Annotated in this window: 47 protein-coding genes and 2 pseudogenes (2 of these 49 running past the window's edge); 28 read left to right on the top strand and 21 right to left on the bottom strand. The window is 67.3% G+C overall.

All coding sequences use genetic code 11. The features are described from left to right. The 3 genes and pseudogenes from E8L99_RS04745 to E8L99_RS24125 form a co-directional block, all read left to right on the top strand. Positions 1-2: a 2-nt sliver of an ABC transporter permease gene (locus E8L99_RS04745; RefSeq protein WP_137098468.1), read on the top strand. Its footprint begins 880 nt before the window's first position; just 2 of its 882 coding nucleotides fall inside the window; the start codon falls outside the window, past its left edge; the stop codon is cut by the window's left edge — 2 of its three bases fall inside, at positions 1-2. Between the two features lie 94 nt (positions 3-96). Further along, positions 97-387: a YggT family protein gene (locus E8L99_RS04750; RefSeq protein ID WP_137098469.1), complete on the top strand. Its 291-nt coding sequence runs from the start codon at positions 97-99 to the stop codon at positions 385-387. Positions 388-391: 4 nt separating this feature from the next. After that, positions 392-694: pseudogene (locus E8L99_RS24125) on the top strand (DUF167 family protein); the annotation flags it as partial. Between the two features lie 315 nt (positions 695-1,009). Here E8L99_RS24125 and hisE read toward each other — a convergent pair. Further along, positions 1,010-1,366: a phosphoribosyl-ATP diphosphatase gene (gene hisE / locus E8L99_RS04760; protein WP_137098471.1), complete on the bottom strand. Its 357-nt coding sequence runs from the start codon at positions 1,364-1,366 to the stop codon at positions 1,010-1,012. 215 nt (positions 1,367-1,581) lie between these two features. Here hisE and E8L99_RS04765 point away from each other — a divergent pair, with 215 nt between their 5' ends. After that, positions 1,582-2,490, top strand: a complete 909-nt coding sequence (locus E8L99_RS04765) for a DMT family transporter (protein ID WP_137098472.1) — start codon at positions 1,582-1,584, stop codon at positions 2,488-2,490. Here E8L99_RS04765 and putA read toward each other — a convergent pair. Further along, positions 2,487-5,579: a bifunctional proline dehydrogenase/L-glutamate gamma-semialdehyde dehydrogenase PutA gene (gene putA, locus E8L99_RS04770; protein WP_137098473.1), complete on the bottom strand. Its 3,093-nt coding sequence runs from the start codon at positions 5,577-5,579 to the stop codon at positions 2,487-2,489. The two genes, E8L99_RS04765 and putA, sit on opposite strands and share 4 nt — an antisense overlap. Positions 5,580-5,709: 130 nt before the next feature. On the opposite strand from putA, the gene E8L99_RS04775 reads away from it, so the two are divergent. Then, a complete protein-coding gene (locus E8L99_RS04775) occupies positions 5,710-6,174 on the top strand; it encodes an Lrp/AsnC ligand binding domain-containing protein (protein WP_137098474.1) in 465 nt (154 codons plus the stop codon). 9 nt (positions 6,175-6,183) lie between these two features. On the opposite strand, the gene E8L99_RS04780 is transcribed toward E8L99_RS04775, so the two are convergent. Then, positions 6,184-6,399: a hypothetical protein gene (locus E8L99_RS04780; protein WP_137098475.1), complete on the bottom strand. Its 216-nt coding sequence runs from the start codon at positions 6,397-6,399 to the stop codon at positions 6,184-6,186. Between the two features lie 101 nt (positions 6,400-6,500). After that, a complete protein-coding gene (locus E8L99_RS04785; RefSeq protein ID WP_210421793.1) occupies positions 6,501-8,846 on the bottom strand; it encodes a penicillin acylase family protein in 2,346 nt (781 codons plus the stop codon). A gap of 228 nt (positions 8,847-9,074) precedes the next feature. On the opposite strand from E8L99_RS04785, the gene E8L99_RS04790 reads away from it, so the two are divergent. The 11 genes from E8L99_RS04790 (at position 9,075) to E8L99_RS04840 (ending at position 20,869) form a co-directional block, all read left to right on the top strand. Continuing rightward, entirely contained in the window at positions 9,075-10,082 is a 1,008-nt protein-coding gene (locus tag E8L99_RS04790) for a BMP family lipoprotein (RefSeq protein WP_137098477.1), read from the top strand. Between the two features lie 6 nt (positions 10,083-10,088). Beyond that, a complete protein-coding gene (locus tag E8L99_RS04795) occupies positions 10,089-10,832 on the top strand; it encodes an MBL fold metallo-hydrolase (protein WP_137098478.1) in 744 nt (247 codons plus the stop codon). A gap of 20 nt (positions 10,833-10,852) precedes the next feature. Continuing rightward, positions 10,853-12,355: an ABC transporter ATP-binding protein gene (locus E8L99_RS04800; protein ID WP_137101957.1), complete on the top strand. Its 1,503-nt coding sequence runs from the start codon at positions 10,853-10,855 to the stop codon at positions 12,353-12,355. Beyond that, positions 12,355-13,455 (top strand): ABC transporter permease, encoded by a 1,101-nt coding sequence (locus E8L99_RS04805; RefSeq protein WP_137098479.1) that lies wholly within the window; start codon positions 12,355-12,357, stop codon positions 13,453-13,455. The genes E8L99_RS04800 and E8L99_RS04805 overlap by 1 nt, the downstream gene beginning before the upstream one ends. Continuing rightward, on the top strand, positions 13,452-14,429 hold the full coding sequence (locus E8L99_RS04810) for an ABC transporter permease (protein ID WP_137098480.1): 978 nt from the start codon (positions 13,452-13,454) through the stop codon (positions 14,427-14,429). The genes E8L99_RS04805 and E8L99_RS04810 overlap by 4 nt, the downstream gene beginning before the upstream one ends. Next, positions 14,426-14,827, top strand: a complete 402-nt coding sequence (gene cdd / locus E8L99_RS04815) for a cytidine deaminase (protein WP_137098481.1) — start codon at positions 14,426-14,428, stop codon at positions 14,825-14,827. Before E8L99_RS04810 ends, cdd begins: the two co-directional genes overlap by 4 nt. After that, positions 14,824-15,621 (top strand): purine-nucleoside phosphorylase, encoded by a 798-nt coding sequence (locus E8L99_RS04820; RefSeq protein WP_137098482.1) that lies wholly within the window; start codon positions 14,824-14,826, stop codon positions 15,619-15,621. Before cdd ends, E8L99_RS04820 begins: the two co-directional genes overlap by 4 nt. 10 nt (positions 15,622-15,631) lie before the next feature. Next, positions 15,632-16,384, top strand: a complete 753-nt coding sequence (deoC, locus tag E8L99_RS04825; RefSeq protein ID WP_137098483.1) for a deoxyribose-phosphate aldolase — start codon at positions 15,632-15,634, stop codon at positions 16,382-16,384. An 85-nt stretch (positions 16,385-16,469) separates the two neighbouring features. Further along, entirely contained in the window at positions 16,470-17,795 is a 1,326-nt protein-coding gene (gene deoA / locus E8L99_RS04830) for a thymidine phosphorylase (protein WP_137098484.1), read from the top strand. 3 nt (positions 17,796-17,798) lie between these two features. Next, complete coding sequence (locus E8L99_RS04835) at positions 17,799-18,992, top strand: phosphopentomutase (protein ID WP_137098485.1); 1,194 nt, start codon at positions 17,799-17,801, stop codon at positions 18,990-18,992. 86 nt (positions 18,993-19,078) lie between these two features. Beyond that, entirely contained in the window at positions 19,079-20,869 is a 1,791-nt protein-coding gene (locus tag E8L99_RS04840; RefSeq protein ID WP_137098486.1) for a glucan ABC transporter ATP-binding protein/ permease, read from the top strand. Positions 20,870-20,876: 7 nt separating this feature from the next. Here E8L99_RS04840 and E8L99_RS04845 read toward each other — a convergent pair whose 3' ends face one another. From E8L99_RS04845 to E8L99_RS04865, 5 genes are all read right to left on the bottom strand, one after another. Further along, positions 20,877-22,157, bottom strand: coding sequence for a COG3904 family protein (locus E8L99_RS04845; protein WP_137098487.1), 1,281 nt, complete (start codon positions 22,155-22,157; stop codon positions 20,877-20,879). Positions 22,158-22,329: 172 nt separating this feature from the next. Continuing rightward, positions 22,330-23,151, bottom strand: coding sequence for a 2-keto-4-pentenoate hydratase (locus E8L99_RS04850; protein WP_137098488.1), 822 nt, complete (start codon positions 23,149-23,151; stop codon positions 22,330-22,332). Positions 23,152-23,222: 71 nt separating this feature from the next. Next, a complete protein-coding gene (locus E8L99_RS04855) occupies positions 23,223-24,653 on the bottom strand; it encodes a S41 family peptidase (protein ID WP_137098489.1) in 1,431 nt (476 codons plus the stop codon). Continuing rightward, positions 24,650-25,990, bottom strand: coding sequence for a murein hydrolase activator EnvC family protein (locus tag E8L99_RS04860; RefSeq protein ID WP_137098490.1), 1,341 nt, complete (start codon positions 25,988-25,990; stop codon positions 24,650-24,652). Before E8L99_RS04860 ends, E8L99_RS04855 begins: the two co-directional genes overlap by 4 nt. A 118-nt stretch (positions 25,991-26,108) precedes the next feature. After that, positions 26,109-26,846: a protein phosphatase CheZ gene (locus E8L99_RS04865; RefSeq protein ID WP_137098491.1), complete on the bottom strand. Its 738-nt coding sequence runs from the start codon at positions 26,844-26,846 to the stop codon at positions 26,109-26,111. Positions 26,847-27,183: 337 nt separating this feature from the next. Between E8L99_RS04865 and E8L99_RS04870 the strand changes: the two genes are divergently transcribed. The 6 genes from E8L99_RS04870 (at position 27,184) to E8L99_RS04895 (ending at position 33,039) form a co-directional block, all read left to right on the top strand. Further along, positions 27,184-27,993: a L,D-transpeptidase gene (locus E8L99_RS04870; RefSeq protein ID WP_137098492.1), complete on the top strand. Its 810-nt coding sequence runs from the start codon at positions 27,184-27,186 to the stop codon at positions 27,991-27,993. Between the two features lie 243 nt (positions 27,994-28,236). Next, a complete protein-coding gene (locus tag E8L99_RS04875; protein ID WP_137098493.1) occupies positions 28,237-29,613 on the top strand; it encodes an aspartate aminotransferase family protein in 1,377 nt (458 codons plus the stop codon). A 145-nt stretch (positions 29,614-29,758) separates the two neighbouring features. Then, complete coding sequence (locus E8L99_RS04880) at positions 29,759-30,886, top strand: S-(hydroxymethyl)glutathione dehydrogenase/class III alcohol dehydrogenase (protein ID WP_137098494.1); 1,128 nt, start codon at positions 29,759-29,761, stop codon at positions 30,884-30,886. A gap of 96 nt (positions 30,887-30,982) precedes the next feature. After that, positions 30,983-31,750 carry a TerC family protein gene (locus E8L99_RS04885; protein ID WP_137101958.1) on the top strand — a complete coding sequence of 256 codons (768 nt, stop codon included), beginning with the start codon at positions 30,983-30,985 and terminating at the stop codon, positions 31,748-31,750. Positions 31,751-31,868: 118 nt separating this feature from the next. Next, positions 31,869-32,591, top strand: a complete 723-nt coding sequence (locus E8L99_RS04890) for a phytanoyl-CoA dioxygenase family protein (protein ID WP_137098495.1) — start codon at positions 31,869-31,871, stop codon at positions 32,589-32,591. Between the two features lie 100 nt (positions 32,592-32,691). Then, positions 32,692-33,039, top strand: a complete 348-nt coding sequence (locus tag E8L99_RS04895; protein ID WP_137098496.1) for a c-type cytochrome — start codon at positions 32,692-32,694, stop codon at positions 33,037-33,039. Positions 33,040-33,238: 199 nt separating this feature from the next. On the opposite strand, the gene E8L99_RS04900 is transcribed toward E8L99_RS04895, so the two are convergent. Further along, positions 33,239-34,474, bottom strand: a complete 1,236-nt coding sequence (locus E8L99_RS04900; RefSeq protein ID WP_137098497.1) for a Zn-dependent hydrolase — start codon at positions 34,472-34,474, stop codon at positions 33,239-33,241. A gap of 196 nt (positions 34,475-34,670) precedes the next feature. On the opposite strand from E8L99_RS04900, the gene E8L99_RS04905 reads away from it, so the two are divergent. Next, entirely contained in the window at positions 34,671-35,399 is a 729-nt protein-coding gene (locus tag E8L99_RS04905; RefSeq protein WP_168201571.1) for a calcium-binding protein, read from the top strand. Positions 35,400-35,535: 136 nt separating this feature from the next. Here E8L99_RS04905 and E8L99_RS04910 read toward each other — a convergent pair whose 3' ends face one another. The 6 genes from E8L99_RS04910 to E8L99_RS04935 all read right to left on the bottom strand — a co-directional run bounded on the left by E8L99_RS04910 (position 35,536) and on the right by E8L99_RS04935 (position 47,067). Then, the gene (locus tag E8L99_RS04910; protein WP_137098499.1) at positions 35,536-36,213 is read right to left on the bottom strand and encodes a glutathione S-transferase family protein; all 678 of its coding nucleotides are present in this window, start codon (positions 36,211-36,213) and stop codon (positions 35,536-35,538) included. A gap of 45 nt (positions 36,214-36,258) precedes the next feature. Next, positions 36,259-36,966: a glutathione S-transferase N-terminal domain-containing protein gene (locus E8L99_RS04915; RefSeq protein WP_137098500.1), complete on the bottom strand. Its 708-nt coding sequence runs from the start codon at positions 36,964-36,966 to the stop codon at positions 36,259-36,261. Between the two features lie 113 nt (positions 36,967-37,079). Further along, positions 37,080-38,810, bottom strand: coding sequence for a PHA/PHB synthase family protein (locus E8L99_RS04920; protein ID WP_137098501.1), 1,731 nt, complete (start codon positions 38,808-38,810; stop codon positions 37,080-37,082). A 291-nt stretch (positions 38,811-39,101) separates the two neighbouring features. Beyond that, a complete protein-coding gene (locus tag E8L99_RS04925) occupies positions 39,102-42,377 on the bottom strand; it encodes a PAS-domain containing protein (protein WP_168201572.1) in 3,276 nt (1,091 codons plus the stop codon). 301 nt (positions 42,378-42,678) lie between these two features. Next, a complete protein-coding gene (locus E8L99_RS04930; RefSeq protein WP_168201573.1) occupies positions 42,679-45,048 on the bottom strand; it encodes a DUF3772 domain-containing protein in 2,370 nt (789 codons plus the stop codon). 129 nt (positions 45,049-45,177) lie between these two features. Then, positions 45,178-47,067, bottom strand: a complete 1,890-nt coding sequence (locus E8L99_RS04935) for an RICIN domain-containing protein (protein WP_137098504.1) — start codon at positions 47,065-47,067, stop codon at positions 45,178-45,180. Positions 47,068-48,157: 1,090 nt separating this feature from the next. On the opposite strand from E8L99_RS04935, the gene E8L99_RS04940 reads away from it, so the two are divergent. Beyond that, on the top strand, positions 48,158-48,595 hold the full coding sequence (locus E8L99_RS04940) for a hypothetical protein (protein ID WP_137098505.1): 438 nt from the start codon (positions 48,158-48,160) through the stop codon (positions 48,593-48,595). Positions 48,596-48,598: 3 nt separating this feature from the next. On the opposite strand, the pseudogene uraD reads toward E8L99_RS04940, so the two are convergent. Further along, positions 48,599-49,096: pseudogene (gene uraD / locus E8L99_RS04945) on the bottom strand (2-oxo-4-hydroxy-4-carboxy-5-ureidoimidazoline decarboxylase); the annotation flags it as partial. An 85-nt stretch (positions 49,097-49,181) separates the two neighbouring features. After that, complete coding sequence (locus E8L99_RS04950; protein WP_137098507.1) at positions 49,182-49,748, bottom strand: SH3 domain-containing protein; 567 nt, start codon at positions 49,746-49,748, stop codon at positions 49,182-49,184. A 185-nt stretch (positions 49,749-49,933) separates the two neighbouring features. Here E8L99_RS04950 and E8L99_RS04955 point away from each other — a divergent pair, with 185 nt between their 5' ends. Then, positions 49,934-50,932 carry a 2-hydroxyacid dehydrogenase gene (locus E8L99_RS04955; protein WP_137098508.1) on the top strand — a complete coding sequence of 333 codons (999 nt, stop codon included), beginning with the start codon at positions 49,934-49,936 and terminating at the stop codon, positions 50,930-50,932. 166 nt (positions 50,933-51,098) lie between these two features. After that, complete coding sequence (locus E8L99_RS04960) at positions 51,099-51,497, top strand: MAPEG family protein (protein WP_137098509.1); 399 nt, start codon at positions 51,099-51,101, stop codon at positions 51,495-51,497. A gap of 105 nt (positions 51,498-51,602) precedes the next feature. Here E8L99_RS04960 and E8L99_RS04965 read toward each other — a convergent pair whose 3' ends face one another. The 3 genes from E8L99_RS04965 to E8L99_RS04975 are packed head-to-tail and all read right to left on the bottom strand — an operon-like array spanning position 51,603 to position 55,642. After that, complete coding sequence (locus E8L99_RS04965; protein WP_137098510.1) at positions 51,603-53,000, bottom strand: heterodisulfide reductase-related iron-sulfur binding cluster; 1,398 nt, start codon at positions 52,998-53,000, stop codon at positions 51,603-51,605. A 3-nt stretch (positions 53,001-53,003) separates the two neighbouring features. Beyond that, on the bottom strand, positions 53,004-54,182 hold the full coding sequence (locus E8L99_RS04970; protein ID WP_137098511.1) for an FAD-binding protein: 1,179 nt from the start codon (positions 54,180-54,182) through the stop codon (positions 53,004-53,006). Beyond that, the gene (locus E8L99_RS04975) at positions 54,179-55,642 is read right to left on the bottom strand and encodes an FAD-linked oxidase C-terminal domain-containing protein (RefSeq protein ID WP_137098512.1); all 1,464 of its coding nucleotides are present in this window, start codon (positions 55,640-55,642) and stop codon (positions 54,179-54,181) included. Before E8L99_RS04975 ends, E8L99_RS04970 begins: the two co-directional genes overlap by 4 nt. Positions 55,643-55,906: 264 nt before the next feature. Between E8L99_RS04975 and E8L99_RS04980 the strand changes: the two genes are divergently transcribed. Both E8L99_RS04980 and E8L99_RS04985 read left to right on the top strand, forming a co-directional pair. Then, positions 55,907-56,827: a LysR family transcriptional regulator gene (locus E8L99_RS04980; RefSeq protein ID WP_137098513.1), complete on the top strand. Its 921-nt coding sequence runs from the start codon at positions 55,907-55,909 to the stop codon at positions 56,825-56,827. Positions 56,828-56,909: 82 nt separating this feature from the next. After that, a protein-coding gene (locus E8L99_RS04985; RefSeq protein WP_252511262.1) for an ATP phosphoribosyltransferase regulatory subunit crosses the window boundary here: on the top strand, positions 56,910-57,671 show its 5' portion. Its footprint extends 411 nt past the window's final position; only the first 762 of its 1,173 coding nucleotides appear in the window; the start codon lies at positions 56,910-56,912; the stop codon falls past the right edge of the window.

Below are 57,671 nucleotides of genomic sequence, written 5' to 3' on the forward strand. Positions count from 1 at the left end.
GACGCAATAGGGATCACTGCTGAAGGCGTGCCGCTTGCCCCGGCGCGCTCGCGGCCCCATAAATCACATCCATTCGGCCCACGTTACGGCGGACCCATGAAAGCCCTCATCGACGTCATCATCATCGCCCTCGACATCTTCTGGTGGGTGATCATCGCCTCCGCCATCCTGTCCTGGCTCATCGTCTTCAACGTCGTGAACTATTCGAACCAGATCGTCGCCCAGATCGATCAGACGCTCCGGGCGATCACCGAGCCCGTGCTCGCGCCGATCCGCCGGCGCATGCCCAATACCGGCGCGGTCGACCTCTCGCCGATCGTGCTGCTGCTCGGCATCATCTTCATCAAGCTGGTCCTGTCCTATTACGTCCGACCCTACGTGTTCTGACGCCATGACAGTGCCCTACCGGATCGACGGCGACGTGTTGCTCCTCGACATCCGGCTGACGCCGCGTGGCGGACGAGACGCGATTGAAGGCGCGGAGCGGCTCTCCGATGGCCGCCCCGTCGTGAAGGCCCGCGTTCGCGCTGTGCCCGAGGACGGCAAGGCCAATGCCGCCCTCGAGGCTCTGGTCGCCGACGCCATGGGGGTTGCGAAGTCCAAGGTCGAGGTCGTGCAAGGCCAGACCGCCCGACTGAAGACGGTGTCCGTCCGGGGTGATGCGTCACGCCTCTCGGCGACCGCGGCCCGTCTTTTCGTGCTGGGATTGGCCTTGGTCGCCATGACGGCTCTCTCGACCTCCGCATCGGCGCAGTTCGTCACCCGCGGCGACATCTGCACCGATCCGACGGAGTTTCTCCGCTCCCGTGCCGTCGTCGAGCGCGCCGGTCTTGCCAATCCGGACAGGGGCCGGCTGCTGCGAACCATCCGCGCGGCCCAGTCACTGGCGGAAGAGGGCTGCACCAATCGCGATGCCTGGCTGGTCCGGCGCTCCGTCGGCATGCTCAATGCGGTCAATCGTGAAGTCAGGCGCCCGCCGGTCGAACTGCCTGCCTTTGTGCGCCAATAGTCAGCGTCGTTTGATCAGGCTCTTGTCGTCACCGAGGGCGACCGGCCCCTTGTGCAGCTTCTCGGCGATTCCGTAGAGCTGTTCGCGCCGCTCCATCTCCGCCCAGACCTCGCCCGGCTCGACGCCCATCTCCACCCACAGAACCGACAGATTGTAGAACAGGTCCGCGCTCTCGCGGATGACCGCGAAGCGATCATCGGCAAGGGCATCGATGGCCACTTCGGTGGCCTCCTCGACCAGCTTCTTGACCATCTTCGACCGCCCGCTTCGCAGCAGCCGGGCGGTGCGCGACGATGCGGGATCGTCAATACGCGCCTTCAGCACCGCGTCGTGCAGCCGCTCCATCGGGCCGGGCATGACTGTCGCCTCCATGTGATTCGTTCGAATCTCTAGACAACTTTCCCGTGACATCACCGTGTCACGGAAGGCCGGACTGTCAATCTCCGATACAACTTGGCGTGAGCGACGCATGGCCGCCGGGCAGATGCGATGACAAATCGGGTGGCTCAACGGTTGCGAATGCGCAGGATGCGCGCCCGTGCGTTTTGTCCGGGGCGATTCGAGAACCGATCATGTCAGCGCGCGACTGGGGCCTCCTCCTTCTTCTCTCGCTCCTCTGGGGTGGCACGTTCTTCTTTGTCCGGGTCGCCCTCGACGACCTGCCACCGCTGACGCTAGTTCTGTTGCGTGTCCTCATTGCCTCGATCGCGCTCCTGCTGGTGCTGAAGGCGACCGGTCAGGCGCTGCTGTTCCGGCGCGACATTGCCGCCGTCATGCTGGGCATGGCGATCGTCAACAATCTGATCCCGTTCACCCTGATCTTCTGGGCGCAGACCGCGCTTCCCGCAGGGCTTACGGCCATCCTCAATGCCACCACGCCGCTGTTCACCGTCGTCGTGATGCATCTCTGCACCACCGACGAGAAGGCGACAGCCAACAAGCTGGCGGGGGTGCTCTTAGGCTTCCTCGGCGTTGTCGTGCTGATCGGGCCGGCCGCGGCCGGCGCGCTCGATACGCCGGTCTGGGCACTGCTGGCCTGCCTCGGCGCGGCGCTGTCCTATGCCTTCTCCGCGCTCTGGGGTCGCAGGATCAAGCCGCTTGGCCTCAGCCCCGTGTTCACGGCCTGGGCGCAGCTGACCTGGACCACTCTCCTCATGGCGCCGCTCGTCATGACCACGGAGCATCCCTGGACGCTGGCAATGCCCGGCAAGGCGGCCATTGCCGCGGTCCTCGCGCTGGCGTTCCTGTCGACGGCCCTCGGCTATATCCTGTTCTTCCGCATTCTCGCGAGCGCGGGCCCGACCAACCTCATGCTGGTTACCTTCCTCATTCCGGTCACCGCCATCTTCCTCGGCAGCGTCTTCCTTGGCGAGCGGCTGGCCTGGACCCACATCGCAGGCATGGTGCTGATCGGCATCGGCCTTGCGGCCATCGACGGGCGGATCTGGAAGCGGCTGACGGCTGAGCGGCGGCCGGCCTAGCCTTCGCCACCGGCCAGCAGGCTGGCATTGCCGCCGGCAGCGGCCGTGTTCACCGACACGACCTGCTCGATGGCGAAACGCGCGAGGTAGTGCGGCCCGCCGGCCTTCGGCCCGGTTCCGGACAGGCCCGAGCCACCGAAGGGCTGGGTGCCGACCACCGCACCGATCATGTTGCGGTTGACGTAGACATTGCCGTGATTGAGGCGCTCGACGATCGCCTCCTGCACCTGGTCGATCCGCGAGTGGATGCCGAGCGTCAGTCCCGTGCCGTTGGCGGCAATGGCATCAAGAAGGGCGGGCAGCTGGCCAGCCTTCCAGGTCGTGACATGCAGCACCGGGCCGAACACCTCCTCCGTCAGGTCCGAGGGGCTGGCGACCCGGACAATGGCCGGCGGAACGAAGAGCCCATCCGGGACGCCGGCCGGCAGGCCAGCCTGCCAGACGAGGCGGCCCTCGGCTTTCGCTCGTGCGACAACCGCATCCAGCCGCTGCTTCGCCTCGCCATCGATCACCGGGCCGACATGCACCGAGGGATCGCGCGGATCGCCGATCTTCAGTTCGGCGGCGGCGCCGCGCACCATGTCCAGCATACGCTCCGCCACATCCTCCTGAAGGCAGAGCAGCCGGAGCGCCGAACAGCGCTGGCCGGCCGAGCGGAAGGCCGACATGACGACATCGTCGCTCACCTGCTCAGGAAGTGCCGTGGCATCGACGATCATCGCGTTGATGCCGCCGGTCTCGGCGATCAGCGGCACGATCGGCCCGCGCCTTGCGGCCAGCGTCTGGTTGATCTTGGTCGCGACCTCTGTCGAGCCGGTGAAGGCAACGCCGGCCACCCGGCTGTCGCCGACCAGCGCAGCGCCGACGCGGCCGTCGCCCGGCAACAGGGACAGGGCGCCCGGCGGGATGCCAGCCTTGTGCGCCAGCGAGACGGCCAGCGCGGCAATGAGCGGCGTCTGCTCGGCGGGCTTGGCGATCACAGCATTGCCGGCAGCAAGCGCAGCCGCCACCTGGCCGAGGAAGATCGCCAGCGGGAAGTTCCACGGGCTGATGCAGATGATCGTGCCGCGCCCGCGAAGGACAAGCCTGTTCTCCTCGCCGGTCGGGCCCGGCATTATCTGGCCTGAGCCGAACTGGCGACGTGCTTCAACCGCGTAATAGCGGCAGAAATCCATGGCTTCGCGCACTTCCGAGACCGCATCGTCGAGGGTCTTGCCGGCCTCATGGGCCAGCAGCGCGATCAGTGCGCCGCGCTCGTGCTCCAGAAGATCGGCCAGCTGCTCAAGAGCCTCGGCGCGGGTCGTGGCAGGGGTCGTGCTCCATGGCTGGAAAGCCTTGGCCGCAGCAGCAAAGGCGGCCTCGATGCTCGCCACATCCGCCTCGTCGACGGTACCCACCTCGCGTCCGTCCACCGGACTGACGACAGGCCGCGCCTGTCCGCTCGCAGGCTTGCCCGCGATGATCGGCTGCGCGCGCTTCAGCACGCGTGTCTGCCCTGTCGCGACCTCCGCCAGCAGGCTTGCCAGTGCCGTCTCATCACCGAACTCGACGCCAGGCGAATTGACCCGCGACGGCGCATAGAGATCGCGCGGACAGGGAAGCCGCCGCGGGCGCGCGTCATCGGCGCTGCCGATCCAGCTTTGCGGGCGCGCGAGCAGCGTCTCGACCGGCACGGCAGGATCGGCGGAGGCGGACACGAAGGAGGAGTTCGCGCCGTTCTCCAGGAGCCGGCGCACCAGATAGGCCAGCAGGTCGCGATGTCCGCCGACGGGCGCATAGGTGCGGCAGGCCGCCGCCGGCAGGTCGGTCAACAGGCTTTCATAGAGTGCTTCGCCCATGCCGTGCAGGCGCTGGAACTCGAAGCCATCAGCGCCACCGGCCTCTTCCAGGATGGTGGCGATCGTCAGCGCATTGTGGGTGGCGAATTGCGGATAGAGCCGCGGCCGGGCCGCCAGAAGCCGGCGGACACAGGCCATGTAGTTGAGGTCGGTCATCGCCTTGCGCGTGAAGACCGGGAAATCGGCGAGGCCGCGCTCCTGCGCCCGCTTCACCTCGGTGTCCCAATAGGCGCCCTTCACAAGACGCACCATGAGCTGGCGATTGTGCCGCGCCGCAGCCTTGTCGAGCCAGTCGATCACCGCCAGCGCCCGCTTCTGATAGGCCTGGATCGCCAGGCCGAAGCCGTTCCAGCCTTCGAGCACCGGATCGGCCAGCACGCGGCCGATCACCTCCAGCGACAATTCCAGCCGGTCGGCTTCCTCGGCATCCACCGTGAAGTTGAGGTCATAGGCCTTGGCCTGCGCGGCAAGCGCTATGAGCTTCGGCGTCAGCTCGGCGAGCACGCGCTCCCGGCTCACCGCCTCGTAGCGCGGATGCAGTGCGGAGAGCTTGACCGAGATGCCCGGCCGATTGGGCAGCGCCTCGTTGCCGGCGCTCTTGCCGATCGCCTCGATCGCATCGGCGTAGCTCTGATAGTAGCGCTCTGCATCCTCGGCCGTGCGCGCGCCCTCGCCAAGCATATCGTAGGAATAGCGGTAGCGGCGCGTCGAGCCCGCCCGCCCCAGCGCCTCGCCGATGGTCTGACCTAGCACGAAATGCGAGCCGAGCAGCCGCATCGCCTGGCGGGTGGCGGCGCGCACCGTCGGCAGCCCCAGCCGCTTGCCCAGCGTCTCCAGAATACCCTCCGGGCTCTCGCCGGGATGGATCACACGGGCGGTGACGCCGAGCGCCCAGGCCGAAGCCGAGACGAGCCAGGCATCCGACTTGGTGGCGCGGTGCGCCCAGTCCGTGCCCGACAGCTTGTCCTCGATCAGCGCGTCTGCGGTCCGGGCGTCGGGAACGCGCAGCAGGGCTTCCGCCAGCACCATCAGCGCCAGCCCCTCCTTGGTGCTCAGCGAATATTCCCGGAGGAAATCCTCGATGCCGCCGAGCCCGCCGGACTTGGCCCGGATCGCCCCGATCAGCTGGCGCGTGCGCCGGTCGATGGCGGCCTCCCGCGACGGCGCGAGGCTTGCGGCGGCCAGCAGGCGCGCGGCAATCGCTTCGTCGGCTTCGGCATAAACGGCGGAAAAGGGCTCAACGGGGGACATGAGGGCGGCTCCGGCGCACGACAGCGATTGTGATCAGGATATGTCGAGATGACCGGGGTTTCGATATTGTAAAATCGCTATCAGGCAGTGATATTCGCTATTGAAGACCGATCCTCGCGCTGATTTCACCATGCACCACGACATCGACAATCTCGATCGCCGCATCCTGCGCCTGCTTCAGGAGGATGGACGGATCGCGACCGTCGAGCTCGCCGAAAAGGTGGGCCTGTCGCCGACCGCCACCAGCGAGCGGGTGAAGCGCCTGACGCGCGATGGGGTGATTGCCGGCTATGGCGCCAGGCTCGATCCGCAGAAGCTCGGCCGGGGATTTCTGGTCTTTGTCGAGGTCACGCTCGACAAGACGACGCCGGACGTGTTCGACCGCTTCGCGCTGGCCGTCGCTCGGGCGCCGGATGTGCTGGAATGTCACCTGGTCGCCGGGGGCTTCGACTATCTGATCAAGACCAGGGTCGCTGACATGGCCGCCTATCGAAGCTTTCTCGGCGAAGTCCTGCTGTCGCTGCCGGGTGTCCGCGAAACGCGGACCTATGCTGTGATGGAAGAGGTCAAGGCAACGTCGTCATTGCCGGTCTGAGCAGGCCTCTCAGACCGTCTTGGCCAGGGCTGCTTTCGGGTCGGCACTTGGCTCGGCGGCAGCCGCACTCGCCTTTGCCATGCGCTGCTGGGCAAGCTCGGCGGCGCTGCGGGCTTCCTGCGCAAGCGCGGCCAGCTGGCCCGGCTGCGTGCGGCCACTGCGCAACATGACATCGATGGCCGCGAGAGCCTGCTGGACTCCGGCGAGGACGTGACGGTCTGGCATTTTCGTCGGCACCGTTCTCTGAACTTACGGTGCCGACGCTAGAAAGGGCCGGTTTCAAAAAGGCGCCGCCGGGCAGGACAATTGTTGCGGCGCGTGAAATCTCAGCCGGGCAAGCAGTGCGTCTGCTTCTCCAGTGCCGTGTCGACGGCGGCCGCCGAATAGGGCAGCGGCACATAATCGCCGGTCCGCCAGAGGTCGAACAGATCCCGCCAGTGCGGCGATTCCGGATCGCCCGACTGACCCGGCGTGTTCATCGCCACGGACCGGTCGAGATCGGCGAGATCGGCCACCAGACGGAACGACGAACCCATCATCGTGCGGAAGTCCGTGCCCCGATAACCCGTATGCATCGGTGTCGTATTGGCCCCCGCATGCGGCGCCGGTCCGATCGCATAGCGCTCGGCCAGTTCCGCCGGCAGGAAGGCTGAGAGCGGATGGTCGAAATAGGCCTGATGCAGCTTGCCCCATGCCCAGGCCTTGGGGTCCGGCCCCAGAAGCCCGACGGTCTCCCGGTAGGCGGCGGCAAGCGAGGTCAGCAGCAAGGCATCGCGCGCTGCCTTGGGATTCGCGCCGAAGCGCTCGTCGGGGTTCTCCAGCGTCCAGAACGTGCCCTCGACATCCCCCGGCACAAGGAACGCATGGACATCGGCCGGCGCCAGCGCCTTCCAGAGCGCCTTCTTCAGGTGCCGCGACCACCAGAGCTCATAGAGCGCGCCGGGACCCGACGTGCTGGTGAGTGCATGGTCCCATCGGGCAAACAGCGCCAGCGCGGCGGTCGCGTCGGCATCCGTCGAGACGAGCCCGGCGAGCAGCTTGGCCATGCGGCGGGCGGGCATCGACACCACGTCGGTCTGGAGGGCACGCGACACGCCGAGCGTATGCGGGCGGGCGGCGGTCAGAACCTCGTTGATCCGGTCGGCGCGGGCATGCTCGACCCATTCATAGCCCATCGGATGGGCCTGGTGATCCCAGTCCGCCGGCATGTTCATCTCATTGGCCGAATAGACGAAGCCGCTCGGCGGATTGGCGATCAGCGGCATCTTGGAACTGTCGCGGAAGCCCGCCCATTCATAGCGCCCATCGCCTGGCACCGGCAGGAGGCCGTCCCAGTTCGGCCGGATCGGATTGACGCCGGCCGGCATCCACGCGACGTCGCCCGCCTTGTCGGCATAGACGAAGTTGCACGACGGCGTGCCCCAGGTCTCCGCCTGTTTGCGGAAATCCTTGAGCGTCTTGGTCCGCATCAGCCGGTGCGTGCCGAGATAGGGCGCGGTGCCCGGATCCGACCAGACGGTCCGCACCGCATAGGCGCGCTTGGCCTTGCCGTCTTCCAGCACGACCGGGCCATGGCGCGTGAACTTCAGCTTGTGCACCTGATCCGGATTGCCCTTGACCGGCACTTTCTCTTCGACGACGCGCATCCGCTCCCATTCGCCCTTGTAGCGATAGAGATCGGGATCGTCGGGATGGGTCTCGTAGACGTAGAGATCTTCCTGATCGATGTAGAAGATGGTCAGCGCCCAGGCCATCGTGCCGTTGTGGCCGATCGTGATGCCGGGCACACAGGGCTCGCCCGCGCCGATCACATCGAGCCCCGGGCAGGTCAGGTGCACCAGCATGCGCAGCGACGGCATGCCGTGCAGACGATGCGGGTCGGACGCCAGGATCGGATGGCCGGTCTCGGTGATCGAGCCGTGGACCGCCCAGTTGTTCGAGCCGGTATGCTGGCTGTCCAGCACCACTTCCAGCAGGTCCGTCGTCGAGCGCCATTTCGGCGCGTCGGCCAGCGTCGCCGCCAGGCGCTCCTTGGTCAGCGTCGCGCTGGCGGTCGACAGTTTCAGCATGTCGAGAGCGGCCAGCGGGATCGACGCCGGGTCCAGGCCCTCAGGCACGACCGGCGTCACCACCGGCTCGAGATAGCGGCGCAGAAGGTCGGTGCGGTGATCGGCCTTGCCGAGGACCTGGCAGCGGAGTACCTCGGAGATCACGTTGCGCGACAGCGAATGCGAGCGAATGCGCGACACGTCGAGCGGTTCCCAGCGCTTCGGCTTGGTGCCGACGAGGCCGAACTCGAAGGGCAGCAACGAAGGGTCCTTCTCGGTCATGCCGATGAAGGCGTTGATGCCGTTGACGAAGGCGGTGAAGGTCGCCTTGGCCTCCGGACCATAGGCGGCAAACTCCGCCTCTTCGTCGCCGCGATAGACGAACAGCCGCGAGGCCCGGTCCTGCTCCAGAAATCCCGGCCCGAAATCGGCGGCCAGTTCGCCAAGCCCGCGCTTGCGCCAGAGATCGATCTGGAACAGCCGGTCTCGGGCGGCATGGAAGCCCTGGAGGAAGAACAGGTCCGCCTCGTTCTCGGCGCGGATATGGGGAATGCCATGGGCGTCGATGCCGATGGAACCCGGCGCGGACAGGCCGGGAATGGAAATCGTCTGGGTGGCGGTCATGATGGTCCGATCGCGCGGCGGGGCGGAGACATTGCCACTGGCGGAACGGACCTGTCACCCGCAATGCGCGCGACAGAGGGATGCGGTCATGGGGGGTGTCCTGTGCCGGAGCGCGGGAGCCAGCCCGACAGCGTGCCCACTGGACATCAGGCCTGCCGGTGCCAAACTGCCCTCGGCGCAGCAGCCGCAACAGGCGCGCACCAGTGACTGGTTTCGAGGGGAACTCCGATGCACCACCTGATCCGCCGCCTGGCGGTGGCTGCGGCCGCGATCCTGGCGCCGCTCGCGCCCGCTGGCGCCCAGACCTTCGCACCCGCCGTCGTCTATGACCTCGGCGGCCGGTTCGACAAGTCGTTCAACGAGGGCGCCTATGTCGGTGCTGAGCGGTTCAAGCGCGAAACCGGCATCGAGTACCGCGATTTCGAGATCCGCAACGACGTCCAGCGCGAGCAGGCGCTGCGCAACTTCGCCCAGCGCGGGCAGAACCCGATCGTCGCGGTCGGCTTCGGCTTCCGCGCCGCGATGGAGAAGGTGGCGGCCGAATTCCCCAACACCCGCTTCGGCATCATCGATTCCGCGGTGAACCTGCCGAATGTCCAGAGCGTCCTGTTCAAGGAGCACGAGGGCTCCTACCTCGTCGGCCTGCTAGCGGGTCTGCGCTCGCAGAGCGGCACGATCGGCTTCGTCGGCGGCATGGATATCCCGCTCATCCGCAAGTTCGCCTGCGGCTATGTCCAGGGCGCCCGCGCCGCGCGTCCCAATATCCGCGTCATCCAGAACATGACCGGCACGACCGGCGCTGCCTTCTCCGATCCCGTTCGCGGCGCCGAACTGGCGCGTGGCCAGATGGCGCAGGGCGCCGATATCGTGTTTCACGCGGCCGGCGCCACCGGAACCGGCGTGCTGCAGGCGGTGGCCGACGCCGGCAAGCTCGGGATCGGTGTCGATTCCAACCAGAATGCGCTCCATCCCGGTCGCGTGCTGACCTCCATGCTGAAGCGCGTCGATGTCGCGGTGTTCCAGGCCTTTGCGACCGCGCGCGCCGGCTCATGGCGCCCCGGCGTCACCGTGCTCGGCCTCGCCGAGGACGGCATCGACTGGGCTGACGATGCCAGCAACGCCCCCCTGATCACCCCCGAACTCCGTGCCGCCGTCGCCAAGGCGGCCGAGGACATCAAGGCCGGGCGCGTCAGCGTCCACGACTTCATGGCGACCAATTCCTGCCCGATCCAGTGAGACCACATGCGCATTACGCTTCTCGGCACCGGTGACGCCTTCGGCTCCGGTGGCCGCTTTTCGACCTGCCTCCACGTCGCGCTCGCCGATGGCTCCGCCATGCTCGTCGATTGCGCCGCAACCTCGCTCCTGCCACTCAGGCAGGCGGGTTTCGACCGCAACGCGATCTCAACCCTCCTGTTCACTCACTTCCATGGCGACCATTTCGGCGGGTTGCCGTTCTTCCTGCTCGATGCGCAGTTCGTCGCCGGCCGCAAGGCACCGCTGACCATCGCTGGCCCCAAGGGCGTCGAGGCGCGCACGCGGCTGCTGATCGACGCGACCTATCCGGGCTATGCCGATGTGCCCAACCGCGGCTTCGACATCACCTATCGCGAGGTGACGCCCGAGGCGCCCGCCACGCTGGCAGGCGTCGACATCGCCGCCTTCCCGATGATCCATGACGAGCGCGCCGGCCCCTGCCAGGGCTATCGGCTCACCCATGGCGGCAAGGTCTTCGGCTTCTCCGGCGATACCAGCTGGACCGACAGCCTCGTCCCACTGGCCGATGGAGCCGATGCGCTGGTCGTCGAGTGCAACAGCTACGACCGGGCGATCCCGAGCCATCTCGACTATCTGACGCTGTCCCGCCGCCTTCCCGAGCTGAAGGCAAGGCGCATCGTCATCACCCATATGGGGCCGCAGATGCTGGCCCATGACGAGCCGCTGGCGGTGGAGCGCGCCGTGGACGGGATGGTGATCGCGCTTTGACCCATCCACCCGCGATCCAGATGACCGGCATCAGCAAGCGGTTCGGATCCGTCCAGGCGAACCGGCTGGTCGATCTGACGGTCGAGCGGGGCACGATCCACGGTCTGATCGGGGAGAATGGCGCCGGCAAGTCGACGCTGATGTCGATCCTCTACGGGTTCCTGGCGGCGGATGCCGGCACCATCGCCATCGACGGCAGGGCCGCTGTCATCCCCTCACCCGCTGCCGCCATCGCGGCCGGCATCGGCATGGTTCACCAGCACTTCAAGCTGGTCGAGACCTTCACCGTGGTCGAGAACATCATGCTGGGCCTGGAAGGCGGGCCGCTCGTCGCCCGCGGCGAGCGCGCCGTCCGCGCCAAGCTCAAGGACCTCGCCGCGCGCTACGGCCTGACGGTCGACCCCGATGCGCTTGTCTCCGATCTCTCGGTCGGCGAGTTGCAGCGCGTCGAGATCCTGAAGGCGCTGGTGCGCGATGCCGCGATCCTGATCCTCGACGAACCGACCGCCGTCCTGACGCCCCCGGAGGCGGACAAGCTCTTCGACCTGCTCCGCCATCTCTCCGGCGAGGGACGGGCCGCCATCATCGTCACCCACAAGCTGAAGGAGATCATGGCAGTGACCGACCGTGTCTCGGTGATGCGACGGGGAGAGATGGTCGCGACTGTCGAGACCGCCGAGACCTCGCCGGATGAGCTGGCCGCGCTGATGGTTGGTCGCAAGGTGGACCTCCATCTCGACAGGCAGCCGCGCGTGCCGGGCGATGTGCGGCTTCAGGTGCAAGACCTCACGGTCCGGGACAGCCGCGGCACAACCCGGCTCGATCGCATCAGCTTCGAAGTTCGGGCCGGCGAGATCGTCGGCATTGCCGGCGTCTCCGGCAACGGCCAGAGCGAACTGCTCGAGGCCCTGTCCGGCATGCGCCAATCGACCGCGGGGACGATCCTGCTCAACGGCCTGGCCGTCGCACGCACTGACGGTCCGGCCGAACTCCATGCGCGAGGTCTTCGCCACATCCCGGAGGACCGCCAGCGGCGCGGGCTGATCTCCCCGTTCGCAGCGGCTGAAAGCGCCATCCTCGGCTGCTCGGACGAGGCCCGCTACGGGGCCGGTCCGCTCCTCGATCCTGGCCTGGTGCAGAAGGAGTGTTCCCGGAACATGGCGGAGTACGATGTCCGGCCAGCCGATCCTCTTCTGACCACCGCCCTGTTCTCCGGCGGCAACCAGCAGAAGATTGTTCTTGCTCGCGAAATCGACCGCGACCCCGACGTCCTGCTCATCGGCCAGCCGACCCGCGGGGTCGACATTGGGGCCATCGAATTTATTCACCGCCGGCTGATCGCATTGCGCGACGCCGGCAAGGCCATTCTCCTTGTCTCATCCGAACTCGACGAGATCATGGCGCTGTCCGACCGCATCCTCGTCCTCTGCGATGGCCGCATCACCGGCGAGCGCAGACCGGAAGCGACCGACGAGCGCGATCTCGGCCTCCTGATGGCCGGCATTGCCGACAGGGCGGCGTGATGGCGAACGCTGCGCTGCCGACCTGGCTCACCGCGGTCGTCGTGCCCGTCGTCAATGTCGCCGTCGCCTTCCTCGCGGCGGGCCTTGTGGTGGCACTGATCGGCGAGAACCCGCTGACCGCGCTCTCCGGCCTGATGCGCGGCGCCTTCGGCTCCAGCTATGGCATCGGCTACACGCTGTTCTACACGACGAGCTTCATCTTCACCGGACTTGCCGTGGCGGTCGCCTTCCATGCCGGCCATTTCAACATTGGCGGCGAGGGCCAGGCGCTGATGGGCGGTCTGGGCGCGGCGCTGGTGGCGCTGGGCTTACCGGACCTCCCGGCGCTGCTGCTCGTGCCGCTCTGCGTGCTGGGTGCCGCCGCCGGCGGGGCGATCTGGGCCTTCCTGCCGGGATGGCTGCAGGCGAGACGCGGCAGCCACATCGTCATCACCACCATCATGTTCAACTTCATCGCCTCGACCCTGCTGGTCTATCTGCTGGTCGGGCCGATGAAGATGGCGGGCTCCATGGCGCCCGAGACCGCGCAATTCCCGCCGGCCGCGCTCCTCGCCTCGGCGGCGACGATCACCGGCTGGTTCGGCTGGCCGATGACCCGCTCGCCGCTCAATCTCTCCTTCGCGCTGGCGCTCGCCGCCGCCTTCGCCGTCTGGCTGCTGATCTGGCGCACCCGCCTCGGCTATGCGATCCGCACGGTCGGCGCCAATCCGGAAGCGGCCCGCTATGCCGGCCTGTCGCCTGCCCGGATCACCATCGTCGCGCTGGTCATTTCCGGCGCCCTTGCCGGCCTCATGGCGACCAATGAGATCCTGGGGTCGCAGGGCCGGCTGATCAACGACTTCACAGCCGGCGCCGGCTTTGTCGGCATCGCCGTGGCGCTGATGGGCCGGGGCCATCCCTTCGGCATCGTGCTGGCGGCGCTGCTGTTCGGCGCGCTGACCCAAGGCGGCGCCGAACTCGCCTTCGAGATGCCGGCCATCACCCGCGACATGATCGTGGTGATCCAGGGCTTCGTCATCCTGTTTGCCGGCGCGCTGGAAAGCCTGTTCGCCGACCGCATCGCCCAGATCTATCGCCGTGTCCGCCCGGAGGCCGCATGAGCGAGGCCTGGTCGATCCTGCTGGTGGCCCTCGACAGCGCGATCCGGCTGGCGACACCGCTGATGCTTGCGGCGCTGGCCGGGCTCTATTCGGAGCGCGCCGGCATTGTCGATATCGGACTGGAGGGCAAGATGCTGGTTGGCGCCTTTGCCGCCGGCACGGTCGCGGCCCTCGTGCCCAATCCCTGGCTGGGTCTCGCCGCCGCCATGACCGCCTCCACCCTGTTCGGCCTGATCCATGGTTTCGCCGCGATCAGCCAGCGCGGCAACCAGATCGTCTCGGGCATCGCGCTGAACATTCTCGCCGCGGGCCTCACCGCCACCCTCGGCAATGCCTGGTTCGGACAGGGCGGCCGCACCCCGCCGCTGCCTTCATCGGCCCGCTTCGGCGAGATCGAGCTGCCCTTCGCCGCCGCCGCCCGCGACGTTCCCGTCATCGGCACCTTCTATGCCGAGATCGTCTCCGGCCATTCCGTGCCGGTCTACCTGGCGCTGGCGCTGATCCCGCTCACCGCCTTCGTGCTCGCACGCACCCGCTGGGGCCTGAGATTGCGCGCGGTCGGCGAGAATCCGGCGGCCGTCGATGCCGCCGGCATCTCGGTCACAAGGCTGCGCTATTCGGCTATCGTCGTCGCCGGCCTTATTTGCGGCTTGGCGGGCGCCTATCTGAGCCTTGCCCAGTCGGCCGGATTCGTCACCGACATGACAGCCGGCAAGGGTTTCATCGCGCTGGCAGCGCTCATCTTCGCGAAATGGCGGCCCTGGCCGACCCTCGCCGCCTGCCTGATGTTCGGCCTGCTCGACGCCATGGCGCTGCGCATCCAGGGCCTCGCCCTGCCCGGCATCGGACAGGTTCCGGTTCAAGCCATCCAGGCTTTGCCCTATATCCTCACCGTCGCCCTGCTGGCGGGCTTCATCGGCCGGGCAACTCCGCCCAAGGCCTCCGGCCAGCCCTATGTGAAGGACCGTGCGTGACCGACGAGCTGACAAGTCTGTTTGATGCGGCACGAGCGGCACAGGCGCGGGCCCACGCGCCCTATTCCAGGTTTCGCGTCGGCGCGGCGCTGCGGACAGCGTCGGGCGCCGTCCATGCCGGCTGCAATGTCGAGAATGCCGCCTATCCCTTGGGCGCCTGCGCCGAGGCCGCAGCCTTGGCCGCCATGGTGATGGCCGGCGACCGCAACCCCACCGACATCGTGGTGATCGGCGATGGCGAAGCACTCTGCACACCCTGCGGCGGTTGCCGCCAGCGGCTGCGCGAATTCGCCTCCGACGAGCTCCGCATTCATGTGGCGGGCCCGGAAGGCATCCGGCGCACGTTCACGCTGGGCGAACTGCTGCCCCATTCCTTCGGCCCGGACAATCTCGCATGACCGCCCGCGCCATCATCGACGCCGCTGCCGGGCCCCAGCCGCTCGACTGCGCCATCATCCTCGGCACGGGCCTTGGTGGCATCGCCGATGCGGTCGAGGACGCCGTCACCATTCCCTATGCCGATCTCACCGGCTTTCCGGCGACCGGCGTTTCCGGCCATGCCGGACGCATGGTTGTCGGCACGCTGGAGGGCCGGCGCGTCGCCCTGCTGCAGGGCCGCGCCCATACCTACGAGACCGGCAATGCCCGCGCCATGAAGCCGGTGATCGAGGCGCTGGAGACTTTCGGCACGCGCGCCCTGCTCATCACCAATGCCGCGGGATCGCTCGATCCCGCCATGAAGCCCGGCTCGATCATGGCTATCACCGACCATATCGCGCTGTTCGGCCCCAATCCGCTGATCGGCGAGCCGGGCGATGGCCGTTTCGTGCCGATGAACGATGCCTATGATCCCTTCCTGCGGGTTGCCCTGGCGCGCGGCGCGTCGGCGCGCGGCGTCACATTGCATGAGGGCGTCTATGCCTGGGTCACCGGCCCGAGCTTCGAGACGCCGGCCGAAATCCGCGCGCTGCGCGTGCTCGGCGCCGATGCGGTCGGCATGTCGACCGTGCCGGAGGTGATCCTCGCCCGCCATCGCGGCCTGCAGGTGGTGGCGCTCTCGCTCATCACCAATCTTGCCGCGGGCCTCGCATCCGAGGCACCGTCCCACACGGAGACCAAGGCCGTGGCCGCCGATGGCGCCCTGGCCGTCGAGGCGGTGATCCGCGGCTTCCTGTCCGAACTTGCAACCTGATCGATCCGCCATGACCGCATCCGATCTTGCCCGCCGCGCCGTGGCGCTGCTCGACCTGACCGATCTCTCCAACGGCCTGAACGAAGCCGGCGTCGAGGCGCTCTGCGCCCGCGCCGTGACGCCGCTCGGTCCGGTGGCCGCGATCTGCCTCTGGGCGGGCTTCGTGCCCCAGGCCCGCCGCCTGCTGCGCGGCACGGCCGTCCGCATCGCGACCGTCGTCAATTTCCCCGATGGCGGCACCAATGTCAGCCGCTCGGCCGATGAGGCCCGCTACGCTCTGCTCGACGGCGCCGACGAGATCGATGTCGTCATGCCCTATCGCGCGTTGATGAGCGGCGACCGCGAGACGGTGGCAGCCCTCCTCGGCGCGGTGCGCGCGGCGGTTCCGGCCAGCAAGGTGCTCAAGGTGATCCTGGAGACCGGCGAACTCGGCCGCCCGGACCTGATCCGCGAGGCCGCCCGCATCGCCATCGGCACGGGCGCCGATTTCATCAAGACCTCCACCGGCAAGACTGCCATTTCGGCGACGCCCGAGGCCGCCGAGATCATGCTGGAGGAGATCCGGGCTGCCGGACGCAAGGTCGGGTTCAAGCCCTCCGGCGGCATCCGCAAGGCCGCCGATGCCGCGCTCTATCTGGGCCTGGCCGACCGGGTCATGGGGCCTCACTGGGCAACGCCTGCCACATTCCGCTTCGGGGCGTCCGGCCTGCTGGACGATCTTCTGACGAGCGGTGGAACCACGGGCGCGCCACCGGCTTACTGATGGGCCGGTCGCGACCCGCTGCTGCGGGCTGTCGCCCGATGGACCGATCCGCTATTCCCTTGAGGATCCATCCAAAGGACCGGCCATGACGTTCATTCCCCAGGAGATCATCCGCGAGAAGCGCGACGGCGGCACATTGTCCGCCGACGCCATCGGCGGCTTCGTCGCCGGCATTGCCGATGGCACGGTGACGGAAGCACAGGTCGCGGCCTTCGCCATGGCGGTGTTCTTCCAGGGCATGACCATGGACGAACGCATCGCGCTGACCCGCGCCATGACCGGTTCCGGCGACACGCTCTCCTGGAAGGATCTGGACCTTGGCGGCCCGGTGCTCGACAAGCATTCGACCGGCGGCGTCGGCGACACCGTCTCGCTCATGCTGGCGCCCATGGTGGCGGCGGCCGGCGGCTATGTGCCGATGATCTCGGGCCGCGGCCTCGGCCATACCGGCGGCACGCTGGACAAGCTGGAATCGATCCCCGGCTACAATGCCAAGCCCTCGCTCGACCTGTTCCGCCAGACGGTGAAGCGCGTCGGCTGCGCGATCATCGGCCAGACCGACAATCTCGCCCCCGCTGACCGCGTCATCTACGGCGTGCGCGACGTCACCGCGACGGTCGAATCGATCCCGCTGATCACCGCGTCCATCCTGTCGAAGAAGCTTGCCGCCGGGCTCGACGGGCTGGTCATGGATGTGAAGACGGGATCGGGCGCCTTCATGCCCGACTTCGCACGCTCTCGGGAACTGGCGGAGTCCATCGCCTCGGTCGCCACCGGCGCCGGCCTGCCGACGGTCGCCCTGATCACGCCGATGGACCAGCCGCTGGCCAATGTGGCCGGCAATGCGCTGGAGGTCCGCTGGGCGATCGACTATTTCGCCGGAGCCCACCGCGAGTCGCGGCTGCACGGCGTCACCCTGGCGCTTGCGTCCGAGCTGCTGGTACTGGGCGGTCTGGCGCCTGATCTCGACCACGCGCTCGGCAAGCTGGAGATGGTGCTGTCCAATGGCCGCGCCGCCGAAATCTTCGAACGCATGGTGGCAGCCCTCGGTGGCCCCGACGATCTCCTGGAACATCCGGACAAGCACCTGCCGATCGCGCCTCAGGTCCGCCCCGTCCTGGCCGAGCGGGCCGGAACGGTGACCGCCATCGACACCCGCGCCATCGGCATGGCGGTGGTTTCCCTTGGCGGCGGGCGCACCCGCGCCGCCGATCCGGTCGATCCTGCAGTGGGCCTGACCGATATCGTCATGCTCGGCGAGACGATCGAAGCCGGCCATCCGCTCGCCATGGTCCATGGCCGCGACGAGGCCGGCTTCGAGGCGGCCTCCCGCCTCGTTCGCGATGCGGTCACGCTTGGCGAGGGCGGCGCCGTTGTCGGCGCGCTGGTCCAGGCCCGGATCGCGGGCTGAACCATGGCCCGCGCGCTGATCCTGGTTCTCGACTCGGTCGGTATCGGTGCAGCAGCCGATGCGGCGGCCTATGGCGACGCGGGCTCGGACACGCTTGGCCATGTCGCCGAGGCCTTTGCCGCGGCCGGCCATCCGCTGCATCTACCGCATCTGGTCCGTCTGGGCCTTGGCGAGGCGGCGCGCGCGGCGACGGGCCGCGTCCCGCCGGGGCTGGAGGCCGAGGGCGCTCTCACGGGCCGCTACGGCTATGGCGTCGAGACCTCGAAGGGCAAGGACACCCCGTCAGGCCATTGGGAGATCTGCGGCCTGCCGGTGACCTTCGACTGGGGCTACTTCCCTCAAGACGTCCCCTGCCTGCCGCCCGACCTCGTGGCCGAACTCGTCCGCCGCGCAGGCCTCGCCGGCATCCTCGGCGATTGCCACGCCTCCGGCACCGAGATCATCGCGCGGCTCGGCGCCGAGCACATAGCGACGGGAAAACCCATTCTCTACACCTCGGCCGATTCGGTGCTGCAGATCGCCGCCCACGAGACCGCCTTCGGCCTGGACCGGCTCTATGCGCTCTGTCAGATCGCCCGCGAGCTCTGCGATCCCCTTGGCATCGGCCGGGTGATCGCGCGGCCCTTCCTCGGCTCCGGCCCCGCCGATTTCACCCGCACGGCGAACCGCCGCGACTATGCCGTGCCGCCGCCCAAGCCGACGCTGCTGGCGCTGGCCGAACAGGCCGACCGCACCGTGATCAGTGTCGGCAAGATCGGCGATATCTTCGCCCATGTCGGCACCGGCGAGGTCCTGAAGGCGAGCGGCAACGAGGCCCTGTTCGACCGCACGCTGGAGGGTCTTGGCAGGCTGCCCGACGGCGGACTGCTGATCGCCAACTTCATCGATTTCGATAGCCTTTACGGTCACCGCCGCGATCCACTGGGCTATGGCCGGGCGCTCGAGGCCTTCGACCGCCGCTTGCCCGAGCTTCTTGCGCGCCTCGCGCCGGGCGATCTCGCCGTCATCACCGCCGACCACGGCTGCGACCCGACCTTCCGCGGCACCGACCATACTCGCGAATATGTGCCGATCCTCGCCTTCGGGCCGGGCCAGCAGGCGGAACTGATCGGGCGGCGCGAGAGCTTCGCCGATATCGCGGCAACCACGGCCCGCCATCTCGCTATTCCGGCGCCCCCATTCGGGACATCGTTCTGACGTTGTTCTGACCGCTGGCTTGCGGCAAGCCGTGGCCTGTGTATCAGAAGAACACCGACAACCGGCGCACCAGGGACGGCAGGGCAATGTCACTTCTCAAGGTCTACTGGCGGGTCCTGCTGCAACTCGGGCCGGAGCGGCGGCTGGGCTTCATCCTGCTCGTCTGCAACATCGCTCTCGCCTGCATCATGTTTGCCGAGCCGATCCTGTTTGGCCGTATCATCGACACGCTGACCCGCGCGCAGGCGCAGGGCCGCACCATCACCTGGCCGGAAATCCTGCCGCTGGTCTCCGCCTGGATGACATTCGGCCTGTTCACCATCGCCGCCGGCGTGCTGGTGGCGCTCCATGCCGACCGCATGTCGCATCGCCGTCGCCTCGCCTTCATGCAGCACTTCTTCGAGCATGTGCTGAACCTGCCGCTCAGCTACCATTCGGGCACCCATTCGGGCCGGCTCCTGAAGCAGATGCTCGAAGGCTCCAACGCCATGGCCTGGCTGTTGCTGTCCTTCCTGCGCGAGCACTGCGCCTCGATGATCGCGCTGGTCATCCTGGTGCCGGTCTCGCTGGTGGTGAACTGGCGGCTCGGCAGCCTGCTGGTGATCATGGTCTTCCTGTTCTTCGCGCTCACCACCTATGTGCTGCGCAAGACCGACACGCTGCAGGGCAAGGTCCAGGAATTCCACAATGCGCTGGCCGAGCGCGCCACCGACGCCCTCGGCAATGTGCCGGTGATCCAGTCCTTCACCCGCATCGACGCCGAGGTCCGCGCCATGCGGGCGACCGTCGACGCGCTGCTGGCGGCCCAGATCCCGGTCCTGTCCTGGTGGGCGGTGGCGGCTGTCGCCTCGCGCGCCTCGGCAACCCTCACGGTCCTGTCGATCTTCATCACCGGCACCTGGCTGCACATCCACAATCTCGCGACCATCGGCGAAATCGTCACCTTCATGGGCTTTGCCACCATGCTGATCGCGAGGCTCGAGGCGGTCGTCGGCTTCGTCAATTCGGTGTTCATGGAAGGTCCGAAGATCAAGGACTTCTTCGACGTCATCGACACGGCGCCGCTGGTCCATGACCGCGCCAATGCCATCGATATCGGCCGCGCGGTCGGCACGGTCGCCTTCGAGAACGTCACCTTCTCCTATGACGGCAAGCGGCCGGCGGTCGCCGATCTCACCTTCCTGGCAGCCCCCGGCGACACGATCGCGCTGGTTGGCTCCACCGGCTCGGGCAAGTCGACGACACTCTCGCTGCTGCATCGCGTCTTCGACCCGCAATCGGGCCGCGTCACCATCGATGGCAACGACATCCGCGAGATCTCGCTGGTCTCGCTCCGGCGCAATATCGGCGTCGTGTTCCAGGAGCCGATGCTGTTTGCCCGCACCATCCGCGAGAACCTGCAGGTCGGCCGCCCCGACGCGACCAACGAGGAGATCATGGAGGCCTGCGAGCGGGCCCAGGCCGCCGAGTTCCTGGCGCGCCAGCCCGAAGGCCTCGACACCGAGATCGCCGAGCGCGGCCGCTCGCTGTCGGGAGGCGAGCGCCAACGCCTGTCGATCGCCCGCGCGCTCCTGAAGAACCCGCCGGTCCTCATCCTCGACGAGGCGACCTCCGCGCTCGACGCCACCACCGAGCAGAAGCTTCAGGTGGCGCTGGAAGAGGTGATGAAGGGACGCACCACCTTCGTCATCGCCCACCGTCTCGCCACCATCCGCCATGCCACCCGCATTCTGGTCTTCGACCAGGGCCGCGTGGTCGAAAGCGGCACGTTCGACGAGCTGGTCGCCCAGGGCGGCATCTTCGCCAATCTGGCGAAGGCGCAGTTCATGACCGGCGACGCCACCAAGAAGGCGCCGGTGCCGCCGCTGGAGGTCTAGGCGCCTTTCAGCGCCCGGCAGTCGCCGCCGGGCGCCCGGCGTCGCAGGCTGTCAGGAAGCGCGGCAGGGCGTTGCCGAGACCGGCGCCGAAATCGGTGCGTCCCTGGGGCGAGGCGCCCTCGCCAAGCTCGATGGCCAGGGCATTGCGTTCGCCGGCCTGTTCGAGAGCCTGGCGCGGCACGGCAATTGAGATCCACAGCGAGGTGTTGGAGCCGCGCAGTTCCGGCGCGGGCGCCGCGGCGGCCGGGCGCCAAGGCACCTGGGTGCCGGCGAGATCGATGTTCACGACGCCGAGCTTGAGCGGCTGGCTGTCGCGTGTCCGGGCCTGGATCACCCGATAATTGACGATGACCTGAGCCGGATCACGATGGCAGGTCAGGGCCACTTCCTCATCGACGCGCCGCTCGCCGTCCAGCGGACGGATCGCCCGGCTGAACAGCATCGGCGCATCCGCCCGGTGGTTGGCCGACCACCCGACTGTGCCGCGATCAGCCTCGTTCACGACAGCCGGGACGGCGACACGCAGACCACCGATTTCGGCCGGCGTCAGGAACCGGATCTGCTGGCCATGCGGCATGGAGGCTGCCAGGGGCAGCAGGCCGGCATCGATCCCCATTTCCTGGAGATAGACAGCAAGCTCTGCCATCAGGCGCTGGGCGCTCTCGAAGTCGCGGACTGTCGGCTGTTCGGTCACGAAGCGGCCGTCCCGACCGATATTGCGGCTGAACTGATGGACGCCATAGCGTGCCGTGCTGGCAATCGTCCGATGCACGCCGCCCAGAAGAGCGTAGGAGCAGGCCGAGGCGCAGACCATGCCGTGGGTGAGCAGGGTCGCCGATTCTTGACCACCATCGAGGCGGATCACGGTGCGACCGATCATCGTGTTGACGCCGGCCGCGCGGAAGGCCCGGCCCATGCGCAGGCCGCTGGTCATCGACCCGCCGGGACTGTCGAGCACCACCGTCATGCCGGCGATCCGATTGGCCCTTGCGAACTGGTCGAAGCGGTCGGCCGTGTCTGCCGTGATCGGCCCCGAGGCCTGGATCCAGCGCGTCAGGCCGAACAGGCCCCTGCCTTCCACGATCCGGAAATCCATCGAGACACGCTGGCCGGGTTCGGACGCAGTTTCCGCCGGCGGGCTTGTCGCTGGGGTGGCGGCGCTGGCGAGCGGTGCTCCAAGGCTGAGAGCGGCGATTGCAGCCAGCAGGCCGCGCTTGAAGGTCGTCCGGCCGGATGAGCGCAGGGGCGCGCGCAACGCCTGCTGGTCGTTATTCTGGATCATGCGCATGGCTGACGCCTCCAGGCTGTCGTCGTTCCGTCTGGCAGGTCAAGCCTGCAACGGCCCCAGTCCTAGGCGCAGGGTCAGCCCAGCACAGTGACGGAGGTCACACGACGTGTGTTTCCTGGCGAGCACGAAAGGTTCAGGGACGCGGCGCCGCTCTCGGCCCGCGGACCATCCGTCAGGCGGTGAAGCGCAGCCGCATGGGTTCGACCGGGAGCCCCTCGACCAGGGTCGACCACTCCTCGCCGGGCAGGATCGGGAAGGCGCGCGTCACGGTGCCCGTGGTGATGATCTCGCCACCGCCGATCGGGCGGGCCTGGGGATCGTTGGCGAGCACGCCGGCCAGGTGGCGCACCGCCGAGAGCGGGCCGTCCAGCACATTGGCGGCGACGCCGCGATCCACCACCTCGCCGTTCTTCGACAGCGTGATGGCAAAGGACGTCAGATCCGCGAGCCAGCCCTCCGGGTCGCCGGTGACCGGCGTGCGCGGGCCGCAGATCAGCGCGCCATGCAGGCCGAAGGCCGCCGTGCAATCGGCCGACTGGAACTTCCAGCCGGGATAGAGAGACTGCACGATCTCGAAGCCATGGGCGACCCAGGAGATCGTGCCGAGGATCTCGCGTTCGTCCATGTCGGGATGCACTTCGCCGGCAAAGCCGAAGACGATCTCCGGCTCGATGCGCGGCTCGACCAGATGGCCGAGCGCCTGTTCCGCGGGTCCGGCGGCATCCCGGTAGGTCGTGTCATAGACCGGGCCCCAGATCGGCGCGTAGACGCCGTACTCGTCCCAGATCGTGCGGTTGGTGAAGCCGATCTTGCGGCCGATGACGCGAGCGCCCGCCGCCACCCGGCGCCGGGTGATCTCGTGGGACACGCGCTGGGCGTCCTCGGTGGAAAAGGTCGGCTCGAGCGAGGTCAGCGGCCCGATCTGTCGGCGCCCCTCATAGGCGGCGAGGATTTCGCTGGCGAACAGGCGGTTCTGCGACGAACAGAGCGACATGGTGGCATCTCACACAAAAAAGCCCCCGGCCTTGCGGGCCGGGGGCGTTGGATCGACAGCGATGGCAGGCCTCAGCGCTGCGGCGCGGGCGTTGCCGGGGCCGCCGGTGTAGCGGGGGCGGCAGGCGCCGGAGCACCCGGAGCCGGCGTCGTGGCATCGGCGGGCGCAGCCGCGCTGCGCGCCGAGGGCGGGAACTTCGGATCGGTCGCGGTGCCGCGCAGCAATTCGTAGGCGCGGTTGACCTGGACGTCGTCCTTCTGCTCGCGGGGAACATAGACCGAGGACGCCGAGCGCTCCTCGTTGTTCTCCTGGTTCGGGTTGGCGAGATGGCCGCGCAGGCCAGCCTCGCCACGGTTCTCGTTGAGGCGCGCGCGCAGCTCCTCGGGAACCGGCTGCTCCAGCACGATGTCCGGATCGATGCCGCGGGCCTGGATCGAACGGCCCGACGGCGTGTAGTAGCGCGCCGTCGTGAGCCTGAGCGCGCCCTGGCTGCCGAGCGGGATGATGGTCTGCACCGAGCCCTTGCCGAAGGACCGCGTGCCGAGCACGGTCGCGCGGCGATGATCCTGCAGCGCGCCGGCGACGATCTCGGAAGCCGAGGCCGACCCGCCATTGATCAGCACGATGATCGGCTTGCCGCCGGTGAGGTCGCCCGCGCGGGCATTCCAGCGCTGGGTTTCCTCGGCATTGCGGCCGCGGGTCGAGACGATCTCGCCGCGCTCCAGGAACGCATCCGAGACCGAGATCGACTGGTCGAGCAGGCCGCCCGGATTGTTGCGGAGATCGACGACATAGCCACGCAACTTGTCGGCGGGGATCTTGGTGCGGATTTCTTCCAGGGCGCGGCGCAGATTGTCGGTCGTCTGCTCGTTGAACTGGGTGATGCGGACATAGCCGATATCGTCGCCGATGATCTGGTGACGCACGGCGCGGATGACGATCCGGTCGCGGGTGATCGGAATGTCGCGCGGGGCGGTGGCGCCGGGACGGGTCACGCGGATGGTGATCTGCGAGCCGATCGGGCCGCGCATCTTCTCCACCGCCTGCTGCAGGGTCAGGCCCTGGATCGGCTCGTTGTCGATATGGGTGATGACGTCATTGGCGAGGATGCCAGCCTTGGAGGCCGGCGTGTCGTCGATCGGGGCAACGACCTTGATCGCGCCCTCCTCCTGGGTGACCTCGATGCCGAGGCCGCCAAACTCGCCGCGCGTCTGCACCTGCATGTCGCGGAAATTGCGCGCATCCATGAAGCTGGAATGCGGGTCAAGCGAGGTGAGCATGCCGTTGATGGCGCTCTCGATCAGCTTGGCGTCGTCCGGCTTCTCGACATAGTCGGAGCGGACCCGCTCGAAGATGTCGCCGAACAGATTGATGTGGCGATAGGTGTCCGAGCCCGCCGCGTTGGCGCTCATTCCAAGAATGGCGCGTGGCTGCGTCACCGCGACGGTGGCGAGCACGCCCATGGCGGCGCCGGCTAGAAGCAGCGAGGCTTTGCGCATCATCCACGAACCCTTTCATTGGCCTGTGCGCCCGGAGTCCTGGGGACCCACCAAGGCGCAGGATCGATCGACGATCCATCCTTGCGAAACTCGACATAAAGAACGGGCTGGCTAGAGCCCGTGGCGACGGCAGCTGCGGGCGGCGGAGCGTCACCCATGACGCCGACCGGCTCGCCCGCCAGAACGAATTGGCCGAGATCGACCGTGATCCTGTCCATGCCGGCAAGGACGACATGATACCCGTCCCCGGCGTTCAGGATCAAGAGTTGTCCGTAAGTCCGGAATGGCCCCGAATAGACCACCCAGCCATCCGACGGCGCGGTGACGGAGGCGCCCGCGCGGGTGGCGATCGACTGTCCGCGTTCGGTGCCGCCCAGACCATCCGCTCCGCCGAATTCGCGCAGGCGAACCCCCAGAACCGGCATCGGGAGGCGTCCGCGGGTCTGTTCGAAGGGCATCAGGGGCGAAATGCGCCCCGCGCTCTGCAAGGTCGCCATCTGCTGGCGGCGGTCGCCCGGAGCCGTCGTCCGGGCCATTGTGGTGGTCCGCGCGGCCTCCGCGGCGCGCTGTGCCGCCGCGATCTCGGTCTCCATGCGGCTGATCAACAATTCGAGATTGTCGGCCTGTCTGGCGAGTTCCAGCGAGCGGGCGCGCTCCGAGCCGAGCGATTGCTCGCTCTCCGCCATCTGCTTCTGGCGCGCCTCGGCCAGCGCCTCCAGCCGGATCCGCTCGGTATCGAGCGCAGCCATGTCCTGCCGCAGCGTGTCGCGTTCCCCGGCGATCTGGCTCTTCACCCGCGACAGCGCCTCGAGATCGTTCACCAGCACGCGCGCCGCCTCGCGCATTTCCGGCACCAGCGTGCCAAGCAGCATGGCGGTGCGGACGCTGCGCAGAACGTCGTCGGCGCCGACCAGCAGCGCCGGCGGCGGCCGGCGGCCCATCCGCTGGAGCGAGGCGAGCACCTTGGCGATAACGTCGCGCCGTGCCTCAAGCGAAGCACGTATGCCGGCCTCGCGGCCATCGAGCGCGGCCAGCCGCTCCTCGGTCTCGGCCGCCTTGCCCTCGAAACTGCGCACCTTGGCTGCGGTCTCGATACCCCGCGCAATCAGTGCTGCCCGGTCCGCCCGGATGCCGGCGATCTCGCCTTCGATGCGGATGCGCTCGGTGCCGGCGCGCTCGAGATCGGCGCGGATCGCCGCAAGCTCGCGCTGACGCTCACGCCGCTCGGCATCCGCCCGCTCGGCGGGAGACGGCGACTGGGCAAGGCCAGGAAGCGGCGAGGCGATGATGGCCAGGACAGGGGCCAGCAACGAAGCCTGGTGGACGGGGCTGAGGCGCATCGGGCCCGAATCAGGAGGGCGGGGAGAGGACCGATGCTACACTCACCGCCGTGTCGGGCGGAATCGGGGCGATGTCCGGTTTGTTTTGCGGCGCGGCAGAAATGCCGGCCGCACCCGCTCAGTTGAACAGCGCGTCGATATCGTCCTGGCTGGCATGACCCACATCGCCGTCGACCTTCGGGCCGTTGAGCAGGGCGTCGTCGCCCTCGCGCTCGGCCATGATGTCGACCTCGACATCCTTGAAGCTGTCGAGACCGCCCCAGATGTCCATCATGTTGACGATGCGCTCTTCGATGAACTTCAGCGTGTTGACCACCTTGGTGATGCGCTGACCGGTCAGATCCTGGAAGTTGCAGTGCTCGAAGATCGTGATGATCTTCTGCTGGATGTCGTCGAGCGCGCCCTGGTCCTGGGAATCCTTGGCCTTGGCCGAAAGCTGGCTGGCCAGCTGGTCGATGGCCTCGGCCGCCGACAGAATGCCTTCGGTCGCCTGCTCGGTGCCCTCGACGATCGCGTCGAGCTCGTGGGTCACCCGGGTCATCTGCTTGCCCTGGAAGCCCGACAGATGCAGCGTCGCGATCTCGTGCTTGGTCTGGCCGATCGCCTCGTAGATCGTATCAAGCTCGGCCTTGAGCTTCATCGCGTCCTGCATTTCCGCCTTGTAGGCGTCGATCATCTGCTTCGACACCTCCTCCGGCGGCCGGATCATCGCCTTCAGCGCCCGAAGCTCCGCCATGATCTCGCCGTGATGGCTTCCCGCAGCGCCAGCCGGCCGCGCGGCGGCATGGGCACGGGCATGCGCTTCGGTCGGCTGCGAAATGGACTCGATGCGGAAGGCTCGTTTGGTGGCACGCATGAAGCACTCGGATGGGTTCGGGAGAGGCGAGAACGAAGGTTGTCTGTTTCCCACTGTTTCGCGCACAGGGTTAAAGCCGGGTTCGCGACTTGCCGGCAAAACACATCGATAAATGGGAAATTCCATTAACCATGACAAAAGATGAACAGATCAGCCGGGCCGGTCCGGCGCGGATAGGCTTGATTAACCTTGAGGAAGACTTTCCAGACATCCTTTACATTCGAGGGCGTTTCTCTGGCTCGCATTAACCGTTTCATCGGAGCTCGAGACCTTTCATGACTCACGACGCTGGCGCCTCCCGTCCAGCCGACCTGTGTGTGTGAGTTCGAGTTCGTCGATGTCCAGAGCAAGCCTTTGGGCCGTGGCTGCCGTGATACTTTCGGCAGCGCCGGCCAGTGCCCAGGACGGCCGCGCCGCATCCGGCGCCATCCCGTCAGCCATTGCCACCCGCGAGGGGCCAGCCCCCCGCGAAATGTCCTCGCCCCGCGGCAGCATGGGCGGCGGCTTCATCGAATATCTGTTCAACGGCGGCGATGCCGGGACGATCCCGACGGCGCGCCGCGTTGGCCCGCCGGTTGAGATCCGCCGCTCGCAGCCCGAGCCTGGCCTCGTGCCGGTCCGGCCGATCGCGCCTGCGGCCGCCTATGCCCCCCCGGAAGCGGCGCCCCGCCCCCAGGCGACCACCACGCCGCGCGGCGGCATCGATCCGCGCTTCCTGCCCCAGGTGGTCAGCTACCAGACCAGCCAGCGCCCCGGCACCATCGTCATCGATACCCGCGAGCGCTATCTCTATCTGGTCGAAGCTGGCGGCATGGCGCGGCGCTACGGAGTCGGCATCGGCCGCCCCGGTTTCGGCTGGAGCGGCACCAAGACCATCACCCGCAAGGCCGAGTGGCCCGATTGGCGCCCGCCGGCAGAGATGCTGCGCCGCAGGCCGGATCTGCCGCGCTTCATGGCCGGTGGCCCGCAGAACCCGCTTGGCGCCCGCGCCATGTATCTGGGCTCGTCGCTCTACCGCATCCACGGCTCCAACGAGCCGCATACGATCGGCACGGCGGTGTCGTCCGGCTGTTTCCGCATGCGCAACGAGGACGTCACCGACCTCTATGCCCGCGTCCGGGTCGGCACCCGCGTCGTCGTCAACTGACCACTATTCCGCATGGGGCCGCCTTGCGCCCCATGTTCCCATCGCGGCGGCCAGGAGCAACGTCTCCGCCAACCGTCGCGGCGCTCGAACGAGCGGACAGGAGAGGCCGTCTCGCCCCAAGGCGGGGCGGCCTTTCTGCTATCGCAGCCAGCGTGCAAGCCACCTGCGCGCCGCAACGCCTTGCTCCGGGCCGCACGCTTGCTATGGTCGAGCTTCAACTCGCCATTCCCGGAGGCCCAATCCATGTCCAAGACGAGCGCACTGCGCGTGGTCGGCGACGACGCCAGCTCAACCGCCATCCCGAACGATCTCCAGGCCTTCTGGATGCCGTTCACGGCCAATCGCTCGTTCAAGGCCCGCCCGCGCATGGTCGCCCGCGCCAAGGACATGTATTACTTCACCCCCGAGGGTAAGCCGATCCTCGACGCGACGGCTGGCCTCTGGTGCTCGAATGCCGGCCACAACCGCGACCCGATCGTCCAGGCGATCCAGAAGCAGGCGGCCGAGCTCGACTTCTCGCCGTCCTTCCAGTTCGGCCACCCGAAGGCCTTCGAGCTGGCAAGCCGCATCGCCGCTCTCGCGCCGAACGATCTCGACCACGTGTTCTTCTGCAACTCGGGTTCGGAAGCCGCCGACACCGCGCTGAAGATGGCGATGGCCTACTGGAATGCCCGCGGCAAGGGCGCCAAGACCCGTCTGATCGGCCGCGAGCGTGGCTATCACGGCGTCGGTTTCGGCGGCATCTCGGTCGGCGGCATCGTGCCGAACCGCCGCTTCTTCGGCGCGCTGCTGGCCGGCACCGACCATCTGCCCCACACCTATGACCGCGAGAAGCAGGCCTTCTCGAAGGGCGAGCCGGAATGGGGCGCCCATCTCGCCGACGAGCTGGAGCGCATCGTCGCCCTCCACGACGCCGCCACCATCGCCGCCGTCATGGTCGAGCCGATGGCCGGCTCCACCGGCGTGCTGCCGGCGCCGAAGGGCTATCTCAAGCGCCTGCGCGAGATCTGCGACAAGCACGACATCCTGCTGATCTTCGACGAAGTCATCACCGGCTTTGGCCGCCTCGGCGCGCCGTTCGCCTCCGAGCGCTATGGCGTGACCCCGGATCTCCTGACCTTCGCCAAGGGCGTCACCAATGCCGCGGCCCCGATGGGCGGCGTCATTGCCCGCAAGCACATCCACGACGCCTTCATGACCGGCCCGGACCACATCGTGGAGCTGTTCCACGGCTACACCTACTCGGCCCATCCGCTGGCCTGCGCCGCCGGCCTCGCCACCCTCGACCTCTATCGCGACGAAGGCCTGTTCGAGAAGTCGAAGGCCATGGAGCCGATCTGGGCCGACGCCGTGTTCGATGGCCTGAAGGACAAGCCGGGCGTGCTCGACATCCGCCAGGTCGGCCTCACCGCCGCCATCGACATCGCCAGCTGGAAGGACGCGCCGGGCAAGCGCGCCTTCGTCGCCATGGACAAGGCCTTCCACGACGAGGGCATGATGATCCGCACCTCGGGCGATTGCCTGGTGGTGACCCCGCCGCTGATCATGTCGGAAAGCGATGCCGGCCAGATCGTCGAGAAGCTCGCCCGCGTCATCGACGCGACCGCCATGCCGGCCTGAGCCTGATCATCCGCGACACATTCCAAAGCCCCGGCCGATGGCCGGGGCTTTTTTGCTGCCCGGCTAACGGTCTGTGGCCCTACGACCATAGGCTTGGCCGGCTCCGGCGTGCTAAGCGAGCCTGTGGAATGAGAGGATTCGCCCCATGAAATCGCGCGCCGCAGTCGCCTGGGAAGCAGGCAAGCCCCTGACCATCGAGACCATCGACATCCAGGGCCCGAAGCCCGGCGAGGTGTTGGTCGAGATCATGGCGACGGGTGTCTGTCACACCGACGCCTACACGCTGTCGGGCCTGGATTCAGAGGGCAAGTTCCCGGCAATCCTCGGCCATGAGGGCGCCGGCATCGTGCGCGAGATCGGCGCGGGCGTGACCTCTGTGAAGGTCGGCGACCATGTCATTCCGCTCTACACACCGGAATGCCGCGCCTGCAAGACCTGCCTGTCGCAGCGCTCCAACCTCTGCACCTCGATCCGTGGCACGCAGGGCCAGGGCCTGATGCCCGACAACACCACGCGCTTCTCCTGCGAGCCGATCGGTCGCGGCCGCAACGAGGTGTTCCACTATATGGGCTGCTCGACCTTCTCGAACTTCACGGTCCTGCCGGAGATCGCGCTCGCCAAGGTCCGCGAGGACGCCCCCTTCGACAAGATCTGCTACATCGGCTGCGGCGTCACCACCGGCATCGGCGCAGTCATCTACACCGCCAAGGTCAGGCCCGGCTCCAATGTCGTGGTCTTCGGCCTCGGCGGCATCGGCCTCAACGTGATCCAGGGCGCCCGCATGGTCGGCGCCGACAAGATCATCGGCGTCGATCTCAATCCATCCAAGGTCGAGATGGCGAAGAAGTTCGGCATGACCCATTTCGTCAATCCGGACGAGGTCGGCCGCGACAAGGTCGTGCAGGCGATCCAGGATCTGACCGATGGCGGCGCCGACTATTCCTTCGAGTGCATCGGCAACATCCACACCATGCGCCAGGCGCTGGAATGCTGCCATCGCGGCTGGGGCGAGAGCATCATCATCGGTGTGGCCCCGTCGGGAACCGAGATCTCCACCCGGCCGTTCCAGCTGGTGACCGGCCGCGTCTGGAAGGGCTCGGCCTTCGGCGGCGCCCGCGGCCGCACCGACGTTCCGAAGATCGTCGACTGGTACATGGAGGGCAAGATCGACATCGACTCGCTCATCACCCACACCATGCCGCTCGACGAGATCAACACCGCCTTCGACCTGATGCACGAAGGCAAGTCGATCCGCTCCGTCGTGGTCTACTGACACCGGACTGATCTGGAGCCGGAGCGAGCCCTCGCTCCTGTTCCGCCCGGGCGCCGTGCAGCATCTTCCACCCCCAGCCGGAGCCGCCGGACCATGATGGACACCCTTCTCCGCCTCGCTTCCGACCCCACCGCCTGGGCGGCGCTCGCCACCCTGATCGCCATGGAGGTGGTGCTCGGGATCGACAATCTGATCTTCATCTCGATCCTCACCAACAAGCTGCCCGAGGTGCACCGCGCCAAGGCCCGGCGCATCGGCATCTCGCTGGCGCTCCTGATGCGGCTCGGCCTGCTCGGCACGATCGCCATCATCGTCTCGCTGACCCAGCCGGTGATCACCCTGTTCGGCAAGGGCTTCTCCTGGCGCGATATCATCCTGATCGCCGGTGGCCTGTTCCTCATCTGGAAGGCGACCAAGGAGATCCATCACAATGTCGATCCCCAGACCCATGCCGATGAGGCCGATGGCTCCGCCATCGTCGAGACCAGCTTCGCCGCCGCCATCGTCCAGATCCTGGTGCTCGACCTCGTGTTCTCGATCGACAGCATCATCACCGCCGTCGGCATGACCAATGAGATCGTCATCATGGTCATCGCCGTGCTGGTGGCGGTCGGCGTCATGATGCTGGCGGCACAGCCGCTCGCCCAGTTCATCGAGGCCAACCCGACCATCGTCATGCTGGCATTGGGCTTCCTGCTGATGATCGGCATGACGCTGATCGGCGAGGGCTTCGGCGCCCATGTGCCCAAGGGCTACATCTACGCCGCCATGGCGTTCTCAGGCCTGGTCGAGGGGCTCAACATGCTGTCGAGGCGCGCCAGGCGCCCGACCGACGACCCGACCCGCATGCCGGTGAAACGCTGAAACGCATTTTCCCGGATCTTGCCATCGTCCCGACTTCAGCTTCGGTTCATCTGCGTCATGTCGCTATCGTTTCCCGGGGCGACATCGATCCAGTCGAGTGATCCGGAGCTGAACCATCATGAATGATCAGGACTATGTGAAGCTGCAGCCGAGCCTCATGGGCTTCCGCTATGTCGGAACCGTGCCAGCCGAGGCGCGTCCGCTGCTCACCCGCGCCTATGAGGACCTGAAGCGCGGCATGGGCAGCCGCTGGGACGAACAGATCGCGGCCCGCGAGATCTGCTGGATGAATGTCTGGCAGGAGGATGACGAGGGCGATTCGATGGAGCTCGGCGACAAGGCTCTGGCCGCCGAACTCCACGCCTGGTGCCTGAAAGCCGCGGAAGCCTATGCCGAGAAGGGCGCCATCATGGATGGCTATGGCTTCGTGGTGAACCCGGTCGGCTCCAATCCGCAGGTCTGGCACGTCGACTACACCACGGATGCCGCCGCGATCTGGATCCCGCTGACCCAGTTCACGGACCGCAACGCCACCCAGTTCATCACCCTGCCCGACACCACGCCCGAAGACGCCCTGGAGAAGGTCGCCTCCAATGTCGACGACGTCGACGTGGCAGCGCTCGCGCGCAGCGTCGACCATTTCCAGGTCCAGCAGATCGTCGCGAAGCCCATGTCGGTGCTCTACATGGGCCGTGGCACGATCCATCGCGGCATTTCGAACAGCGGCGACGACAACCGCATCTCGTTCTACGTCTCGCTGCACTTCATCCGCGATTATTCGGTCTATCCCTATTATGCCGATGAGCGCTCCGAGAAGGCCGTGGTCCAGTTCAACGACTGAGCCACGGGCCCTGCGGAGGACCGGCCGCTTTGCGCTGCATCAGCGCCGGCCAAACCACACCATGGCAGTCTCGGGAAGACCCTTCACCCCCGAGGCCGCCATGGCGCAACCATCGAAGATCCTTCTCGCAGCCTGTGCCGCCGCCGGATTGACGCTCGCCGCTGTCGAGGCGCAGGCCCAGCAGCCCGATCCGCGGCTGGGACGGGCGCTCGCGCAGCAGAATTGCGGCTCGTGCCATGCGGTTGGCCGCACCGGCCGCAGCCCCTATGCGGCGGCGCCGCCGTTCCGCGAGCTCAAGGCACGCCGTCCCGGCATCAACATCATCGACATCGTGTTGCTCGCCTGGTCCAGGCCGCACCGGGAAATGCCGGATTTCTCGTTCGATACCGCCAATTCCCGCGAGATCCTGGCCCATATCGAGAGCTTGCAGACACCGCCGCGGCGGTAAGATTGCGCTGTGGCACCCCACCCCAACCCTCCCCTCAATGAGGGGAGGGAGGAAATAGCGCCTCCCCCGCCCCATCGCGCCGCCGAAACACCCCATGACCGCCAGCGCGCCCGATACTCCCCTCCCCCCGTTTACGGCGGGGAGGGGACCTGATCGCGCCATCGGGGAGCCTGGGCGGCAGGCCCGGGCGTCCGATCCATCACCCCCCGCAAAGCTCCGCCACCACGTCCATCAGCACCTCGGCCCCCGCGACCAGATCGGCCGGTTCGGTGAACTCCTTGGGATTGTGGCTGATGCCGCCCACGCTCGGCACGAAGATCATCGCCGAGGGCGCGAGCCTCGCCATCATCTGCGCATCGTGGCCGGCACCCGACGTCATGCGCCGGCAGGACAGGCCGCGCGCCCTTGCCGCCTGTTCGATCCGGCGGACCAGGCCCTCGTCGAAGATCACCGGATCGAACCGGGCAAGGCGTTCCGTCGAAACCGTCACGCCGTCCTGCCTGGCAAGCCTGTCGAGATAGGCCGCGAGCGCGGCTTCCGCCGCCTTGAGCCGGTCCTCATCGGGATCCCGCAGGTCGACCGTGAAGGTCGCCCGCGACGGGATGACATTGATGGCGTCCGGCTCGAACCGCATCGTGCCGACGGTTGCGACGGTCGGCGCGTTCGAGGCGTCGACATGATCGCGCAGGAAGGTCACGACCCGCGCCGCCGCCAGACCGGCATCGCGGCGCATGCGGATCGGCGTCGTGCCGGCATGGTTGGCATCGCCCTCGATCGTCACCCGCTGCCAGGAAATGCCCTGAAGGTTCTCCACGGCGCCGATGCGCACGCCCTCGTGCTCCAACACCGGGCCCTGCTCGATATGAAGCTCCAGATAGGCCGATGGCCGGATCGTTCCCGGCACCATGGCCCCGGCATAGCCGATGCGGGCGAGTTCGTCGCCGAGCGTCGCGCCATCGGTGCCGACACTTGCCAGCGCCGCTTCCACGGAGAGCCCGCCGGCATGAACCAGCGAGCCCAGCATGTCCGGCTGGAAGCGCACGCCCTCCTCGTCGGTGAAGGCGGCAATGGTGAGCGGCCGCGCCAGCCCTGCGCCGGTCTCGGCGAAGCGTTGCGCGACTTCCAGGCCCGCCAGCACGCCGTAGCAACCGTCATAGATGCCGGCATTGATGACGCTGTCGATATGCGAGCCGACCATGACCGGATCCGCCGCGGCGTCGCTGCCGTCGAGTGTGCCGAACAGGTTGCCCACCTGATCCACCTCGACCCTGAGCCCGGCCTCGCGCATCCAGCCCGAGACGAGATCGCGGCCATGCTTGTCGGCGTCCGAGCCGGCGAGCCGCGTCAGCGCGCCGTCAGGCCCCCGGCCGACCGCGCCGAGCGCTTGCAGCCGCCCCAGCAACCGCACGCCATCGATCCCCCTGCTGCCTGGCATGGCCGGTCCCCGCCTCCGATGTTTCCGCTTCTTGATCTGCCGATTCCATCATGATTTCAAGCATTTCCAAAAGCCGGGGTGACGCTTTGCGTCAGGTCCCGCGCGACGGGATTTTGCTCACATGCCGTTGAACCGAACCGGACAGCCTCGCGACCAAGGGTGCACTTCTCACCACCCTTCAGACAGGAACGGTCCCATGATCGCCACCCAGACCACGACCACCGCGAAGGCCTCGCCGCTGGCAGGCTTTGCTATCTCCGATTTCGACAGCTTCAACTTCGGCTTCAGCCCGCTGACCCAGTTCGGCACCAATGGCAATGACACGATGACCGCCCTTGCCGGCGGCACGGCGGCCAATCCGAGCTTCACCTACGGCCTCGACGGCGACGACAAGATCACCGGCTCGGCCGGCATCGACACCATCTATGGTGGCGCGGGGAAGGACATCCTCCAGGGCGTCGGCGGCCATGACAAGCTCGACGGTGGCAATGGCGACGACTACGTCTATGGCGGCGGCGATGGCGACATTCTCAAGGGTGGCGCAGGCGACGACTACGTCGCAGGCGCGCTCTCGGCCAAGAACGTCATCGTGGAGGGCGGCGCCGGCAATGACACGGTGGCAGGGTCCCGCGGCGGCGGCGGCATCATCGACGGCGGCATCGGCAATGACTTCCTCATGATCCGCGCGACCCACCCGGGCGACGCCGACAACCATTACATCGGTGGCTCGGGCTGGGATGTGGCCTACCTCGATCGGCTGCTCGCAGCGCCGGGCGAGGATGCCTGGATCGACGTCAACGCCCAGGGCGACTATGTCCTGCACTGGATGGCCAAGGGCGGCCAGATGCAGACCGACATCGTCGAGGGCATCGAGCAGTTCAGCATCGCCGGCACGCTCTACACGTTCGACCAGCTGCTGGTCTGATCGGCTGGCGGCATTCCATCGGCCAGCACGGCCTCAACTCCCCTCCCCACCGCAAGCGGGGGGGACTCTGTCGTGCCTATTCGGCCGGCGCGCACTTCACCTCTCCCCCGCGGGGAGAGGTAAGTCCGACGCCCCCTCAGGCCGCCGCGATGTGCTTGAACATCACCTTGCGCGCGGCCTCGTCCACCGGGCCGGTCGTGAAGGTGAAGCGGTCCTTCAGCGTCTTGGCCGCCGTGGCGGCCGGGCGCGCCTCGATCTCGTCATGCAGGCGCTTCAGGTTCGGCAGCTTGCCCCAGGCATCGTCGCCGAGAATGAACGGCACCATGCGCGCCCAGCCCCAGACATCCATGTCGACGATCGAATAGGTCTCGCCGACCATGTAGCGGCGGCTGGCCAGATGCTCGTTGAGCACGCCGAAATGGCGGTTAGCCTCATACTGGTAGCGGGTATGGGCATAGGGCACTTCTTCCGGGGCGAAATGCTTGAAATGCACCGCCTGGCCGGCGAACGGCCCCACACCGGTGGCAACGAACATCAGCCAGGACAGGAGCTGGCCACGCTCGGACGCCGGCGGCAGGAACTGGCCCGTCTTGTCGGCGAGATAGAGCAGGATCGCGTTGGAATCGAACACGGTGGTGCCGCCATCGACGATCGCCGGCACCTTGCCATTCGGATTGATCTTGAGGAAATCCGGCGCGAACTGGTCGCCCTTGCGCGTGTCGACCGGGATGGGCTCGTAGCCGAGGCCCGATTCCTCGAGAAACAGGGCGACCTTGGTCGGGTTCGGCGAGCCGTTGAAATAGAACTTGAGCATGGAAGGTCCTTCGGGGGTGTGGGTTCGGGTGAGGCGTGGGCTGGCTCAGGCCGGGCGCGCCGGGATCTCGAGGCCGCGCTGGACGGCGGGACGGGCGAGGCCACGCTCCAGCCAGGCAGGGACCGCCTTCAGCTTCTCGTAATGGACGATCTCGCCCGCGCCATAGAAGCCGATCAGATTGCGCACCCAGCCGAGCAGCGACATGTCGGCGATCGTATAGGCGTCGCCCATGATCCACTGGCGGCCGGTCAGCCGCGTCTCCAGCACGCCGAGGAGACGTTCGGACTCCGCGCGGTAGCGCTCCAGCGGTCGCTTGTCCTCAAAGTCCTTGCCGGCAAATTTGTGGAAGAAGCCGAGCTGGCCGAACATCGGGCCAACCGCCGCCATCTGGAAGAACAGCCATTGCAGCGTCTCGTAGCGGGCCACCGGATCGCTGGGCAGGAACTGGCCCGACTTCTCCGCGAGATAGACCAGGATGGCGCCGGATTCGAACAGGCCGAACGGCTTGCCGCCCGGACCATCGGGATCGATGATCGCCGGGATCTTGCCATTCGGATTGAGGGCCAGATATTCCGGCGTCCAGGTCTCGTTCTTGCCTATATTGATCGTGTGCGGCTCGTAGGGGAGGCCGGTCTCCTCCAGCATGATCGACACCTTCACGCCGTTCGGCGTCGGCAGCGAATAGAGCTGGATGCGGTCGGGATGGCTTGCGGGCCATTTCCGGGTGATCGGGAAGGCGGACAGGTCGGCCATGGGCATGCGCTCCGTCGAAGCAGCGTCGGGGCCGCGACGATAGCGGCGACCGGCGCCGGCGCAACAGCGCGCGTGGCTGGACAGCCCTTCCGGCGGTCACAGGTTCGGGAGCATCACTCCGTCACATAGAGCCCGGGCGCCGCCATGAGCGATGCATAGCCGGCATCCGGCCGGCCGACCGGCGGCGCGGCGATCCGGCCCGTCGAGCGCGCCTCCAGCCAGTCGAACCAGGCCGGCCACCAGGAGCCTTCCTGCGGCGCGACCGATGCGATCCAGCGATCGGGATCGACATGCCGGTCGCCTGCGGCATGGGTTGCGATGCGATAGCGCCGGTCGGGCCGGCCGGGCTGCGAGACCACGCCCTGATTGTGCCCGCCATTGGTCAGCGCGAAGGTCACCTCGCCCTCGATGGCGGTGCCGAACTTGTAGACCGAATGCCAGGGCGCGACATGGTCCCACTCGGTACCCAGCGCGAAGACCGGTGCGCGGATGTCCTGGATCTCGATCGCCCGGCCATCGACCTTGAAACGCCCTTCGGCCAGATCGTTGTTGAGATAGAGCGAGCGCAGGTAGTCAGAATGCATGCGGTAGGGCATGCGGGTGGAATCGGCCGCCCAGGCCGCCATGGCATTGGCGACCGTCGGCTCGCCCATCAGATATTGGCGCACCAGCTTCGACCAGATGAGATCGTTGGAGCGCAGAAGGTGGAAAGCGCCGCGCATCTGCTGGCCCGCCAGCACGCCGCGCCGCCACATCATGTCCTCGAGCAACGTCAGCTGGCTCTCGTTGACGAAGACCTTCAGCTCGCCCGCCTCGTCGAAATCGAACTGGGCGGCGAGGAAGCTGAGCGAGGCCAGCCGCTCGTCGCCGTCGCGGGCCATGGCGGCCGCAACGATCGTCAGCAGCGTTCCGCCGAGGCAATAGCCGACGCCGTGCAGCCGCTCCGCCCCGGTGATGGCGAGGGCCGCCTCGATCGCCGGCAGCACGCCCAGGCGGCGATAGTCGTCGAAGGAGACGTCGCGATCCTCCGGTGTCGGGTTCTTCCACGAGACCATGAACACGGTGAAGCCGCGCTCCACCATGTGCCGGACCATCGAATTCCGGCGCTCGAGATCGAGAATGTAGAACCGGTTGATCCAGGCCGGCACGAACAGAACCGGCTCGCGCTGCACGGTCTCGGTCACCGGCTTGTACTGGATCACCTCGCAGAGCGGCGTGCGCAGGATGACCGTGCCCTCGGTCGCCGCGACATCCGTGCCGACGCGGAAGGCGCCGGCTTCCGCCGGAGGCTTGTTGCTCAGCGCGCGCAACGCATCGTCGGCGGCGATCCTGCTGCCGTCGATGAGACAGCGGCCGCCGGTCTGCCGGATCCGCTCCAGTACCTCCGGATTGGTCGCCGCCAAGTTGGAGGGCGCCACGCTGTCGAGAATCTGGCGGGCCATGAACCGGAGCAGGTCCTCATGCGCGCGTGAGACGCCCGGCACATGGCTCGCCGCCTCCAGCCACCAGCCCTCCACGGCCTGGAACGTCTGCGCATAGGCGGAGAACGGCCATTGCTGCCAGGCCTCGGCCTGGAAGCGCGGGTCGTGCCGGGCAGGCGGAGCGTTCTCGGCGGACGGCGCGGCGTTCAGGCCGGCCAGACGCTGGATATCGGCCGCGGCCGCGCGGAGCAGTTCAAGCCGGCGCCCCGGCGACATCGCGAGATGGGCGGCCCAGTCGAAGGTCGCCTCCAGCGCCGCAACGGCCGAGAAGCCACCGGTCAGCATGGCCAGATCGGCATGAAGCAGCCGATCGATCTCGGCCGTCGGTGGCTCGCTTGGGACAGCTGGCGCAGAGATGGGCATCGATCGGTCTCCTCATGGCCGCAGACCGCGGCCGAACGACATCAGCCGCGCCAGGCGGGGCGCAGGCGTATCTGCCGGCATGTTTTGCGCCTGTCGGATGACGGCGACATGATGCATCGCAATGTCGCTGGCATATTCGAGCCATGGGATCGCCCGGACTGGCAGATTGATCGGCTGGCGCCCCTGGCGACGATGCCATGGGGCTTCAGGAGGCCGCCCGCGCCGGGCTCGGCACGGCAAACTGTTCCGCGACGAGCGGAGGACTGCCGATGGGCTGATAATCCAGCCTGCTCAGGCGGCGCGGATAACGTCGCGCGGCTCGAAGCACAGCTCGGCCAATGGAACGGGACGCCCGAACAGATAGCCCTGGCCGAGCATGCAGCCCGCCGCGCGCAGCAGGATCGCCTGGTCCTCGGTTTCGATGCCCTCGGCGGTGGAGACGATCTCCAGGCTCTTGGTCAGCCCGATCACTGCGCAAATGACCGCATCGGCCTCGTCGCTGCGGCCGAGATCGTCGACGAAGGTCTTGTCGATCTTCAGCTTGTCGAACGGGAACATACGGATGTAGCTGAGCGACGAATATCCGGTGCCGAAATCGTCGAGCACGATCTGGGTGCCGAGGTCGCGCAGCTTGCGCAGATCGTCGAGCAGCGCGGCATCGCGCTCCAGCAGGATGCTTTCTGTCACTTCCAGGTCGAGACGGCGGGGATCGAGGCCGGTGCGCGCCAGAACCGGCGAGACCACGCCCAGCAGCGAGCGGTTGCGCAGCTGCACCGGCGAGACATTGACGGCGACCCGGACCTCGCCCGGCATCGCCACGGCATCCCGGCAAGCCTGCTCGATCACCCAGTCGCCGACCGGGTTGATCAGGCCGCTTTCCTCCAGCAGCGGAATGAACTCGGCCGGGCCGACCATGCCGCGCACCGGATGGCGCCAGCGCAGCAGCGCCTCGACGCTGCGCACCGCTCCGGACTGGAGGTCGACGACAGGCTGGTAGAACAGCTCGAACTGGCCAAGTGACAGCGCGGAGCGCAGATCCGCCTCCAGCATGCGGCGCGCCTGGACGATGGCATCCAGCTCGTTGTCGAACACCCGCAGCGCGTTGCGGCCCTCGGCCTTGACGCGATAGAGCGCCGCGTCGGCGTTGCGCATCAGCTCGTCGGTGGACGTGCCGTGATCGGGGGCGATCGCCACCCCGATGCTGGCGCCGATGATCAGTTGCTTGCCCTCGATCACATAGGGCGCCGAGATCTGGTCGAGCAGCCGGCGGCCGATCGCCATCGAATCGGCAAGCTGGTTCGGCGCGACACGGTAGAGGATGGCGAATTCGTCGCCGCCGAGCCGCGCCACGATGTCGTTGTCGCGCACGCAGGACCGCATGCGGGTGGCGACCTGCTTCAGCACCTCGTCACCCAGCGCATGGCCATAGGTGTCGTTGACGGTCTTGAAGCGGTCGAGATCGACCATCATCACGCTGAAAGCTTCGTGGGTGTGATCCGCCCGCTTGATCGCCTCGGCGATCTGCCCCTTGAGCGAGAGACGGTTCTCCAGGCCAGTCAGCGCGTCGTGGTGAGCCGCGTGATTGATCCGCTGCAGCGCCGCCATCCGGTCGGTGATGTCCTCGTGGGTCGACACCCAGCCGCCACCCGGCACCGGCGCGGTGACCGACTGGATATGGCGGCCGGCGGGCGTCGTCAGCGTCGTATGAAATTCCTGGCCGCTGGAGATCCGGCGATGCATCTCGGCGAGCCTTTCGGCGGGATCGCCGCGGAAGGCGCCGGACCGGTCACGGTAGCGCAGCATATCGATGGCCGACATGCCGACGTGAATCTGCGCAGGGTCCAGATCGAACAATTGCGCATAGCGGGCATTGAACACCGAGAGTTCGCCGCGGGCGTCGAACATCACCAGACCCTGCGCCATATGTTCCAGCGTCAGCGACAAATGCTGCGCCTTCTCCGACGCCGACTGGCTGGCCCGGACCAGTTCATTGTGCAGGGCCTTGTGCTCCGTCACGTCGACATAGCTGGTGACGAAACCGCCACCTTTCAGCGGCGTGCCATGAACCGCGATCACCCGGCCGTCGGGGCGCACACGCTCGAACTGGTGGGGCTGGTTGAGCGAGACCAGCGCCATGCGCTGGTTGACCAGTTCATCCGGGTCACCCGGCCCATATTCGCCGCGCCGCGCATTGAACTCGAAGGTCTCGCGCAGCGTGACCTCCTCCTTGGCGAACAGCTCGTCCGGAAAACCGAGCAGCTCCTTGAACTTGGCATTGTAGTGCCGGATCACCAGGCGATGATCGATATAGGAAATGCCGCCCGGGAAATTGTCGAGGACGGCGAGCAGCAGCTCCTTCTGCCGGACCAGTTCGGTCACATCCGTGCGGAAGCCGACCGACAGGCCGGACTGGGTGCGCTGCTCGCGCACCTGCATCCAGCGCCCATTCGGCAGGACCTGCAGCGCCTCGTTGGACGGCGCCCTGTGACGCCCCATGCGGCCGGCCAGCCATGTCGCATGTTCGGCACTGGTCTGGCCGGCATGGGGATATTGGCCATGGTCGAGGCCGTAGCGCAGCACTTCCTCGAAGGTGACCCCCTCGACCAGCATGGGCGCGGTCTGCGTATAGGCCTTGCGGTAAGCGGAATTGCACACCGCCAGCCGGTCGTTCTCGTCATAGATGACGAAACCTTCCGGTACCGCCTCGATCGCCTCCGACAGCAGCATCTCGGCCCGCCGGCGCGCCGTCACGTCATAGCGGACGATGACGAACCGGATGATCGTCCCGTCGGAATCGCGGAACGGCACGATCGAGGTATCGGCCCAATAGGGCTCGCCGCTCTTGGCGATTTCACAGATTTCCCCGCGCCAGGTCGTGCCGCGCCGCACGGTCCGCAGGATGGTGGAGAGCTGGGCCCGGGACATCTCCGGAGAGCGCAGAACGAGATAGTGGCGGCCGATCAGCTCCGCGCGGGAATAGCCCGCGAGCTTGCAGAACAGGCCGTTGACATGAATGAAATGGCCACGCCGGTCGGTCACGGCAATCAACGCCGCATCGTTCACGGCAACCCGGTAGGCATCGAGCTCGGCGAATGTCGCCTCGACCTGGTCGCAACGCTCGCGCATGAGCGCGGCGTCCCGGCACGTCTCCGTCACATCCGTGAAGCTCGACAGCACCAGCCCGCCATCGGGTGACGATGCCTCGATCAGGCTGGTATCGACCGACAGCCAGCGCCTGCTCCCGTCCGCGCTGATCATCGCCAGGATGGCGCCGGCAACCGGCTGCCCGCTTTCGGCGGTGATACCGGCGGGACCGTCCGGCTGCAGGATCGAGCCATCGGGTCCGGGCACCCCGGACCAGCCGGCTCCAAACCCCAGCACGCCGGGCATCCCATCAGGCGCCAGACCGAGCAAGGTGCGGGCGCGGGCATTGACCGAGACCAGCATGCCCGCCCGGTCATGGACGGCGAGGCCGACCGGCGAGGCGGCAAGCAACGTGGACAGATCGGTCCGCGATCCACCAGTGCTGGGCAAAGGCTTGGGCGTGCCGGCGAGCGCATTGCGCATACGCGTCAAAAGCGACGGGCGCCGGGGCTGGCGAGGCAATGGCAACGGCAATAGCGCCGGTAGTCTGGCCATCGAGAAATTCCGTCCCGGCCGGGCGGCTTTGACACCCATCGTCAATCGCCGGTTGCACAAACAAGGTGCAGGCCCGCGCTTAACGCTGAGTTACTATTCACACCGCCGCGTTCCCAAGAAGATGATCTGCGCCCTGTACAACGCATGCGAGAGAATCACTTCGGCAACTCTGCCAAAATTGTCCGCGCAAAGCCTGTGAAAAATGCGGCGCCCTCGATCGGCCTCCCCGTCACGAAGCCGGTGGCGGCGAGGCCGCCACCACGATTGTCCGGGCCTCGGCGAGATTGATCCCGCTCTCCCGGAACTTGCCGAGCACGGCGTAATAGATATCCGAGCGCACCCGGTCGAGATTGGACACCCGGTCGCAGAGCACCGAGAGATCGAAGTCGATGCCGATTTCGCTGACCCGGGTGATGTTGACGGTCGGCGTCGCGGATTTCAGCACATTGGGCTGGGCCTCGGCGGCTTCGCGCAATATCGCGAAGACCTGATCGAGATTGCTGTCGCGCGCCACCGACAGCCGGACCGTCGCCCGATGGGTCGCATCGATCAGCGAGCGGTTCTTGACGATCGACGAGACGATGTCGGAATTCGGCACGATGACGGTCGAGTTCTCGCCCAGCGCCAGCTCGGTCGCCCGGACGCTGATCTTGGTGACCCTGCCCTCTTCGCCCTTGACCACGATCGTGTCGCCGACCCGGATCGGCCGTTCGGCGAGCACGATCAGGCCGGCGACGAAATTCTGCACCACCTGCTGCAGACCGAAGCCGATGCCGACCGACAGCGCGCCGGCAACCAGCGCGACGTTCTGCAGCTGCACGCCGGCGACCGCCAGCGCGACCGTTGCCGCGATCATGAAGCCGGCATAGCCGGCGACCGTCGTCACCGAATGGTGCACGCCATCGTTCAGGCCGGTGCGCGGCAGCAATTGATGGTCCAGCCAGGACACGAACAGCCGGGTCACCAGCAGTCCGGCGCTGAACAGGATGATGGCGATGCCGGCAGCCCCGATCCAGCCGCGAATCTCGCCGAAGCGCACCCCGAAGAACACGTCCTCGAACGGGTTCAGATAGCCGAATTCGAGGCCCCAGGGGCTGAACAGGACCAGGATCGTGAAGACGACGGTCATCACCCGGAGCGCGCCGCCGATGACGGTGCCGGCGAGATCGATCGTGTTCGGACCGACGCCGAGAGCCCCCGACAGCTTGGTGTTCATCAGCGCATTGGGGGCCACCGCGTCGTAGAAGATCGTGTCCACTGCGACATAGACCAGGACGGCCAGGCACAGGATGACGGCCGTTGCGAGCGCCCGCCCGACAATGAAGCCGGACAGCGAGATGAAGCCCAGCGCCAGCGCGCCGATGATCACGACGGCCAGAAGCCAGAAGACCGGCCGCATCAGATGCAGCGGCAGCTTGATCAGCCCGCTCACCGGTGGATCGCTGACGCGCGGCTTGTAGCGGATCAGGACGGCGCCGCCGGTGACGGTGACCCACAGCGCGACAAGGGCGGTGACCGCCACGGTCACGGACAGATGGGTCTCGGCGAGCTGGACAATGCCGAGGGCGACGAGGCCGATCAGATAGGTCGCCAGAACGATGTCGAGGAACACGACCGACCGGCCCGCCGTGCCGTCGTCGGTCTGGATGATCCGGTAGGCGGCCGCGCGCGGCGAAAACGCGGCATGGGTGGCGCCGGTGGCCACGCCATAGACGGCAATGGCGCCGGCGAGCCCCAGCAGGAAGGACTGGATGTCCTCCGGACCGACATCGAAGCGTGCAACCGCGATCCAGAGGATCAGCGACACCGCCGCATAGGGCACCGCGCGCACGACCAGCACCAGATAGGCATAGCCGACGATGCGGGCCTTGCTGGGCGCCGCCTCCGCCTCGGCGATGGCGCGGGCGCGGAACCGCTCGAAGATGCGCCTGAGCCAAGTGAGCAGCCCAGCGACGGCGGCGGTGATTCCCAGCAGGGCGACCACCACCGGCCAGCTCTCGCGCTGGTCCATTCCCCGCGACAGTTCCTGCGCCTTGAACGCCAGTCGCTCCCGGAGGTTTGGCATGCTCTGGTCGAAGAGCTGGCGCCAGAAGCGGGGATAGAGGACACTGTTCTGGTAGGTGAAGATGCGGCTGGTGAACAATTCGCGCCGCGCCTCGTTGATTTCGCCCCAGATCTGCTCGGCCTGGACCAGCAGCGCGCGGGTCGAGCGCAGCTGGCCGTCGATCTCGTTGACCACCGCCTGTTTCTGACTGCGCGATGCCGCGATGGCGGGCGCCTCCGCGGGAGCGCCCGCCGCCGGCGCAGGCCCGAGTTCGGTCAGCTGGGCCGCCTCGGACGTCAGCTTCTGCTGCAGATCGGCGACAATGGCCTTCAGCGTGTCGCGCACCGGCTCGATGCGCTCGCGCAGTTCCAGCAGCCCGCTGAAGCTTTCAGCCCGCGCCTCCTGCTCGGCTTCCACTTCCGAGATCACCGTGCGGGCATCGGCGATCTTCTTGCGGTCCTCGGCGTTGAGGGACTGGGCATGAAGCGCGGACGGCGCCACGGCGGTGAACAGCAGGCCAAGAGCCAGCATGACGGCCAGAATCAGGCGGGACACGGGGCATACTCCTTCAGGACGGACGTCGAGCCTGCGTCGGTGCGCTTGCCGATTGCCCGCGGAGGCTGGCATGCGCGCCGGCAGACGCCCGCCGTAGTGGACACACGAGATCACAATCGATGGCAACCGTCACCGCATCGCGGCGATGCAGCGCGCCATGGCCGGCCACAGCCTGTCACCGTCGAACAGCGGCAGGGTGACGAGGCCGCTCGGTGTGCGGATGATCAGCTGGTCGGCATTCTCGATACCTGACTGGAAGTTGCGCGCCGTCATCAGCCGGATCCAGGGACCGAAACCCTCGTCCACGACTTCGGCCGGGAATGTGTAGCTGCGCGTATTGGTGCCGAATTGGATCTGCACCTGGAACCGACGCGGCAGCCGGCGCAGATCGCCGCCATCGCGGAAGTCGATGATGGCATTGCCGCCATCGACCGCGAACCGGACATTGCGCAGCATCTGGTCGTTGCTGTCGACGACGCAGCCAGTGGTGCGGCGGCCGTCCGGCAGGTCCGACAGGCGCCGGATCTCCCAGGCACCGGCGCGTGCGAAGGGGAAGCGGAACACCTGACCCGAGCCCTGCTGGGCGGGCGGCGCATAGGCGACCGGCGGCTGCGGGGCCGGGCGCTGGGTCTGCTGCTGGCGCTGATAGTCGCGCTCAGCCTGGCGCATGGCGTCGTCCTGCGACGGGCCGAAGCTGGTCAGGCAGCCGTCAACCGCGGGTTCGACCTCGCCATAGGTTGAGAGATCGAATGTGCGCGTCTCGCCGGTGCTGCCGAACTGAACCTCCATGGTCGTGGCGTCGCTCAGCGTGGTCGAAATCGCGTCGGGCAGGTCGGCCGCGACCCGGCCGCCATTGTGGCGGGCCTGCAGCTCGGTGGGGCCGCCGTTGCCCGGGATGAGTGTGACGGTCAGCGTGTCCTGCGTGCCATCCGGCGCACGATTGCCGGGGATGGAGAAGGCACGCCGGCCGCTGGTGTTCGGATAATAGCTGACGCGCAGCCCTTCATCCGGCGGCCCCTGCACCACGCAACGCAGCAGCCGGTTGCCCTGCATCTCGCGCGCCAGGGTGAAGCGGCCAGGTGCCGAATCCATACGGATCATCCGCGTCGCGGGCGCTTGAGGCGGCATCTGCTGGGCCTGCGGCGGCGGCGACCATTGCTGCTGGGCTTGCGGCGGCGGCGACCATTGCTGCTGGGCCTGCGGTGGCGGTGCGGGAGGCAGATCGATAGGGTCGTTCACCACCCATCCCTGCCCGCGACGGCCGCCACAAGGCTGCGTCGCCATGCGGGCATTGAGGCGCACCGGACCCTGAACGCCGGCGCAGCTGTCCCGGCTCTGCAGCCGGTTGCCGCGCACGACGAATTCGTCATAGGCGTCCTGGCATCGCATGACCCACATATAGGTGGGTTCGCCGCCGACAGTTCCATCGACGCAAAGCGAGGGATTGGACGCAAGGCGGATACGCTTGGCCGGAGCGTCGACGATGAAGCGCGCACCGGGGCTGGAGCAATCGCCCAGGATCACGTTTGCTTCCGCCTGCGGCCGGGTGGCGACCATGCAGAACCCGCCATCGTCCTGGTTGAAGAAGGACACGGCGCGGCCGCGGCCGCCTCCCTGCTGCTGGGGCATCTGCTGCTGGGGCGCCTGGGCGAAGCCGCCCTGACCGCCACCCTGGGCCTGTGGCCGCTGGCCCATATCCCAGGCGCAGATCCGGCTCGACCCGTCGACCCAGCAGGCGCCCTGGCGCCGGACATCCCAGACCAGCGATTGCGGATTGCGCGGCGACGTGTCCTCGAAGAACGCGCGCCCCTCCCGGCTGCCGGGATCAACCGTGACTTTCGCGGTGCGGCTGCCCTGCCGGATGGTGAAATCGCCGCCATTCTCGGCCTGGAAGTCGCACTGCCCGTCGATATAGGTCCGCCCCTCGAGCACGACGAGACAGTCGGCGGGACGCGCCTCGGCTGCGCCGACCGGCAGGAGCGCGGACAGCAGGATGCCGCTCAGGAAGTAAGTCTTCATCGGGAGACCCTGGAAGTATGGGAAGGATGCTCGGTCGTTCGACCGCGTTCATGTCTCAATTCGACCAATGCAGCTCAGTCCATCACGGCAACGCTTGGCGCCGACGAGGGGCTGCCATCGAACAGGCGCTGCATCGCGCTCGCTCGTTGGGTGAAGCCGGTCAAAGACAAAGGAAAACAGCGATGGCCCAAGGGAAGAGGCCGGGAAATCCACCTTCCGCCAGGGATGGTGTCGTATTCCCAAGATGTCATGTTGTCAGTCCGCAGAAAAACGCCAACCTGACCTTTGCACGCGCCGTTGCCGAGCCGAGCGAAGTCCCACGTGCCTTTTCTGCCGCGCGCCCAATTGCGCGTCAAGAGTAGAAAGACGCAGATTTTCATGATTTTTTAACGCACGGCGCGTCCGTTTCTCAGCAATATTGATTGCCCATTTAGGTAATCTTGCCGCCAGGATTCGGAACATTCGACCCTGATGTGCGCGTACGCATGGCTTGCCGTGGCGAACGGCCACGACCTGGCACCCACTCTTCGCACTAGATTTGTACAAAATGCCCCCGTGGCTTCCACCCGGAAGCCCATATATGACCCGCGTGTGACGTCAATCTCCCGGAATGACTTGATATTACGATCGGTCGTGAGGTCATGAACAGAGATGTATTGATGGCGGAAAGGATACAGCGGGCCGGCGGGCATGCCTTGCCATCTGGAGAGGACGAAGACGCACCCTGCAAGCATCCTTGACTTCCCGACGGCCTGAGGCGAATTGCGACAACGCAGCCTGAACAGGACGTTCAGATACGCTTCACGACCCGGCCAGCACATTTGCTATGGACAGTTGATCGGTGGTCGTCAAAAGCTGACAGCAACAGCAACGCCTCCATCGACAACTGGAATACAACCACAGCGGGAAAACCTGACAGATGAAATGGATTGCTCTACCGCTGGTCATCAGCGCTGGTGTTGTCCGGCCCACCAGCCAGGATGTCTCCGCAATCTGTGGCAACTCTCTCAAGGCGTGAGCCCGCCTTTCGCTGCGGCATGCCACCGCCTGGACCTGCAACCATCATCTCCACCTCATCGAGGATATTCGAATGTCCCGCTTCGTCGTGTCGGCCGTCTTCGCCGTGGCCTGTTCCCTCCTGTCCGGTTCCGCCCAGGCGCAATATGCCGGGAACATGGATGATACCTGGCAATCGGTGCTGCGCCGCTGGGTCGGCAATGGCTGGAAGCCCTTCCACGAGGGCGGCTACAATTTTCAGGCGCCGTCGATGGACGGCCGCCGTTTCGGTGCCGGACTGCGCGCCGGCGAGCCCGTGACCTTTGTCGCCATTTGCGGCAACTGCACCACCGTCCGTCTCATCGTGCGTGACGCGTCCAACACGGTGCTCGTCGATGTGACCCCGCGCAGCGGCCCGAGCACCGCCAGCCTGACGCCCCGGCAGACCAGCGCCGGCTCGATCCAGCTCATTCCCATCGAATGCCGGCGCGACACCTGCCCGGTGCGCTACACGTCTTTCACCCCGCGCTGACCCCTAGGGCAGCAGATCCTTCAGCCTGAGCAGCGCGATCCGTTCCACCTGCTCAAGCGCCGTGGCAAATTCGGTCGCGGCATCGTTGCCGACGCGCGTCTCGAAGGCGGACCGGATCTCCGCCTTGGTCCGGCCCTTCACCGCGATGATGAAGGGGAAGCCGAACTTCGCCGTATAGGCCTCGTTCAGGCGGGTGAAGTCGTCGCGTTCGGCATCGGTCAGCATGTTGAGGCCGGCGGAGGCCTGTTCGCCGGTCGATTCCGGCGTCAGACGTCCGGCCTGGGCGAGCTTGCCGGCGAGATCGGGATGGGCGCGGATCAGCGCCAGCCGCTCGGCCTCGCCGGATGCCCGCATCTTCGCCGTCAGGGCGGCGTGGAGGCCTTCCGCCGTATCGTTCGCAGCGGTCAGGCCGGCATCGAAGGCCTGTTCGGCAATCCAGGCCGAATGTTCGAACACACCGCCGAAACGGGCGACGAAATCGGCCCGGCTCATCCGGGAGGGCGGAAGGACAGTCATGGGCGCCTCGATCTGGGGGCCGAATGCCTCGGCCACAGAATCCAAACCTAGCCGGTCGATCGGGCCCGCGTCACTCGATGGTTTCGTTGGGATAGACACCCCAGAGCCGGTTCTGCTCGATCCAGCCGTCGAAGCCCTCTCCGATGAGCCGGCACCAGCCGGCCCGGCAGGTCTTCACCACGCCCTGCACGCGCGGCTCGAGGCGGGCAACGATCCGGTCGCCGCCGGCGCGGTTCATCAGCGGCACGAGATCGGTCGAGTTGGCGCGCGGCTGCACCACGCCGGTGCGCTTGCCCGACAGCATGGAATGATAGACCCAGCTCTCGGTGCCCTCGTTGTCGCGGATGCGCCGCCAGTTCTCGAATTCGGCGGTGATTTCCACCGGCAGGCCGGCGCGCTGGTAGATCCAGATCACGCCGTGATCGCGGGTCGGCCCCATGCGGGCATTGACCCGCTCGGACTTCAGGCTGACGAAGCGCGGCACGGGAAGACGCGTTGCCGAACCGAGCGGCCCGGCCTGCGCGGCGGCGGCCTGCGGCGGCACGGACCCCGTCGTCTCGGCGGCGCCCGCTCCGGTCGTCGCACAGCCAAGGATGGTCAGGGCCGCGACAGCCGCGGCAGCAAGTCCAGCACGCATACTCAAAACTCACACAAAATGCCGCCAGACCCTTCCGAAAGACCGGGGTCGAGCCCGGATCAGGCGGCTTTGTCTGGCGCGACCCTTCTGATAGAGAGGGCCGGTCGGAAGGCAGTGTCGCCGTTCAGGGTTAAGACACGCTTGACGTGCAGACGAATTGCTCCTGACCCAGAGGCCTGAAGGGCATGCCGAACCGCAAGAAGCCGCTCGTTGTCGTGACGCGCAAACTGCCGGATCAGATCGAGACCCGGATGCGCGAGCTGTTCGAGACCCGCCTCAACGTCGATGACCAGCCGATGAGCCACGCCGACCTCGTGGCAGCGGTGAAGGCAGCCGACGTCATCGTGCCGACGGTGACCGACAAGATTGATTCCGCCCTGCTGTCGCAGGCAGGCCCGCAACTGCGCCTGATCGCCCAGTTCGGCAACGGCGTCGACAATATCGATGTCGCCACCGCCGTTCAGCGCGGCATCACCGTCACCAACACGCCGGGCGTGCTCACCGAAGACACTGCCGACATGACCATGGCGCTGGTTCTGGCCGTGCCGCGCCGCCTCGCCGAGGGTTTCGAGGTGCTGGAGCACGGCGAATGGGGCGGCTGGTCGCCGACCTGGATGCTCGGCAAGCGCATTTCCGGCAAGCGCCTGGGCATCATCGGCATGGGCCGCATCGGGCAGGCGCTGGCCAAGCGCGCCGGCGCCTTCGGCATGCAGATCCATTATCACAACCGCCGCCGCCTCTCCGAGAAGGTCGAGCAGGCGCTGAATGCGACCTATTGGGAAAGCCTCGACCAGATGCTGGCCCGCATGGACATCATCTCGGTCAATTGCCCGCATACGCCGGCGACCTATCACCTGTTGTCGGCGCGCCGCCTGAAGCTCCTCAAGAAGGAGGCCTTCGTGGTCAACACCGCGCGCGGCGAGATCATCGACGAGGCGGCGCTGACCCGCATGATCGAAGCTGGCGACATCGCGGGCGCGGGTCTCGATGTGTTCGAGAGCGAGCCGGCGGTCAATCCGCGCCTCCTGAAGCTCGCCAAGGCCGGCAAGGTCGTGCTGCTGCCCCATATGGGCTCGGCCACGATCGAGGGCCGCATCGACATGGGCGAGAAGGTCATCGTCAACATCAAGACCTATATGGACGGCCACAAGCCGCCGGACCGCGTCCTGCCCTCCATGCTGTGAGGGCTGGCGGCAGCCGATTGAGGCCCGCCTCGATCAGGCGGCCGGCGGCCTGCTTTGATCCGATCCGGCTGGGTCGCGTAGATGGGGCGATCCGTCCGATCCGCGACGGGCCAAATCCGCGGGTTCCGGACGCAAGATCCGGCCGCCAGAGGAAACGGGTCCAGCCATGCCGATCACCGCTTTCTACGCAGCCCTGCTCGTGCCGATCTTCCTTGTCCTGTCGCTGCGCGTCATCAATGGCCGGCGCGATGGCCGGGTCGCGCTGGGCGATGGCGGCGATCCCGGCCTGCTCCGCCGCATGCGCGTCCATGCCAATTTCGCTGAATATGTGCCGCTGGCGCTGATCCTGATCGGCTTGGCCGAGAGCCTCGGCATCGGGCGCTGGATCATCCATGCGCTGGGGATCACCCTGCTCGCCGCCCGCCTTCTCCACGCCTATGGCGTCTCGCAACCAAAAGAGAATTTCAGGCTGCGGGTGGCCGGCATGATCTCGACCATCGCCGTGATTTCAACGGCGGCTTTGGCCTGTCTGCTGGGCGCCGTGTCGCGCGGGATTGGATTCTAAGGCTCTGGCGCCGAGCGATCAGACATCTCCGCTCATCTCTCTCTCCCCGCAGGCGGGGAGAGGTGATAATGGGAAAATACTGCCTCGAACCGAGGCCTCAGAACCTCACACCAGCCCGGCCTTCGCCAACGCCTCCGGGACCGGCCCGCCGGTCGCCCAGTCCAGCAGCTCCACGGTGTGGACGATGGGGATGGCCTTGCCGCCCTCCTCCAGCCCATGGCCGATCTGCGTCATGCAGCCGATATTGCCGGTGGCGATCAGGTCCGGCCGGGTCTTCTCGATATTGGCGATCTTGCGGTCGCGCAGCTGCTCGGCCAGCTCCGGCTGCATGATGTTGTAGATGCCGGCCGAACCGCAGCAGAGATGGCCCTCGGGCGGCTCTTTCACGACGAAGCCCGCGGCCTTCAGCAGCACCTTCGGCTGGTCCTTGATCTGCTGGCCGTGCTGCATCGAACAGGCGGAATGATAGGCGACGGTGAGGCCCGAGGCCTGGGCCGGACCGGGCAAACCCAGCGACAGCGCATATTCCGTGATGTCCCTGGCGATCGCCGACACCCGCTTCGCCTTGTCGGCATAGGCGGGATCGTCGCGGAACATGAAGCCGTAATCCTTGATCGTCGTGCCGCAGCCAGACGCCGTGATGACGATAGCATCGAGGCCGGCGCCATCCATCTCGGCGATCCAGGCGTCGATTGTGCGCTTCGCCTGGGCGTGGCTCTCGTGCTCGCGGCCCATATGGTGGACCAGCGAGCCGCAGCAGCCCTCGTTCTTGGCAAACACCACCTCGACACCATGCCGGGTGAGCAGGCGCATGGCCGCCTCGTTGATGCCCGGCGCCAGAACCGGCTGGGCGCAGCCCTGCAGGATGACAACGCGCGCGCGGCGCTGCCCCTCGGCCTGATGGGTCATGGGACGGTCGAGCGCCGAGCGCGACGGCAGGCGGGAAGGCGCAAGCTCGAGCATGGCGCGGGTGCGCCGCAGAATACCCACCCGCTCCGACACCGGGCCTGCCGCCTTGCGGGCAACGGCCACGCCGATCCGGCCCTTCCAGCGCAGCACGGAGGCAACCGACAGCGCCTTCTTGGCGATGAAGGCGCCGGCCAGCGCGAGCCGGAAACGGTTGGGATAGGGCAGGATATTGGCCAGCACCGCGCGGATCAGCCGGTCCTTCCAGGGCCGGTCATAGGTCTCCTCGATATGCGCGCGGGCATGGTCGACGAGATGCATGTAGTGCACGCCTGAGGGGCAGGTGGTCATGCAGGAGAGGCAGGAGAGGCAGCGGTCGACATGCTTGACCACCTCGGCCGTCGCCGGCTTTCCGGTCTCGAACATCTCCTTCATCAGGTAGATGCGGCCGCGCGGTGAATCGAGCTCGTCGCCGAGCAGCTGATAGGTCGGGCAGGTCGCGGTGCAGAAGCCGCAATGGACGCAGGTGCGCAGGATCTTCTCCGAAGCGGCGAGCTTCGGATCGGCGAGCTGGACGAGGGAGAAATTGGTCTGCATCGCTCAGAGCCCCGCATACATGTGGCCGGGATTCAAAATCCCGTCCGGGTCGAAACTGGCTTTCAGCTTGCGCTGCAGGGTCATGAGCGGCGCCGCCGGCGGGTCGAACACATCGACCGAAAGCCTCACCGCATCGGGCGCCCGCACCAGCGTCGCATGGCCGCCCGCGGCTTTTGCCAGCGCATGGATGGCGGCAGCCGAGGCATCGCCGCTCGCCGGGACCGCAGCCCAGATCAGCCCACCGCCCCAGTCGTAGAAATAGCGGCCACCGAGCGCCGCGAGCTTTGTCCCGACCGCCGCGCCCTTGCTCGGCGCGACCGAAATGCGCCAGACCGGATCGGTGCCAGCCGCGACGAAGGCGGCATCGCGCACCGCCTGCCAAAGCGGGCCTGACTCCGCCTCGCCCAGCGTCTCGAGAGCGCCGAAGCGCTTCAGGAGCTTCGCCAGTTCGCCCGTCCGATAGGTGATCATCGGGCCGAAGCCCTCGATGCGGAGCAGCGTGCGGGCCCGGGCGCCGTCAAACGCCGGCAGATGCGCCGCCGCGGTCGGCTCGAAGGGCGAGCCCAGTGCCGCCGACAGGGCCTCGATGGCGAGTGCATCGGACAGGCCCTCGATCACCAGCGTCGCCTCACGTTCAGCGAGTGGCGAGACCTTGAAACAGACCTCGTGGAAGACGGCGAGCGTGCCGTGCGAACCGGCCAGCGTCTTGGTCAGGTCCAGGCCGGTGACGTTCTTCATCACGCGGCCGCCGGTCTTGATGTCCTCGCCGCGGCCATTGACGAATTTCAGCCCGATCATCGAGTCGCGGGCAGCGCCGAGATTGATCCGCGCAGGGCCGGAGACATTGGCGGCAGCGACGCCACCGACCGTCGGTTCGCCCGCTGTGCCGAACAGGCCGCGATGATCCATCGGCTCGAAAGGGAGCCGCTGGCCCCGTTGGGCGAGCGTCTCGACAACTTGGGCAAGCGGCGTTCCGGCGCGGGCCGCAATCACCAGTTCGGCCGGCTCATAGAGTGTGATGCCGGTGAGCTTGGTGGTGGAAAGGCTGGCAGCCGCCTGGACCGGGCGGCCGAGGCCTGCCCGCGTGCCACCGCCGGAAATGGCGAGCGGGGACCGGGTGGCGCGGGCATCGGCGACGATGGCGGCAAGCTCGGCGGCTGTGGAGGGCGTATGGAGGGTCATGCGGCAGCTTTCGCGGGCGTGCTCGACGCCGCTTCCTTCGGCGCATCCAGCGGGAACACCTTGGCCGGGTTGAGCAGCCATTGCGGGTCGAGCGCCGACTTGATGCGCGTCTGCTGCAGAAGGTCGGTATCGGAGAACTGCTCGCGCATCAGGTCGCGCTTCTCGATGCCGACGCCATGCTCTCCGGTGAGGCAGCCGCCCACTTCCACGCACAGCCGCAGGATATCCTCGCCGGCATGTTCGGCCTTCACCTGCTCGGCGGGGTCGTTGACATTGAACATGACGAGGGGATGCAGGTTGCCGTCGCCGGCATGGAACACGTTGGCGACGCGGAGCCCATAGCCTTTGACGATCCGGTCGATGCCGGCGAGCACCTCGGGCAGGCGGCCGGTCGGGATGGTGCCGTCCATGCAGATATAGTCGGCGACGCGGCCGGTGGCGCCGAAGGCGGACTTCCGGCCCTTCCAGATCGCCGCCGTCTCGATGGCCGATTTCGATTCCTTGATCACCTTCACCTGATGGGCGCGGGCGATCTCGACGATGCGCGCGAGCATCGCCTCCATCTCGGCCTCCGACCCTTCCACCTCGATGATCAGCATGGCCTCGACATCGAGCGGATAGCCGGCATGGGCGAAGGCCTCGCAGATGGCGATGGCCTCGCGGTCCATATATTCAATGGCCACTGGGATGATGCCGGCGCCGATGATGTCGGCGACGGTGCGGCCGGCCTGGCCGATCTCGTCGAAGCCGAACAGGACGGGGCGCGCACCCTCGGCCTGGCGCAGGATGCGCACGGTCACCTCGGTGACGACGCCGAGCTGGCCCTCGGACCCGACCATCAGGCCGATCAGGTCATAGCCGGGCGAATCGAGCGCCGCGCCGCCGATCTCGACGATCTCGCCCTCGATGGTGACGAGCTTCAGGCCCAGAATGTTGTTGGCGGTGACGCCATATTTCAGGCAATGGGCGCCGCCGGAATTCATCGCGACATTGCCGGCAATGGTGCAGGCAAGCTGGCTCGACGGATCCGGCGCGTAGAAGAAGCCCTCATGGGCCACTTCGCCGGAGATCGCGAGATTGGTGATGCCGGACTGCACCCGCATGGTGCGGTCCGCGAAATTCGTCTCCAGAACCCGGTTCATCTTGGCGATGCCGAGGACGACGGCGTCCTCCTGGGGGATGGCGCCGCCGGCAAGCGACGTGCCGGCGCCGCGCGCCACCACCGGCACGCCCTCGCGGTTGCAGAGCTTGAGGATCGCCGAGACCTGCTCGGTTGTCTCGGGCAGGACCACCACCATCGGCACGCGGCGGTAGGAGGTCAGCGCATCGGTCTCGAAGGCGCGGCGCTCGTCGAGTGCCGTGATCACGCCTTCGCCAGGAACTATGGCCTGGAGGCCCGCGATGATCGCGTCGCGCTTGGCGAGAACGGCGGCCTGCGGTTCCGGAAAGGCAATGGTCATCCGCGTCGCTCCCTTGAGGCAACCCCACCCCGACCCTCCCCTTTGCCAAGGGGAGGGGGTTCAATCGATCCCTCGGCTGGTCCCGCGCCTCATTCTGGCAGGGATGGCGACGATGGCGCGAAAGGCCCCCTCCCCGCTTGCGGGGAGGGTCGGGGTGGGGTCTCCACCTTGTATCCGTTCCAACTATAGCGCCAATCGCCACTGGCGAAATGCTATGCGAACGGCCAAGATTGTTTCCTCCTTGGAAAAGATGCGCTCCCGTTCATGTCGCCGCTTGCCGATCTCGAAGTGTTTGCCCGCATCGTCACGGCCGGCTCCATGTCGGCCGCCGGCCGCGAAATGGGCCTGTCGCCGGCCGTCATCTCCAAGCGGGTGAAGCGGCTGGAGGACCGGCTCGGCACGCGCCTGCTGCAGCGGACCACGCGGCAATTGTCGCTGACGGAAGCGGGCCAGGGCTATTACGAACGGGTCGTGGCGATCCTAGCCTCCATCGACGAGGCCGAGGCCTTCGTCACCCGGCGGTCCAATCTGGCGCGCGGAACGCTGCGCGTCTCAGCGCCCACCTCGTTCGGACGGCTGCATATCGCGCCGCATCTGCGCGGCTTTCTCGCCGCCAATCCCGATCTCATCGTCCATCTGGAATTGTCGGATAGCTTCGTCGACATTGTCGGCGAGGGCTATGATCTGGCCGTCCGCATCGGCGAACTCGACGATTCCTCCTTCGTCGCGCGCAGGCTGGCGCCGAACCACCGCGTGCTGGTGGCGACCCCCGGCTATCTCGCCGAGCGCGGCACGCCCGCTGGTCTCGCCGACCTCGCCAACCACGCCCTCCTCTCGCACAATTCCGACACCTGGCGGCTGGAGGGGCCGGGCGGCCCGCAGCTCGTGCGCCTGCATGGGCCGCTCAAGACCAATTCGTCGGAGGTCATCCGCGAGGCGGTGCTGGCCGGCATCGGCATCGCGCTGCGCTCCACCTGGGATGTCGGGCCGGAGCTGAAGGACGGCCGGCTGAAGGCGGTCCTGCCGCAATGGCGCGCGTCCCACCGGGTCGCCGTTCATGCCGTCTATCCGACGCGGCGGTTCCTGCCGCAGAAGGTGCGCGTCTTCATCGACTGGCTCGCCACGCTCTATGGCCCGGTGCCCTATTGGGACGAGGGGCTCGACCTCGCCGCCCGGGAAGGTTAGAGGACAGCGGGTTTTCATGGGGTTGCAGGGAAGAGATCCTCTTTCTGCCCGCATAGAACATCTTCACCCGTCGGTGCGACGAATGTCTGCCGACACGCCCGAGCTGGACATGACCGCCACGCCGCCTGACGCAAGAGACCTCGACCAGAGCCTGGCCGCCCTGCTGGCCGGCGCCGGTTTCGCGCGTAGCGAGCCGCCGCTGCTGATCGCCGCCGATCTTGTGCGCGATCTCGTCGGCGAGGCCCTGGCGCGCCGGCTCTATCTCACCGGCGACGGCGATGGCGCCGAACTCTGCCTCCGGCCCGACTACACGATCCCGGTCGTGCAGATGCATCTGGAAGGTGCCCGCGCCCGCGAGGCCGCCGCCTATTCCTATCTCGGCCCGGTGTTCCGCCAGCGCCCCGGCCTGCCCGGCGAATTCCGCCAGGCCGGCATCGAGCTGCTCGGCCGTGCCGACCGCGAGGCCGCCGATGCCGAGGTCGTCTCGCTCGCGCTGAAGGGCGCCAGGCTCTACACGTCCGGCCCGCTGACGCTCGCCATGGGCGATGTCGGCATCTTCCTCGGGCTGATCGATGCGCTGGGCCTGTCGCCCGCCTGGCGCCGCCGGCTCGCCAAGGACTTCCGCCGCTCCGGCGGGCTTGCCCAGGATCTGCGCCGTCTCGCCGAGCCGCCCGCCACCGGGCCATCGCGCGCCGGCCTGCTGGCAGCCCTTGAAGGTTCCGATCCGAAGGCCGCCCGCGAACTCGTCACCGATCTCCTGTCGATTGCCGGCATCACGACAGTTGGCGGCCGCTCCGCTTCCGACATTGCCGAGCGGTTCCTCGAACAGGCAGCCCTCGGCTCA

Source organism: Phreatobacter aquaticus (assembly GCF_005160265.1).
In the GTDB taxonomy this organism is placed as follows: Bacteria; Pseudomonadota; Alphaproteobacteria; order Rhizobiales; family Phreatobacteraceae; genus Phreatobacter; species Phreatobacter aquaticus.

Coding starts and splice junctions, on each gene's coding strand:
- E8L99_RS04750 (WP_137098469.1), top strand. CDS start 97: ATGAAAGCCCTCATCGACGTCATCATCATCGCCCTCGACATCTTCTGG.
- hisE (WP_137098471.1), bottom strand. CDS start 1,366: ATGCCCGGCCCGATGGAGCGGCTGCACGACGCGGTGCTGAAGGCGCGT.
- E8L99_RS04765 (WP_137098472.1), top strand. CDS start 1,582: ATGTCAGCGCGCGACTGGGGCCTCCTCCTTCTTCTCTCGCTCCTCTGG.
- putA (WP_137098473.1), bottom strand. CDS start 5,579: ATGTCCCCCGTTGAGCCCTTTTCCGCCGTTTATGCCGAAGCCGACGAA.
- E8L99_RS04775 (WP_137098474.1), top strand. CDS start 5,710: ATGCACCACGACATCGACAATCTCGATCGCCGCATCCTGCGCCTGCTT.
- E8L99_RS04780 (WP_137098475.1), bottom strand. CDS start 6,399: ATGCCAGACCGTCACGTCCTCGCCGGAGTCCAGCAGGCTCTCGCGGCC.
- E8L99_RS04785 (WP_210421793.1), bottom strand. CDS start 8,846: ATGACCGCCACCCAGACGATTTCCATTCCCGGCCTGTCCGCGCCGGGT.
- E8L99_RS04790 (WP_137098477.1), top strand. CDS start 9,075: ATGCACCACCTGATCCGCCGCCTGGCGGTGGCTGCGGCCGCGATCCTG.
- E8L99_RS04795 (WP_137098478.1), top strand. CDS start 10,089: ATGCGCATTACGCTTCTCGGCACCGGTGACGCCTTCGGCTCCGGTGGC.
- E8L99_RS04800 (WP_137101957.1), top strand. CDS start 10,853: ATGACCGGCATCAGCAAGCGGTTCGGATCCGTCCAGGCGAACCGGCTG.
- E8L99_RS04805 (WP_137098479.1), top strand. CDS start 12,355: ATGGCGAACGCTGCGCTGCCGACCTGGCTCACCGCGGTCGTCGTGCCC.
- E8L99_RS04810 (WP_137098480.1), top strand. CDS start 13,452: ATGAGCGAGGCCTGGTCGATCCTGCTGGTGGCCCTCGACAGCGCGATC.
- E8L99_RS04820 (WP_137098482.1), top strand. CDS start 14,824: ATGACCGCCCGCGCCATCATCGACGCCGCTGCCGGGCCCCAGCCGCTC.
- deoC (WP_137098483.1), top strand. CDS start 15,632: ATGACCGCATCCGATCTTGCCCGCCGCGCCGTGGCGCTGCTCGACCTG.
- deoA (WP_137098484.1), top strand. CDS start 16,470: ATGACGTTCATTCCCCAGGAGATCATCCGCGAGAAGCGCGACGGCGGC.
- E8L99_RS04835 (WP_137098485.1), top strand. CDS start 17,799: ATGGCCCGCGCGCTGATCCTGGTTCTCGACTCGGTCGGTATCGGTGCA.
- E8L99_RS04840 (WP_137098486.1), top strand. CDS start 19,079: ATGTCACTTCTCAAGGTCTACTGGCGGGTCCTGCTGCAACTCGGGCCG.
- E8L99_RS04845 (WP_137098487.1), bottom strand. CDS start 22,157: ATGCGCATGATCCAGAATAACGACCAGCAGGCGTTGCGCGCGCCCCTG.
- E8L99_RS04850 (WP_137098488.1), bottom strand. CDS start 23,151: ATGTCGCTCTGTTCGTCGCAGAACCGCCTGTTCGCCAGCGAAATCCTC.
- E8L99_RS04855 (WP_137098489.1), bottom strand. CDS start 24,653: ATGATGCGCAAAGCCTCGCTGCTTCTAGCCGGCGCCGCCATGGGCGTG.
- E8L99_RS04860 (WP_137098490.1), bottom strand. CDS start 25,990: ATGCGCCTCAGCCCCGTCCACCAGGCTTCGTTGCTGGCCCCTGTCCTG.
- E8L99_RS04865 (WP_137098491.1), bottom strand. CDS start 26,846: ATGCGTGCCACCAAACGAGCCTTCCGCATCGAGTCCATTTCGCAGCCG.
- E8L99_RS04870 (WP_137098492.1), top strand. CDS start 27,184: ATGTCCAGAGCAAGCCTTTGGGCCGTGGCTGCCGTGATACTTTCGGCA.
- E8L99_RS04875 (WP_137098493.1), top strand. CDS start 28,237: ATGTCCAAGACGAGCGCACTGCGCGTGGTCGGCGACGACGCCAGCTCA.
- E8L99_RS04880 (WP_137098494.1), top strand. CDS start 29,759: ATGAAATCGCGCGCCGCAGTCGCCTGGGAAGCAGGCAAGCCCCTGACC.
- E8L99_RS04885 (WP_137101958.1), top strand. CDS start 30,983: ATGGACACCCTTCTCCGCCTCGCTTCCGACCCCACCGCCTGGGCGGCG.
- E8L99_RS04890 (WP_137098495.1), top strand. CDS start 31,869: ATGAATGATCAGGACTATGTGAAGCTGCAGCCGAGCCTCATGGGCTTC.
- E8L99_RS04895 (WP_137098496.1), top strand. CDS start 32,692: ATGGCGCAACCATCGAAGATCCTTCTCGCAGCCTGTGCCGCCGCCGGA.
- E8L99_RS04900 (WP_137098497.1), bottom strand. CDS start 34,474: ATGCCAGGCAGCAGGGGGATCGATGGCGTGCGGTTGCTGGGGCGGCTG.
- E8L99_RS04905 (WP_168201571.1), top strand. CDS start 34,671: ATGATCGCCACCCAGACCACGACCACCGCGAAGGCCTCGCCGCTGGCA.
- E8L99_RS04910 (WP_137098499.1), bottom strand. CDS start 36,213: ATGCTCAAGTTCTATTTCAACGGCTCGCCGAACCCGACCAAGGTCGCC.
- E8L99_RS04915 (WP_137098500.1), bottom strand. CDS start 36,966: ATGGCCGACCTGTCCGCCTTCCCGATCACCCGGAAATGGCCCGCAAGC.
- E8L99_RS04920 (WP_137098501.1), bottom strand. CDS start 38,810: ATGCCCATCTCTGCGCCAGCTGTCCCAAGCGAGCCACCGACGGCCGAG.
- E8L99_RS04925 (WP_168201572.1), bottom strand. CDS start 42,377: ATGCGCAATGCGCTCGCCGGCACGCCCAAGCCTTTGCCCAGCACTGGT.
- E8L99_RS04935 (WP_137098504.1), bottom strand. CDS start 47,067: ATGAAGACTTACTTCCTGAGCGGCATCCTGCTGTCCGCGCTCCTGCCG.
- E8L99_RS04940 (WP_137098505.1), top strand. CDS start 48,158: ATGTCCCGCTTCGTCGTGTCGGCCGTCTTCGCCGTGGCCTGTTCCCTC.
- E8L99_RS04950 (WP_137098507.1), bottom strand. CDS start 49,748: ATGCGTGCTGGACTTGCTGCCGCGGCTGTCGCGGCCCTGACCATCCTT.
- E8L99_RS04955 (WP_137098508.1), top strand. CDS start 49,934: ATGCCGAACCGCAAGAAGCCGCTCGTTGTCGTGACGCGCAAACTGCCG.
- E8L99_RS04960 (WP_137098509.1), top strand. CDS start 51,099: ATGCCGATCACCGCTTTCTACGCAGCCCTGCTCGTGCCGATCTTCCTT.
- E8L99_RS04965 (WP_137098510.1), bottom strand. CDS start 53,000: ATGCAGACCAATTTCTCCCTCGTCCAGCTCGCCGATCCGAAGCTCGCC.
- E8L99_RS04970 (WP_137098511.1), bottom strand. CDS start 54,182: ATGACCCTCCATACGCCCTCCACAGCCGCCGAGCTTGCCGCCATCGTC.
- E8L99_RS04975 (WP_137098512.1), bottom strand. CDS start 55,642: ATGACCATTGCCTTTCCGGAACCGCAGGCCGCCGTTCTCGCCAAGCGC.
- E8L99_RS04980 (WP_137098513.1), top strand. CDS start 55,907: ATGTCGCCGCTTGCCGATCTCGAAGTGTTTGCCCGCATCGTCACGGCC.